The following is a 43,061-nucleotide window of genomic DNA, read 5'->3' as shown; positions in this document are numbered from 1 at the left end:
CCCCCCCCCCCACCCCCACCCACCCCCCCCCGGCCCCTGCCGCGGGGCGGGAGGGGTGGGCCGGGCCCCCCTACCGGTGAATCGGGTTCTGGTTTCAGCGGCCCTCGGCGGCCACCGCCGGCAAGAAAGCGTTCGTGTCCAACCGGGTCGGCGACGTCGGGTTGGCGCTGGCCATGTTCGCCATCTTCGCCAGCTTCGGCACCCTGCAGTTCGACGGGGTGTTCGCCGCCGCTCGGGACACCGGACCCACTGCGATGACCACCGTGATCGGGCTGCTGATGTTGGTGGGCGCCTGCGCCAAATCGGCCCAAGTGCCGATCCAGGCCTGGTTGTTCGACGCGATGGAGGGCCCCACCCCGGTGTCGGCGCTGATCCACGCCGCCACCATGGTCACCGCCGGGGTGTACCTGATCGTGCGGTCGGGCCCGCTGTATGACCTGTCCGCCGATGCCCGGCTGGCGGTGGTGTTGGTCGGTGCGGTCACCCTGCTGTTCGGGGCGATCGTCGGCTGCGCGAAAGACGACATCAAACGCGCGCTGGCGGCCTCCACGATCAGCCAGATCGGCTACATGGTGTTGGCGGCCGGGCTGGGCGCGGCCGGCTACGCGTTCGCAATCCTGCACCTACTCACCCACGGCTTCTTCAAGGCCGGCCTGTTCCTGGGGTCCGGCGCGGTCATCCACGCCATGGACGACGAACAGGACATGCGCCGCTACGGCGGTCTGCGCACCATCCTGCCGGTCACGTTCGTCACGTTCGGGCTGTGCTACCTGGCGATCATCGGGATCTGGCCGTTCGCCGGCTTCTACTCCAAGGACGCCATCATCGAGGCCGCGCTGGGCGCCGGCGGCTGGCGCGGGGCGGTGCTGGGCGCGGCCGCGATGCTGGGCGCCGGGATCACCGCGTTCTACATGACCCGGGTGATGCTGATGACGTTCTTCGGCGAAAAACGCTGGGCCGCCGACGCGCATCCGCACGAGGCGCCGCGGGTGATGACCTGGCCGATGATCCTGCTGGCGGCCGGCGCGGTGTTCTCCGGGGGCCTGCTGGCGATCGGCGGGACCCTGCAGCACTGGCTGGAGCCGGTGGTCGGCAGTCACGAGGCCAGCCACGCCGTGCCGGTGTGGGTCAGCACCGCCATCACGTTGGTGGTGGTGCTGGCCGGCGCCGCGATCGCCTACGCGATGTACGGCAGACGGCCGGTCCCGGCGACGGCGCCGGCCGAGGTGTCCGCGCTGACCGTCGCGGCGCGCAGCGACCTGTACGGCGATGCCTTCAACGAGGAGGTGTTCATGCTCCCCGGTGACCAACTGGCCCGCGCGCTGGTGGATATCGACGACCGCGGGGTAGACGGTTCGGTCAACGCCCTGGCCGCCTCGGTGCGACGAACATCGCAGTGGCTGCGCAGCCTGCAAACCGGCTTTGCCCGCAACTACGCGCTGACCATGCTGGTGGGCGCGGCGCTGCTGGTCGCGGTGATCCTGGCGGTGCAACTGTGACGATCCCGTGGCTGAGCGTGCTGTGGCTGGTGCCGATCGCCGGTGCGGTGCTGGTGATCCTGCTGCCCGCCGCGCTGCCGCGGTTGGCGAAGTGGACCGGGCTGCTGGTGAGCCTGGCGGTGCTGGCGGTGGCGGTCGTCATCACCGTCGGCTACGACAGCACCGCCACCGGCCAGCCCTACCAGTTCGTGGAATCGCATTCCTGGATACCGGCGTTCGGCGCCGGCTACACCCTCGGGGTGGACGGCATCGCGGTGGTGTTGGTGCTGCTGACCGCGGTGCTGGTGCCGCTGCTGATTCTGGCGGGTTGGACCGACGGCGGTGACCGCAGCCGCGGCGTGCACGCCTACGTCGCGCTGACGTTGACCGTCGAGTCCATGGTGCTGATCTCGCTGGTCTCCCTGGACATCCTGCTGTTCTACGTGTTCTTCGAGGCCATGCTCATCCCGATGTATTTCCTGATCGGCGGCTTCGGCACCGGTGCGGGTCGGTCCCGCGCCGCGCTGAAGTTCTTGCTCTACAACCTGTTCGGCGGGCTGATCATGCTGGCCGCTGTGATCGGGGTGTACGTGGTGACCGCCCAGCACGGGAGTGGCACCTTCGATTTCCGCGCGGTGGTCGCCGCGTTCGGGCCCGGCTCCGCGGTCGATCCCGGTGTGCTGAAAGCCTTGTTCCTCGGTTTCATGTTCGCGTTCGCGATCAAAGCCCCGCTGTGGCCGCTGCACCGCTGGCTGCCCGATGCGGCGGTGGAGGCCACCCCGGCCAGCGCGGTGCTGATGATGGCGGTGATGGACAAGGTCGGCACGTTTGGGATGCTGCGCTACTGCCTGCAGTTGTTCCCCGAGGCCTCCGCGTATTTCCGGCCCGCAATCGTCGTGCTGGCGGTCATCGGCGTGGTCTACGGCGCGCTGGTGGCGATCGGGCAGACCGACATCATGCGGCTGATCGCCTACACCTCGATCTCGCATTTCGGGTTCATCATCCTGGGGATCTTCGTGATGACCAGCCAGGGCCAAAGCGGTTCGGCGCTGTACATGGTCAATCACGGGCTGTCCACCGCGGCGGTGTTCTTGATCGCCGGGTTCCTCATTTCCCGGCGCGGCACCCGCGCCATCGCCGACTACGGCGGGGTGCAGAAGGCGGCGCCGGTGCTGGCCGGCACCTTCTTGGTGGCGGCGATGGCCACCCTGTCGCTGCCCGGGCTGGCGCCGTTCATCAGCGAATTCCTGGTGCTGCTGGGCACCTTCAACCGGTACTGGCTGGCGGCGGCGTTCGGTGCCACCGCGCTGGTGCTGTCGTCGATCTACATGCTGTGGCTCTACCAGCGGGTGATGACCGGGCCGGTCACCGGCGACAACCAACGCATCCGTGACCTGGTCCCCCGCGAAGTCGCTGTGGTCGCACCGCTGATCGTGCTGCTGCTGGTGCTGGGCTTCTACCCCAAGCCGGTACTGGACATCATCAACCCCGCGGTCGGGCACACCATGACCACGATCGGCCAACAGGATCCGGTCCCGCACAGTGCACAAGGACCGGCCCGATGAGCGCGCCCACCGTCGAATACTCGGTGCTGGCACCGCTGCTGATCGTGTTCGGCGCGGCGGTGATCGGCCTGCTGGTCGAGGCGTTCCTGCCGCGCCGGTGGCGGTACGGCGCCCAGGTCGGGCTGGCGCTGGCCGCGCTGCTGGCCGCGTTTGTCTCGCTCGTGGTGGTGGCCGACACGATCCCGGCCACCGGTCAGACCGCGGTGGTGGGCGCGGTGGCCGTCGACCGGCCCGCGGTGGTGTTGCAGGGCACCGTGCTGCTGGTGGCCATAATGGCGGTGGTCTTCATCGCCGAGCGCACCATCGCCCCCAAGATCGGTCCCGGCGCCGCCACCGCAGTAGCCGACCACGGTTTGGATTCATTCACCCCGCAGGGCTCCGCGATTCCCGACAGCATCGCCGAGCAGCAGGCCACCCGCGCCGGGGTGATGCAGACCGAGGTGTTCCCGCTGACCATGCTGGCCGTCGGCGGCATGCTGGTGTTCCCGGCCGCCAACGACCTGCTGACGATGTTCATCGCGTTGGAAGTGCTGTCGCTGCCGCTGTATCTGCTGTGCGGGCTGGCCCGGCATCGCCGGCTGCTGTCGCAGGAGTCGGCGATGAAATACTTTCTGCTCGGGGCGTTTTCCTCGGCGTTCTTCCTGTACGGCGCCGCGCTGCTCTACGGCGCCACCGGCACCCTGGCCACCCCCGGGATCGGCGCGGTGCTGGCGACCCGGCCCGGCGACACCATGGCACTGGCCGGGGTCGCGTTGCTGACGGTGGGGCTGCTGTTCAAGGTCGGCGCGGTCCCGTTCCACTCCTGGATCCCCGACGTCTACGTGGGCGCACCGACACCGGTCACCGGATTCATGGCCGCCGCGACGAAAGTCGCGGCATTCGGGGCGCTGCTGCGGGTGGTCTACGTGGCGCTGCCGGCGCTGCATGACCAGTGGCGGCCGGTGCTGTGGATGATCTCGATGCTGACCATGGTGATCGCGACGATCGCCGCGGTGAACCAGACCGACGTCAAACGGATGCTGGCGTACTCCTCGGTGTCCCACGTCGGTTTCGTGCTCACCGGGGTGATCGCCGACCTGCCCGCCGGGGTGTCCTCGACGCTGTTCTACCTGATCGCCTACAGCTTTTCGACGGTGGGCGCCTTCGCCATCGTCGGCTTGGTCCGCGGCACCGACGGCGTCGAGGACACCGATTTGGGTCACTGGGCCGGGCTGGGACGCCGCTCCCCCATTGTCGGCGTGATGTTTTCGCTGTTTTTGCTGGCGTTCGCCGGTATCCCGTTGACCAGCGGCTTCGTCAGCAAGTTCGCGGTGTTCAAGGCGGCGGCCGAAGGCGGGGCGGTGCCGTTGGTGATCGTCGGCGTGATCGCCAGCGGGGTGGCCGCCTACTTCTACGTGCGAGTGATCCTGCTGATGTTCTTCACCGACGGATCCGACGACACCCCGCACATCGCGGTGCCCGGCGTGTTGAGCAAGGCCGCGATCGCGGTGTGCGCGGCGGTCACGGTGCTGCTCGGCATCGCCCCGCAGCCGCTGCTGGACCTGGTGGACGCGGCAACCTGGTTCGTGCAGTAGCCTTGATGCCCTCGAAAACCTCCACCATCAAATTCGGATTGCCGATGGCAAGCTTCTCGGGTTCTCGGGGCTGCGCACGTAGACGCCGAACACCGTGGCCCGCTTCATCCATATGCGCAATCCGCTGCTCGGGCGAGCCGATGCTCAGGCCCGACTGACCACCGCTGTAACTCGGCACGTCGACGCCGAACTCCGCAAGAGCTCCTGATACTGAGGAATCACGGCGTGGGCGTGGACGTCGACCGCCAGCGGCCTAGTCATTCAACGCCCACGAATAGGTTGGGCGGTGATCATGGCCGCAGCGACCGGTGAAGACGGTCGGGTGACGCAAGCGGGCTAATCAGTGCGTTCCCGGTAGTCGGTGAATTCACTGTGTGTTCCTTCGAGTTCGTTGCGGCTAGTACAACACCAAGGGGTTGGGCGGTTCGGCCGGTTCAAACTCGCCTTGCCACGCGCGTTCGTGAATCTCCCACGGGCTGGCCCCTGCCTCACGTGCCTGCAGCATGAGCGCGGGCTCGACGAATTGACCCAGCGGGCGCTCAGCGAATTGCGGTGAGTGTTGGAGGTGTTCGGTGGCAGTGAGGTTGTTGCCGTAGTTGTTGACGTTGAGTTCGACACTGTTGCGGTCGGGGTCGAGGTAGTAGAACGCTGTTTGGAGGCCTTCATCGGCGGCGAGCACCGGGGTGATTCCGGCGTCGGCGAGCCGCGCCCATGAGCCGAGGAGATCGTCGAGCGTCGGGTATTCGAAGGCGAAGTGCTGTACGCGCGGATGGGCGGAGCGTTGCGGATCGTCGCTGAGTCCGGGCAGGCTCAGAATTGCCATACGGTGGTGGATCTCGTCGTTCGTCAGCCAGGCGGCAACCACCCCCGGGTTGTGGGCGTGGTCAGCGCCGGTCGGGTTGTCGTTGTGGTGCATCAGGTTCATTCCCAGCACGGTGCGGTACCACGCGATCATTTCGTCGGGGCGCGCGGTCGTGAGCGCGATGTGCTGGAGGCGGGGATGGACGATGGTCTTGGTGTTCAACATGGAAGGCTCCCTTCACGAGTTACTTCAAATTGTAATTTGACTTTGACTTAGGGGCAAGTCTGCTGGACGATGAAGACGTCGGAAGGAGGGGCAGCAATGACCGTTGATGATCGCGCAGCCCGGAGCAGCACGCGCCGGCCACGTGAGGACGGCGCTGCCACACGTCAATTGCTGATCGAGGTCGCCGGGGCGCTCTTTGCCGAGAAGGGGTACGCGGCGACGGCGAGCAAGGAGATCACCGAGCGTGCCGGAACCAACATCGCGGCGGTCAACTATCACTTCGGCAGTCGCGAGGGCCTCTACATCGCGGTGCTGGAGGAAGTGGATCGCCGCCTGATCGACCTGGACGTCCTTGACGATGTGCAGAGGAGTTCACAGACCGCCGCCCAGAAGCTCGGCCGGGTCATTGACACGATCCTTAGCGGAGCCGCCGAACGTAGTGGGTGGCCGGTCACACTGTGGGCGCGGGAAATCTTGAACCCCTCGCCGCAATTTGCGGTCATGCTGCGCGACGGTGTGATGCCAAAGTTCGACATCCTGGGCTCCATCGTTTCCGAGATCACCGGAATCACCGATGACGCCACGATCTTGGAGGGCATCGTGGCGTGCATGGCTCCGGCTATCCTGCTGGCGACCATCAACCGCGGTGTCGAAACACCGATCCGCGGCTTGTATGACCTTCCGCATCGGCGGCTCGCCGATGACCTCACCGGGTTCGCGCTCGCCGGCCTGCACCATCTGGCGCAGACTCGCCACGCGGACTCGGGCTCGGGATAGGCGCCGCAGGGCCAGCCCGCGCAAGCTAGATCCCCGGGGCTCTAGTGGGCTGCGCCGCCATCGAGGATCAACGTGGCGCCCGTGAGATAACCCCCGTCGTCGCTAGCCAGGTAGACGGCCAGACCACCGGCGTCGCGTTCCGGGTCACCGAGACGGCCCATCGGCAGACTCTTGACGAGCTCCTCGAGGTGGCCTTTCTCGTTGTCGGCCAACGCCTCGGTGAGGATCGCCGGCAATATGCAATTGACCGTGATCTGATGGGGAGCCAGTTCATGAGCGGCGGTCAGGGACAGGCTGCGGATTGCCTCCTTGGTGGCGTTGTAGGGAGCCATCAACGGCCGCCCCGCCAAGGCTACCGGCGAACCGAAGTTGATGATTCTGCCGCTGCGTTGGCGCTTCATCCACGGCAGAACTGCTTTCATGCCGTAGAGCGTTCCGTTGAACCCGGACCGAAACGTCAGGTCCCACTCCGCGTCGGTGACCTCTTCAAATGGTGTCTCAGGCGGCGACATGGATTTCACGTCCGGTCTTCCCCAAGCTTGTGCGGCGTTGACGAGAATGTCGACCGTCCCGAACGCCGCCGCGGTTTTCTCGACGGCAGCGTTGACTTGTTCCGCGTCAGCAACGTCGAGGGTGACGCCGATCGCCGAGCCGCCATTGCCGGCGATCTCGCCCACGACGTCGTGCACGGTACTTTCAGTACGCGACGCGACGGTGACCTGAGCTCCTTCCTTGGCGAGCCGCAGCGCGATTCCGCGTCCGATTCCGCGACCCGCGCCGGTCACGATTGCCACCTTGCCGGCAAGAACTGCCATGGGATCTCCTAAGCGTGTAGAGGGTTTCGTGCGATGAGGGCGGGCTATGCCTGTCCCTGCGCACCGTCGACGAACAGTTCGCCGCCGGTGACGAAGCTGGCCCGGTCTGAGGCGAGGAATACCATCGCTTCGGCGACCTCGTTTGGTTGGCCAATGCGCCCCAGCGGCACGCGGGCTGCCTCCGCATCGAGCACACGTTGCACGTCTTCTGGGCCGGCCGCCTGACTCTTGAGGGCCGCGGTCTCGATCGGGCCCGGATTGACGGTATTAACCCGAATACCGCGCGGACCCAGTTCTACGGCCCACACCCGCACGAACTGCCGAAGTGCGGCCTTGGCCGCCGAATACGCACCGAATGCCGCGGTTCCCCGGGTCGTCGCTGTCGAACCCGTCACGATAACCGAGGCACCCGCGTTCAGCAGCGGCAACGCCTTCTGGACAGCAAACACAATGCCCCGCAGGTAACCGACGAACGTTTCGTCGAAATGCTCTAACATCAGATCTTCCAGTGTCGCCAACGAACCACCGATCGCCGTGGCCACCACGACGTCCAACCCGCGCTGCCGCGCGCGGATCGCGTCGAATAAATCGTCGAGTTCTGCGACGTTGGTGACATCGTTGCGAACAGCGGTCACCGCACTGCCGTATTCGGCGGCCAACTCGTCGAGCTCAGCTTGTCGGCGACCCGTGACAAAAACATGGGCGCCCTCGGCGACGAACCGCACCGCCGTCTGGCGTCCAATGCCCGAGGTCGCCCCAATCACCAACGCCGTCTTGCCGGCAAGTTCACCCATCTGCTCATCTCCATCCTCATGCATCGCTCGGACCGCTTGGGCCCTACCGAATTCGGCTTGCTGCTTGCGAGTGCCGCCTCGCTCAGCCACGGAGTTCGCCCCACCGGCGATAGCCAGCCGCGCTGACGCCCACGCACCTGGAGCAAAACTGCCGAACTAACTCTAACTGTAATTAGAATTTGAGATTAGGACAAGGCGTCAGGCGTGGTGATTGTGACCACGTGCGTACGCCGCGATTCGGCGCCGCGTCGGTCCCGGTGTAGCTGAGCGTCGCCACCGCGTGGTCTCGCTAGACCATGGGGGTTGCGTCGGCAGTTGTCGCTGGGATCTTTTGCACCACGTCCCAGTGCTCCACGATGCGGCCGCGCTCCAGGCGAACGATATCGACCAGCGCGTAGCGCGACAGTGTGTGATGCCGCGGGTTCGCCACGATGTTCTCGGTGCCGTCTAGGGCGAGGCTGACTCCGCTCATCTCGGAATGGACTATCACGTAATCGCCTTCAGCAAAGGCGCGTTTGATGTCGAGGCGCATGTCCGGGAACTGCGCGAACAGCTTTCCGGTGGCGGCTTTGAGCGCTTCGGGACCGTCCGAGACCGTGGCGTTGTGCTGCACATAGTCGACTGCGTGGTAGCAGTCCACGACCTCGTCGATGCGTCGTTGGTTGAACAGCAGCTCGAAGTACTCCAACACGGCCTGTTTGTTCTGCTCGGGTGTCGCCATGGATGGCTCCTCACTTCCTGGCCTTAAACCGGAACAGCCTTTCCAGTTAGTGTACGATAACCGGAACGGGCATTCCAGTTGTCTGCGCTGGCGTCAGGGCGAGGAGCGAGATCCATGAGGTGCACGGTGTTCGGTGCCACCGGAGGCATCGGCCGCTTGGTCGTGGACCAACTGTTGAGCGCGGGCCATGACGTGACGGTCTATGTGCGTGCCCCGCAGAAGCTGCGGGGTCCCCGCGACCGGTTGGCCGTGATTGCCGGTGAACTCTCCGACCGCGAGGCGGTTGCTGAGGCGATCGCCGCTGCAGACGTCGTCATCAGCGCTCTCGGTCCCTCCCTGGATCGCCGCGTGGGCGGGTCAGCGTTGTCCGAAGGCACCCGCAACATCGTCGCGGCCATGCGCGCCGGCGGGGTGCACCGGCTTATCGGGCTGGCCACTCCCTCGGTGACCGATCCGCGCGATCGCCCGACACTGCGGGGCCGGATCATCCCGGTGCTGGCACGCGTGTTGTTCCCGAACTCGCTGTCCGAGATCGTCGCGATGACCCAAGCCATCACCGACTCCGATCTGGACTGGACGGTCGTGCGCATCATCAGGCCGACCGACAAACCGGCGAAAGGCACGGTTCGCTCCGGGTTCCTCGGCGCCGACCGCGTGGGATGGACAATGACGAGGGCAGACATCGCAGCGTTCATGAGCGCCCAGCTCACCGACACCCGCTACCTACGCGCGCTTCCGGTGATCAGCAACTAAACACACAGTGAACCAACAGAATTAAGAACTACTCGCAGGGGAGAAACCTATGAGTTTGACGGTGTATTTCGATGAGTACGGTGACCTAGCGGTGACTGCCCTAGGGTGAGTAAGTGACAGCGCCGAGCAGCCCGACCGACTCGCGGAATCTGCGACGCGACGCAGCCCGCAACCGCGCCGCGCTCCTCCTGACCGCTCGGCGGGTTTTCGCCGAACAGGGCATCGATGTCGCGATGGCCGAGATCGCTCGGCGCGCCGGCGTCGGTATCGCCACCCTCTTTCGTCACTTCCCGACCCGCGATGACCTAATCACCGGGGTGTTCGAGGATAAGATGACGGCCTACCTCGACGCTGTCGAGACTGCATTGCGTGACCCCGACGCCTGGAACGGCTTCCGTGGTTTTGTGGAGCGGGTGTGCGAGATGCAATGTGAGGACCGCGGATTCACCAACGTGTTGACGATGACCTTCCCCAACGCGTGTGCCTTCGAAGCCAAGCGGTCGGCAGCCCTTCGGGGCTTCGAGACGTTGACCGCCAAGGCCAAATCGGCCGGACGCTTGCGAAGTGACTTCTGTTCCCAGGATCTCGTTGTCTTTCTGATGGCCAACGCCGGCGTCGTCGCGGGCGCCTCCGACGCCACCCCCGTGGCGTCAGCACGCCTGGTGAGCTATCTCATCGCCACCTGCGACGCCAGCCACAACCACACCCTCGCGCCGCCTCCGAGCGTGCGTCAAATGCAAGAAGCCATGCAGCACAACGCCCTCAGATGACCACACGTTTGGGCGCCACCACGCTCCCGTCGGATAGGACGTCGCTCGATTAGGACGGCCGCCGGATACCCACCCTCCACCGACTACGCCCAGCACTCCACTACAGATAACAACCCCGGCCCGACGGAAGAACGAGGACGCAATGCCGTCGGTCACACCCCCACAGATAATCCTGTTCCCCCACGGGGAGTGCAGTCCACTCCACCACCGTGGGAACCGTCGGACACACTGGACAACTTCCTACAGGTCAGCAACAACGGTGCCAAGGCAACCCGTCGCCGGCTACGGCTGAAGACCGCGGTAACGTCGGCCAATGGCGTATGTCGAAACCACCGATGTTGGCGCAGTCCGGGTACTGACGTTGAACCGTCCCGAGGCGCGAAACGCGTTGAGTCCGGGTCTGATCGCCGCGCTGTATGCGGCGTTGCTCGAGGCCGACGCCGATGCGGCGGTGCGCGCGGTGGTGCTCACCGGCGCCGATCCCGCGTTCTGTGCCGGGGTCGATCTCAAGGAGGCACAGCGGCTGGGTGCGGCGTACTTCGACCAGTTCCAGACCCAGAACTGCATCACCCAAACCGCCAAGATGGGCAAGCCGATCATCGGGGCGATCAACGGCGCGACCTTCACCGGCGGGCTGGAGATGGCGCTGGGCTGCGACTTTCTGGTCGCCTCGGACCGCGCGGTGTTCGCCGACACCCACGCTCGGGTCGGCATCCTGCCCGGTGGCGGGATGACCGCGCGGCTGCCGCAACTGGTCGGCGTGGCGATGGCGCGCCGGCTGTCGATGACCGGCGAAGTCGTCGACGCCGAGCGCGCGCTGCGGATCGGGCTGGTGACCGAGGTGGTGCCACACCCGCAGCTGCGGGAGCGGGCCGTCGAGCTGGCCGGCCAGGTCGCCGAGGTGCCGGCACCAATCATGGCTGGGCTCAAGGAAATCTATGTGTCCGGAGCAGCGGCCGTCACCGATCCGGCGCTCGCCGCTGAACAGGCCATCGCCGCTGTCGCATCGGACCCGGCAGATCTTGGCGCCCGGTTCCGGGCGGTGGCGGACCGCAACCGTGGGCAAATCCAGGGCAGCGGCGGCTGAATCCTAACCGCGGATGGGCCAGGTCACCGCGAGATGGAAACCAGGCAGCAAAAGTTCGAGTGGACCCCTGCGTGGCATCAATCTCGCGCGAGGATCGGTCGCCCGCGGGTCGTTCGCGAACGGGCTAGCAGGGCCCGCCTCAGACTCTGGCGTCACCGGACCCGTAGGGCCGGAAGCTGCCGTCCAGCACATCCAGATGGCCGATGGTGCGGCCGGTGACCGCGGCCGCCTCCACCGCCACCAGCCGCACCGCGGCGGCCGCGAACTCGTCGGCCGACGCGACCTCGTCGAACTCCCGCGCATAGTACGAAAGCCCGGGTGTGAGTATCGGTTTCGACGGGGACAGCGCGTTGACGGCGATGTTGTGGTCCTGCAGGTCGTAGGCCGCGCATTGGGTCAGGTGCTCCAGCGCGGCCTTGGACCCGCCGTAGCCGGGCAACACGCCGGCGCTGCGGTCGGGATAGGGACCGTCGCCGGGCAGCCGCGCCGCGACCGAGGTGATGTTGATGATCGAGCCGCCGCCGGCGGCGATCATGTCCGGGCACACCAGCTGCATCAGCTCATAGGCGGCGAACACGGCGATCTCGAAATGCCGCCGGTAGGCGCCCAGCGGGATCCCGAGCAGGCCCGGCCAGCCCGGTTTCGCCGCGGCCGGCGTCGCGGCGCGGGGCTTGGCGGGCGCGCTCGATCCCGGTGGACGACCAGGTGCGGTAAACGCGGCGTTGTTGACCAGGATCGTGATCGGCCCCAACGCCTCCCGCGCCTGCGATACCAACCTGGCGACGTCCTCGCGGTCGAGCAGGTCGGCGCGAATCGCGACCGCGCGGCCACCGGCGGCCTCGATGGCGGCCACCGTGTCCCCGATGGTGCCCGGCAGCCGCTCATCCCACACCTGTTCGGTGCGCGCGGCCACCGCCACCGCCGCGCCCTCGGCCGCCAACGCCAGCGCGATCGCCCGGCCCAACCCGCGGCTGGCCCCGGTCACGATCGCGGCCCGTCCGTCAAGTGCACCCGTCATTGGTCCGTGCTCCGTTCCAGTAGGAATCCCGCCACCCGGCCCCCGGAGACGCTCGGCGTCGTCATGTCGAGGACCCGGCGGGCCTGCTCTTGCACCGGGGTGTGCGGGTCGAGCACCGAGAGGTAGACCTGGTGGGCGGCGAGCGCGGCGACGGCGACATCGATGTAGCCGTCCACGGTTTCGACGTGGGTGGGCTGCGGTCCGCCCTGAAACAGCCAGCGCGGCGGGTCGGGCAGCGCGTCGTAGGCCGCGGTGACCGCGGCGGCGAACTCGATGTGGTCGCGCTGGTTCGGCATCCCCGGCGCGAACTCCGGGCCGCCGTAGATCGTCAGCACCACATCGGGTTTCGTCTCGCCGATGACCGAGGCGATCTTGGCCCGCAGTTCGGCGGTGTTCCGGATATTGCTGTCCGGGAAATCCCAGAAGTCGACGTCGTCGACCCCGACGATCGCCGCCGCCCGCCGCTGCTCGGCGTCTCGGATCGGGCCGGCCCGCTCCGGTTCCATGCCGGCGATCCCGGCCTCGCCGCGGCAGGCCAGCGCGTAGCGCACCGTCTTGCCCGCCGTCGTCCATTTCGCCACCGCGGCGGCCATCCCGTATTCGGGATCGTCGGGATGCGGCACCAACACCAGTGCGCTGCGCCAGTCGGTGGGGAACGGTTGCGGTGTGGCCATGGCCCCTATGCCATCACACCGCGCACGACGATGGCGGTGGTCTGCTCCACCCAGGTGTCGTCGAGTTCCTCGTCGGGGCGCACCAGCAGCCGCAGCAGCGTCGCTCCCCCGATCACCTCCACCAACCGATCCGGGTCCACCTCGGGATGCACCTGCCCACGCGCGATCGCCTCGCGCAACCGCACCCGCACCGCATCGAACAGCCCGGCAAACCGCGACAGTACCCGGGCGTTGAGCTCGGGGTCCGCGGTCATGTCGGCGACCAGCCCGGGCAGCGCCGCGCGCACCACCGGGCTGGTGAACACATCCCGCGCGCCCGCGATCATGGCCCGCACATCCGCCGCGATATCACCGGCCGGGGCCGCCAACGCGGTGGGCGCAACGGGAAACGCGGCCTCGTGCACCAACTCGGCCTTGCTCGACCACCGGCGGTACAGCGCAGATTTCGTCGTCCCCGCCCGTTCGGCGACGGCGGCCAAGGTGAGATTGGCATAGCCGATTTCGGCCAGCAGGTCCGCCGTCGCCTGCAGGATCGCCGCGTCGATCCGCGGATCGCGCGGTCGACCGGCGGCTGGGGCCTTGTCAACGATGGACGGGTCTGCTTTCATAACGCTACCGATCGTATCGTAATTGCGTGGCGAAGGAAGAGACGTGGCCGATCAACGGGCTGTCGAGGACGTCAGCCGACTCCAACGCTCCAGCCGCGACGTCACCGCCGTGCCCGCCGTGATGTCGCAATGGCTGTCCACCGTCCTGCCCGGCGGGGTCACCCCGGAGGTGACCGTCGAAAGCGGCGTGGACGCCAACGGGATGTCGTCGGAAACCCTCATTTTGACGGGCCGCTGGGATGACGGCGGCCCGATCGAGCAGCGCTGGGTGGCGCGGGTGGCGCCCACCACCGAGGACGTACCGGTGTTCCCCAGCTATCGCCTCGACCACCAATTCGAGGTCATGCGGCGGGTCGGCGAACTCACCGATGTTCCGGTGCCGCGGGTGCGGTGGATCGAGACCACCGGCGACGTGCTGGGCAAGCCGTTCTTCTTGATGGACCACGTCGACGGTGTGGTGCCGCCCGACGTGATGCCCTACACCTTCGGCGACAACTGGTTCGCCGACGCGCCCGTGCAGCGGCGGCGCGAACTGCAGGACTCCACCATCGGGGCGCTGGCCCTGCTGCACGCGATCCCCCACCCGGACAAGACATTCGACTTCTTAGATGAGGACCGTTCCGGAGATACCGCGCTGCGCCGCCACTTCAACTGGGTGCGGTCCTGGTACGAGTTCGCGGTGCCCGATATCGGTCGCTCGCCGCTGCTGGAACGCACCTTCGACTGGCTGGAGGCCCATTGGCCGGGCGAGGTGGCCGCCGGCGAGTCGGTGCTGTGCTGGGGGGACGCCCGGATCGGCAACGTGCTGTACCGCGATTTCGCGCCGGTGGCGGTGCTGGACTGGGAGATGGTGACGCTGGGGCCACGCGAACTCGACGTGGCGTGGATGATCTTTGCCCACATGGTCTTTGAAGAGCTGGCCGGGCTGGCCGGGTTACCCGGGTTGCCCGATGTGATGGCCGAGGACGACGTGCGGACCACCTATCAGGAGCTGACCGGCGCCGAACTCGGGGACCTGCACTGGTTTTACGTGTACTCCGGCGTGATGTGGGCGTGCGTGTTCATGCGCACCGGGGCCCGCCGGGTGCACTTCGGCGAGGTGGACAAACCCGACGATGTGGAGTCCCTGTTCTACCACGCGGGATTGCTCAAACGGCTTATCGGAGAGGATCGCTGATGCTTGGACCGCTCGACGAATACCCGGTTCACCAGTTGCCGCAGCCGATCGCCTGGCCGGGCTCCTCCGACCGCAACTTCTACGACCGCTCCTACCTCAACGCCCACGACCGCACCGGGGACATCTTCGTCATCACCGGAATGGGCTACTACCCGAACTTGGGCGTCAAGGACGCCTTCGTGCTGGTGCGGCGCGGGGATGTCCAAACCGCGGTCCAGCTGTCCGACGCCATCGACCAAGACCGACTCAACCCGCACGTGGGCGCCTACCGCATCGAGGTCGTCGAACCGCTGCGCAGCCTGCGGGTGATCCTGGAGGAAACCGAGGGCATCGCCGTCGACCTGCGCTGGCAGGGGCTGTTCGACGTGGTGCAGGAGCAGCCGCACATGCTGCGGTCCGGTAACCGGGTCACGCTGGACGCCCAACGCTTCGCGCAACTGGGCGCCTGGAGCGGGAAGATCGCGATCGACGGCGAGGAGATCACCGTCGACCCGTCGGTGTGGATCGGCTCGCGTGACCGGTCCTGGGGTATCCGGCCGGTCGGTGAGGCCGAGCCGGCCGGACGGCCCGCCGACCCGCCGTTCGAGGGCATGTGGTGGCTGTACGTGCCGATCGCCTTCGACGACTTCGCCGTCGTGATGATCATCCAGGAGGAGCCCAACGGGTTTCGCACCCTCAACGACTGCACCCGGATCTGGCGTGATGGTCGCGTCGAACAACTCGGCTGGCCGCGGGTGTCCACCCGCTACCGGCCCGGCACCCGGATCGCCACGGGCGCCACCATCGAAGCCACCCGTCCCGACGGCATCCCGGTGCACTTCGAGGTGGAATCCAAACTGCCGGTGCCGATCCACGTCGGCGGCGGCTACGGCGGCGACTCCGATTGGCTGCACGGCATGTGGAAGGGCGAGAAGTTTAGCCAGCGGCTGACCTACGACATGACCGATCCCGCGATCGTCGCCCGCACCAGCTTCGGAATGATCGACCACGTGGGGCGGGCGGTGTGCCGCGACGGCCACGGCGACCCGGTCGAGGGCTGGGGACTGTATGAACACGGCGTGCTGGGCCGCCACGACCCGACCGGGTTCCCGGACTGGGTCACCATGGCGCCCTAACGGCGCCGAGTGTGGAGTTAAGGCACGCAGATCGCCACACGGCGTGACCCAAGCCCACATTCGGCGCGGTTAGGAACTGATCTCGCGTCGCTGACCGCGAGCGACAGATTCGATCAGGTCGCGCAGCTCCCGGTTGACCGCGCGGGGCTGCTCCAGAATCGAGCAATGCCCGCCGGGCAATTCGACGAATTTGGTGAGATTCGGTGCGTCCGCAGCGATCCGGCGCGACGCGACGATCGGCAACAACCGGTCCCCGGTGCTGCCGATGACCAGGGTGGGCACCGTCAAACCCCGCAGGCTGATGTGGCGCGGCCCGAGCGCGTTGACCAGCACCCGCGCCCAGTTACCGCGGCTGGTCGCCGGCGTCTCGGCAAACAGCTCGTAAATCAACGCGGCGACCGCCGGATCGGCGTGGCGGCCCACCGCCATCATCGTCACGAACTGCCGAATGGCCGGCGCCGCGGGACCGACGACCGGGGCGGCGCCGAAGGTGAGCAGGATCCGTCGGGCCGCCCGCACCCGAGCCTCCACCAGCGGCGACGGCACCCGAAACAGGTCCACCTCGCGCAGCAGGTCGCCGGTGGTGGTGTTGATCAACGCCACCGCGTCGGCGCGGTGCGGCACCTTGTTCGGGTAACGCTCCGACCAGGAGCTGATGGCGATGCCGCCCATCGAGTGCCCGGCGATGACGGCGCGCTCGTGCGGTCTGAGGGTGGCCTCCAGCACGGCGTCCAGATCCGATGCGAGGTGGTTGAGGCTGTAGCCGCCGCGCCGGGGGACGCCGCTGCGCCCGTGGCCGCGGTGGTCGTAGGCGATCACCCGGTAGTCGGCGGCCAGTTCGGCGATCTGATACGCCCAGACCCGCACCGCGCAGGTGATGCCGTGCGCCAGCACGATCGGGTACCCGTCCGGCGGGCCGAACACCTCGGTGTGCAAGGCGGTGCCGTCCGCGGCGCGGACCGCCAGGGTGCGGCTCGGCGGCAGCGCATCAGAAAACGCGTGCGTGCGTGTGGCCCGTGCAGAAATCATGACCGCTGCCCCTCCCTGCGGCGACGGTGGCCGTCCGGCGAGTCTAAACCCGGTGGGCTAGCGTTCTGGCAACAGGTTGCTTGAGAAAGGGTTGCGATGCGCGCGGTGCAGATTTCCCGGCTCGACGGTCCCGACGCGGTCGAGGTGGTTGACCTCGACGAACCGGACGGCGCCGGTGCGGTCGTCGTCGAGGTCCACGCCGCCGGGGTGGCGTTTCCCGATGCGCTGCAGTCCCGTGGCCTCTACCAGCACAAGGCGCCGCTGCCGTTCGTGCCCGGCGCCGAAGCCGCCGGCGTGGTGCGCAGTGCCCCGGCCGGCGCGCCGGTGCAGCCCGGCGATCGGGTGGCCGCGCTGACCCTGCTGACCGGGGGGATGGCGCAGGTCATTGCGCTGCCCGCCGAGCAGGTGTTCCCGCTGCCGGACACCGTGTCGTTCGAGGCCGGCGCCGGGCTGCTGTTCAACGACCTCACCGTGCACTTCGCGCTGGCCGAACGGGGCCGGCTCGCCGCGGGCCAGACGGTGCTGGTGCACGGCGCCGCCGGGGGGATCGGCACCTCGACGCTGCGGTTGGCGCCCGCGCTCGGTGCATCCCGGGTGATCGCGGTGGTCAGCACCGAGGACAAGGCCGAGATCGCCCGCGCGGCCGGCGCCACCGATGTGGTGCTGGCCGACGGGTTCAAGGATGCGGTGGCCGAGTTGACCGGCGGGCGCGGCGTGGACATCGTGCTGGACCCGGTCGGCGGTGACCGGGTCACCGATTCGCTGCGCTCGCTGGCCCCGGGTGGTCGGCTGCTGGTGGTGGGGTTCACCGGCGGCGATATCCCGACGGTGAAGGTAAACCGGTTGCTGCTGAACAACATCGACGTCGTCGGCGTTGGCTGGGGCGCGTGGGCGATGGCGCACCCGGGGTATCTGGCGCAGCAGTGGGCGGCTCTGCAGCCGCTGTTGGCGTCCGGGGCGGTGCCGACGCCGCAGCCCGACGTCTACCCGCTGGAGCGGGCCGCCGACGCGATCGCGGCGCTGGAGAACCGCACCGCCAAGGGCAAAGTCGTGCTGCGGCTGCGGGATTAGCGCCGCCGCAGCCCTGCCGGAGCGAAGTGGTCGATGGCGGCGATCAGATCGTCGAAGCTGCGGTCAGTTTCGGTGATGTTCAACGGGATGTCCCCGTAACCCATTGCCTTGTTGACGCCTCGGACACGGCCGAGGATTCCGCTGGACGGGTATGCCGCCGGGTCGTGCAGGAACAGGTTGACGAACCGCTGGCGGCCCATCTGGCCGATCGAGATGCAGGCGATCGCGCTCCACGGGATCACCCGGTCCGACCAGCGCCGCCAGTAGATACCGTCGGTGTCGACCCGCATTACGACACCGGATTGGAACAGCCGTGGGACGGCCACGATGGCGCAGAAACCGCCAAAGACCGTTCCGGCCCAGCCCACGGCTTGCACGTAGCCCGGTGACCACCGCGAAGTGGACGGCACCTCCCCGAACGCTCCGACCATCCACAGCCCCAGTGCAATAAACAGCAGGCAGCCCGCCAGCATCAACGCAATCCGGGCCCGGCTCAGATTCGCCTCAAACGCCATCCGTCTCCCCCTCGCACCGCGCCGGAAATCCATGGCTGACGCTACCGGTTCGTGTTCGGCGACCTCACGCAAACCGGCCGGATACTGTACTGGCCTTGGCGATCGCCCGAGAGCTTCTCCAAGCGATTTCCGGGACGCGCATGAGGCCCGAGCGTGGAAGATGGCAACCGTGGGCAAACGTCTGATCACCGCCGTCGTAGCGATGGTGGTGGCCGTCGTCGCCGGGTGCACCTCGCCGAGCCCGCCGGCTCCCGGCAGCGCTGGCATGCAAAGCGCCCCAGCGAGCACGTCGGCCACACAACACCCGTCGGCGCTGACTACCACGGCGCACCCGCCGAATAGCGATGCGTCGCGGTTGACTCCCCGCCTACCGCTCTTGGCCGACCTTCCGGATATGGCGCAGTTGACCTACCGCGTCCCGGCCGAGCACGGATTGTTCTATGACAACGGACGCTGGTCGGAATGCGGACACTATCCCGAGGTGGGCGATCTCTCGGGTTCCGGGGTTCAGGCTGAGTACGACTCCGTCACGCACTCGGCGTGGCCGGTGTTCTTCGTCCGTTTGCGCTCCGCCGTCGCCGGAGAGGACGTCGCCGGCGAACTGGCCGCTTGGGTGAAGCGGTGTGGTGAGCGGTTCAGCGTCGGCGGGCAGGACTATGTCGCCTCGCTGGGCAACGCGGGCATGCCGGCGGGAACCACGTTGCTCACCGTGACGAACACCAAACATCTTGGGATGACGGGCGACTGGGGTTTCGGGCCGCCCAGCGTGCGTATCGCGGTAACCGCCTCCGAGGGGGTCGCGTTCGAGGCGTGGGCGGTGGCCGACGGGGTCGACGGGCAACAGCTGGAACGACAGCTCGCATCGATGGCCCGAAGCTTCCAGCGCCGCACAACGCCGGACACCGGTAAGCCGGTGGCCCAGTGGACACCGGCCGAGCTGTCGCGGCTGTTCGTCTTGCCGGGGCAGAGCCACGGCAGCATCGACATCGCGGTGCCGAACGGTCAGGCCGGCACCCCCCGGACGGACCCGCCACCCGCGCAGGTGTGTGCCGAGGATCCGCTCCGGCCAAGTTCCTACGCGGGGCTGTCGTCGAGTTATCAGCCGGCCGGCGTCGACCCGCTGGTCAGGTTCGCGGGCAGCTACCCCGGCGCCGGCCAAGGGGCGCCCGTGACCGTGATCTATCGCGAGCACGCCGGTGTCGACTACTTGGCCCGGATGCGGGAGTGGACGTCCAGTTGTCGGGCCCACCCCGCAGCGGTTCCCCAGGTCTGTATCCCTGGCCGGTTGCAGCCTGACTTCGTCCCAGTCACGGCGGAGACCATCGAGGGCGAGGTGGCGCTCGGCTACCAGCGGTTCGAGCCCAAGGAAGCGTCCGGCGGCCACGGCGGCCAGCCGTATTGCGTCGGGACCGCCCAGGCGGCGCGGACCATGCGGGTGGCCGGCCTGCTGATCCAGACCGAGATGGCGGTGGATGCGACCGACGGTCCACCCGATTGGGCGGCCGCCCTGCAGCCGCTGGAAGCACAGCTGGCCGATGTCATTCGAGCCATCCATCACGCGCGCTGACCGCATCGTTAGCCACCCAGCGCCTCACGTAAACCGCCTAGCCGTCGCGGCTCAGGTAGTGCCCTCGATCCGCCCCCGGCCCTGCATCACCGGGATTGCACACCCGCGGCGCCACCGGCATCGATCGCTGGCATCTTCCCGACAGTCAGCAGGCTGATCCCCAGCAGGCACAGCAGCGCAGCGATGATGAATGGTGATCCGATCGACCAGGTGAACGCCGCGGTGGCCATCAGCGGGGTGATGAGTCGAGCCAGAGCAATGACTCCCTGCATGAAACCCAGCGCGGCACCGTAGCTTTCCGCGGTGGTGGCGAAGCAAAACAGCGTCGGCAGCAGCGGCGCGATCAGCCCGATACCGACCCCGACCAGACCCACCCCGCCGACCACAAGCGCGGCCGTCGCGTCGATGCTGAGCACTACGAGCCCAAGCGCTGCGACGGCCAGTCCGCCAAGGAGCACACGCTGCTCGCCGAACCGGGTGACACACCGACCGACCAGCCCGAACTGCATGACGACCACGACGGCGCCGAGATAGGCAAACAGCCACCCGTTGGGCGCTTCAGCCCACCCCAGCGTGCGATGGGTAAACAGCACCAGCACCGTATCCAGGGTGACCATCACACAGCCGAAAATCAGCGCGGTCACGGCCAACCGGTGTATCCACCTGGACTGCAACAGCTCTCGCCACCCCACCGCGGGAGACGCGGTACCCGGGGTGCTGTTTGGTCGGCGGGTTTCGGGCAACAGCGCCCACATCATGGCCGTGGCGCCGGAGGCCAACACGGCAGCGGCCCAGAACGGTACGGTGGGGCCCAGCGTCGACAACGCGCCGCCCAGCGCCGGCCCCACGACATTCGCGATACCAATGGCGACCAGGAAATAGGCCATTGCCCGCGCCAGCCGGCCAGGATCGACCCGGTCGGCGATCATCGCTTGGGCGACGCTAACGATGGGGGCGCCCAACCCACTGATGATCTGGGCGGCCAACAGTATCACCAGCGACTTGGCGAGCGCGGTCATCGCGAAGGCTGTCGCGGACAGCGCCAGCGAAACCACGATGATCGGCTTGCGGCCAAGCCGATCCGACAACGCCCCCAGCACCGGGCTACAGGCGAGGTCGGCCGCCGCATAGCCGGTGAACAACGCCCCCACGACCAGTGGCGTCGCCCCTAGGCGACCGGCCCACAACGGCAGCAGCGGCGTCATCAACTTCCAGCACGTGAAATGGATGAAGACCCCCACCGTCACCAAAACCACCGGCGAGCGCAGCCACCCGATCAACGCTTCGCCCTTCGTCACGGCGCCGGCACCACGGGGTTGACCAGGCGATTAGCTCGAGCATCAATGCGCCGGGCTCGACTCAGGCCGGTTCGCTGGACATACCCGCGCTCAGCCGAGCATCCGTCGTGAGTAGAAGACACGGTTTGGCATAGAGCCGTCATCGGGGCTGGCCGTTCTCCGCAAGCAGTTGCCTCTCGTTGTGGTTACGTTGCCGAAGCTCCATGGGTTCTATGGTGCACCCGGTTCGACGACGCGAACGACCGGACGGAACGTCGCGATGGCCGGCCCAGAGGCCACGCAGGATATATGCGCCGACCCCCGGCGCCGGACGGGCCCGATGTATCTCGACGGGTCCATCTCCGGAATCTCTGCGACCGGCTGCGCCTGATCGGGGTACGAGCGATAGAAGCGGCCGCGGCTAAACGCTGACTACCCCCAATGGAAAGTGGCCCCCGGAGTTTCCTCCGAGGGCCACTTTCGTTAGTAGCGGGGACAGGATTCGAACCTGCGACCTCTGGGTTATGAGCCCAGCGAGCTACCGAGCTGCTCCACCCCGCGACGGGTAACTGCAAGGTTACCGAAAGCCTGCGGCAGCGCCAAATCGCCTGGCGCGAGCGTGCGCAAATCCGGAAAACCGCACGGCATGTCGACCGGGGACACGCACGCTCGCGGCAGAAGGTGGGGCACCCTACTTGGCGTTGTCGAACTTGGTGATGGCCTCATCGAGCCGTTGCAGCGCCTCACCGTAGCTGGCGAAGTCGCCCTTCTTCTGCGCCTCGCGCGCCGCCCCGAGCGCCGCCTGGATTTCCTTCAGGGCGGCGGCCTTGGCCGGGGACAGGGTCGTCGCCCCCGCCGGCGGCGGCGGGGCCGCGACCGGCGGGCTCGGCCGGGCGTCGGGTACCTCCCCCGGCGTCGGAGCGTCCCCCGGCGGGTTCGCCGGGGCGCCCGCATCGGTGGGGGCAATGCCGGTCGCGGCGGCGTCGGCTCCCGGCCCGAACAACCCGGTGAGCGCATCCCGCACGGTGGGGCCGTAGCCGATCTTGTCGTTGTACATCATCGCCACCCGGATCAGCCGCGGGTAGGACGACGCGGCGTCGCTGGACCCCGGGGACGCGTAGACCGGCTCGACGTAGAGCAGCCCGCCCTCGGCCAGCGGCAGGGTCAGCAGGTTGCCCCACCGGATCCGGTTCTGGTTGTCGCGCCCGATCACGCCCAGGTCCTGGCTGACCGCGGTGTCGGTGGTGATGGCGTTGTTGGCCAGCTTCGGCCCGTTGACCTGCCCGGGGATGGTCAGCACGGTCAGCTGGCCGTAGGTGTCCGGATCCGAGCTGGCCGAAATGTAGGCGGCCAGGTAGTCGCGCTTGAACCGGTTCATCGCGCTGGTCAGCTGGAACGACGCCGAGTTATCGCCCTTGGCAAGGTTTTTCGCGACGATGTAGTACGGGGGCTGATAGCTGCTGGCGGTCGGGTTCGGGTCCAGCGGCACATCCCAGAAGTCCGAGGTGGAGAAGAAGGTGACCGGGTCGTTGACGTGGTATTTGGCCAGCAGCATCCGCTGCACCTTGAACAGGTCCTCCGGGTAGCGCAGATGCGCGGCGAGTTCGGGGCTGATCTCGCTCTTGGGTTTGACGGTGCCGGGAAAGACCTTCATCCAGGTCGCCAGCACCGGGTCGTTGTCGTCCTGCTGGTACAGCGTGACGGTGCCGTCGTAGGCGTCCACGGTGGCCTTGACCGAGTTGCGGATGTAGGAGACCCGCTTGTCGGGGGTGAGCCGATTGAACTCGACCTCGTTGGAATCGGCGGTGGCCGACGACAGCGAGGTGAGCTCGGAGTACGGGTAGTTGTCCAGCGTGGTGTAGCCGTCCACGATCCACACCAGCCGCTTGTTGACGATCGCCGGATACATGGTGGAGTCGGTGGTCAGCCACGGCGCCACCGCCTCCACCCGCCGGGCCGGATCCCGGTTGAACAGGATCTTGCTGTTGGACCCGATCACCGAGGAGAACAGGAAATTGCGCTCGGCGAACTTCGCGGCAAACACGCTGCGGGACAGCCAACTCCCGATCGGGACCCCGCCGATGCCGGTGTAGGTGTAGTTCTTGGTTTCGGTGTTGGTCTCGTAGTCGTATTCGCGGTCGACACCGTTGTGGCCGACGATCGCGTAGTCGGCGGGCGTGTTGGCGATCACCGGCCCGTAGTAGATCCGCGGCTGATCCAGCTGCGCCGGCCCGTCGGAGACGACGCTGCCGTTGGCGCCGACGGCGTTGACCAGAAACTCCGGGTATCCGCCGTTTTGGTTGGGGTCGTTGGCGATGCCGCGCACCGTGTTGGCCGGGGAGGCGATGAAGCCGTTGCCGTGGGTGTACACCGAATGCCGGTTGATCCAGTCCCGCTGGTTGTCGATCAGCCGGTCCGGGTTGAGCTCTCGCGCGGCGACGACGTAGTCGCGCAGCCGCCCGTCCTTGTCGAGGTAGCGGTCGATGGTCAGCTGATCGGGGAAGAAGTAGAAGTTCTTACCCTGCTGGAACTGGGTGAACGCCGGGCTGACGATGGTGGGGTCCAGCAGCCGGATGTTGGCGGTGGTGGCCGCATCGGCGGCGACCTGCTGGGCGGTGGCCCGCGCATCGCCGGGGTAATTGGTGTAGTGCACGACGTCGCTGGTCAGCCCGTAGGCCTGCCGCGTCGCGGTGATGCTGCGCGAAATGTATTCGCTTTCTTTTTGCGCGGCATTGGGTTTGACGCTGATCTGCTCGATGATCAGCGGCCAGCCGGCACCCACGATCAGCGAGGACAGCAGCAGCAGCACCAGGCCGATCGCCGGAATCCGCAAGTCGCGCAGCACGATCGCGGAGAACACCGCCGCCGCGCAGATCAGCGCGATGGCCAGCAGGATCAGCTTGGCCGGGAGCACCGCGTTGATGTCGGTGTAGCCGGCACCGGTGAACGGCTTGCCGGCGCGGGTGTGGGACAGCAGCTCGTAGCGATCCAGCCAGTAGGCGACGGCCTTGAGCACCACCAAGGTGCCGACCAGGCTCACCAGCTGGATGCGCGCCGGCCGGCTCAGCGCGCCGGTGTTGCCGGCCAGCCGGATCCCGCCGAAAACGTAGTGCGTCACCAGGTTCGCCACGAACGCCAGGAACACCGCCACCAACAGGTAGCTGAGCACCAGCCGATAAAACGGCAGATCGAAGGCGTAGAAGCCCAGGTCCTTGCCGAATTGCGGATCGTCGATGCCGAAGCTGCCGCCGTGCAGGAACAGCTGGATCCGCACCCAGTAGGTCTGCGCGATGACGCCGGCCAGCAAACCGATCGCCGCGGGAACGCCGATGCCGAACAGCCGCAGCCGCGACATCACCACGGTGCGGTAGCGCGCCACCGGATCGTTGGCCCCGTTGGCGGGGACGAACACCGGCCGGGTGCGGTAGGCCAGCACCAGCCCGCCGAATACGATGCCGCCGACCAGCAGCCCGACGATCACGAACACCAGCAGCCGGGTCACCAGCACGGTGGTGAACACCGCCCGGTACCCCACTTCGCCGAACCACAGCCAGTCCACGTACCCGTCGACCAGTCGCGGCCCTACCAGCAGCAACACGATCACGGCCAGCGCGAGCCCGATCAGAATCCGGCTACGCCGAGTCAACTTCGGCATCCTCGCCGCGGGCCGCATACTCACTCGCTACGCTCCCTGCTCAATTTCCTCGACCGCCCCAACTGTACGCACTCGGCGCCGAAGAGGTTCCGCTCGTTAACAGGTCGGTGGCTGACCGCCGGTGCTGATCGTGTGCAGCGCATCCACCGCCTGCCCCAGGGTGTCGACCTTGACCAGTTGCAGTTTGTCGTTGTCGGAGCGGGCCTCATAGCAGTTGTCGGTGGGGACCAGGAACACCGTCGCCCCGGCCTCCTGCGCGGCGATCATCTTGTGCGTGATCCCGCCGATCGGCCCGACCTGGCCGTCGGCGCTGATGGTGCCGGTGCCGGCGATGAATTTCGAGGCGGCCAGGTCGCCGTTGGTGAGCTTGTCGACCACGGCCAGGCTGAACATCAGCCCCGCCGACGGGCCGCCGATATTGGCCAGGTTGAAGTCGACGGCGAACGGTGCCCACGGCGCGTCCATCACCTTGACCCCCAAAAAGCCGTAGTCGCGGTCCTTGCTGTGCCCCAGCGTGATCTCCGCGGTCCCGGGCGGTGCGTTTTTGCGGCGGTAGTCGATGCTCACCACCTGACCGGGCTTGGTTTTCTTCAGCAGCGACGTGAACTGCTCCACGGTGGCCACCCGAGCGCCGTTGACCGCGTCCAGGGCGTCCCCGGCCTGCAGCTTGCCGGCCGACGGCCCGGGGTCGCTGACGTCGGCGACGGCCACCGCCTTGGGGTACTTCAGGTAGCCCAGCGCGGCGTATTCCGCGCTGGCCTCGGATTGCTTGAAATCGGCGGTGTTGTCCTCGTCGACCTCCTGCCGCGACTTGCCCGGCGGGTAGACCAGGTCGCGCGGCACCAACTGTTCGCGCCCGGAAAGCCACAGCGTCAACGCCTCCCCCAGCGTCAGGCCGTCGCGCTGGGACACCGTCGTCATGTTCAGGTGCCCGGTGGTCGGGTGGGTTTCGGTGCCCTCGATGTCGACCACCTGTTTACCGTCGACCTCGCCGAGGGTGTCGAACGTCGGGCCGGGACCCAGCGACACGTAGGGCACCGTCACCACCGCCAGCAGCACGCCGAACGCCACGATCGGCACCAGTGCCACCAGCAGGGTCAGAATCCGCCTGTTCACGCCGCGTATCGTAAACGGCCCGGCGTTTGGTCGGTTCACTTAGAGCGTGACTGCGGCTTGGACGGTCACCGGCGCCGGTGAGTACCGTTGGGGTTATGCCTGACCTGCCTTTCGGCTTCTCCACCGGGGATGACCCCGACCGCGACCGGCGACGCGACGAGTCCGCGTCCGGGTCGGGCTCGGGTGACCCGTTCGGGATGGGCGGCGAGTTCAACATGGCTGACCTGGGCCAAATCTTCACCCAGCTGGGCCAGATGTTCAGCGGCGCCGGCACCGCGATGACCGGCGGGACCAACGCCGGGCCGGTGAATTACGAGCTGGCGCGCAAGTTGGCGTCGAGCTCGATCGGCTTTGTGGCGCCGATCTCGGCGGCCACCGCGACCGCCATCGCCGATGCGGTGCACCTGGCCGAAACCTGGCTGGACGGGGTGACGTCGCTGCCGGCGGGCACCACCAAGTCCGTCGCCTGGACCCCCACCGACTGGGTGGACAACACCCTGGCGACCTGGCAGCGGCTGTGCGATCCGATGGCCGACCAGATCTCCACGGTGTGGGCCGCGGCGCTGCCGGAGGAGGCCAAAAGCATGGCCGGGCCGCTGCTGTCGATGATGTCGCAGATGGGCGGCATGGCGTTCGGCTCGCAGCTGGGCCAGGCGCTGGCCCGGCTGTCCAAGGAGGTGCTGACCTCGACCGACATCGGTTTGCCGCTGGGACCGCGCGGGGTGGCCGCGCTGCTGCCCGGCGCCGTCGAGGAGTTCGCGGCCGGCCTGGAACGCCCGCGCAGCGAGATCGTCACGTTCCTGGCCGCACGGGAGGCCGCCCACCACCGGCTGTTCAGCCATGTGCCGTGGCTGGCCAGTCAGCTGCTCAGCGCGGTGGAGGCCTACGCCCGCGGCATGAAGATCGACATGAGCGGCATCGAGGAGCTGGCCCAGGGCTTCAACCCGGCCTCACTGAGCGATCCGGCCGCGATGGAGCAGCTGCTGACCCAGGGCGTGTTCGAGCCCCAGGCCACCCCGGAACAGCTGCAGGCGCTGGAACGGCTGGAGACGCTGCTGGCCCTGATCGAGGGTTGGGTGCAGACCGTGGTGACCGCGGCGTTGGGCGAACGGATCCCCGGCACCGCCGCGCTGAGCGAGACGCTGCGCCGCCGCCGCGCCACCGGCGGCCCCGCCGAGCAGACGTTCGCCACCCTGGTCGGGTTGGAGCTACGGCCGCGCAAGCTGCGCGAGGCCGCGGTGCTGTGGGAGCGGCTGACCGACGCCGTCGGCGTCGACGCCCGCGACAAACTCTGGCAGCACCCCGACCTGCTGCCCCAGATCGAGGACCTCGACGAGCCCGCCGGCTTCATCGATCGGGTGCTCGGCGGCGACACCAGCGGCATCGACAGCGCCATCGACCAGGCCATCGCCGAATTCGAGAAAGGTCGAGACGACCCCGGCCCGCAGCCCCCTGTGGATAGCTGAGTCCGCCGTACCTGACAGTCATGGCACAGTCCAGCCATGACGCCGCCCTACACGCTCAACCCGGCGATGCCGGTGCTGCTGCGCCCCGACGGGGCGGTGCAGGTGGGCTGGGATCCCCGCCGCGCGGTGCTGGTCCGACCGCCGGGCGGCCTGACCGCGGCCGGGTTGGCGAGCGTGCTGCAGTCGATGCGGACGCCGACCACCCTCACCCAGTTGCGGCGCCGCGCCGTCCGGCACGGGCTGACCGACACCGATGAGCTACCCGGGCTGATCGCCGCGCTGGTCGACGCCGGCGTGGTCACCGGTGCCCGGCGCCCGTCGCGGCGGCGGGCCGCCTCGGTGCGGGTGCACGGCCGCGGACCGCTGTCGGACCTGCTGGTGGAGGCGCTGCGGTGTTCGGGCGCGCGGATCAAGCACAGCCACCAGCCGCACGCCGCGGTGGCGCCCGGCGAGGCCGACCTGGTGGTGCTGTCGGACTACCTGGTGTGCGACCCGCGGCTGCTGCGCGAGCTGCACGCCGAGCACGTGGCGCACCTCCCGGTGCGGGTGCGCGACGGGACCGGGCTGGTGGGGCCGCTGGTCATCCCGGGCGTGACCAGCTGCCTGGGCTGCGCCGACCTGCACCGCAGCGACCGGGACGCGGCCTGGCCGGCGGTGGCCGCCCAGCTGCGCGACACCGTCGGCAGCGCCGACCGGGCCACCGTGCTGGCGACCGCCGCGCTGGCGCTCAACCAGGTGCACCGGGTGATCGCCGCGGTGGGCGGCGGCCAGGCGTCCGACCCGCCGCCGACGCTGAACGCCACGCTGGAATTCGATCTGGGCGCCGGTTCGATCGTCGCGCGGCACTGGACCCGCCACCCGCTGTGCTCCTGCTGACAACGGTGGTTGCCATCTCGGTGCGCCCGCCGGTCGCGAGGTCATGGATGATAGACGTGTGGCAGACATCAAGCGTGGGCGCGCAGCCCGCAATGCGAAGCTGGCCAGCATTCCCGTCGGCTTTGCTGGCCGAGCGGCCCTGGGGCTGGGCAAGCGGATGGCCGGCAGGTCAAAAGACGAGGTCACCGCGGAACTGATGGAGAAGGCCGCCAACCAGCTGTTCACCGTGTTGGGTGAGCTGAAGGGCGGGGCGATGAAGGTCGGGCAGGCGCTGTCGGTGCTCGAAGCCGCCATCCCCGAGGAGTTCGGCGAGCCCTACCGCGAAGCGCTGACCAAACTGCAAAAGGACGCCCCGCCGCTGCCGGCGGCCAAGGTGCACCGAGTGCTGGACGCCCAGCTGGGTACCAAGTGGCGGGAGCGGTTCAGCTCCTTCGACGACACCCCGGTCGCGTCGGCCAGCATCGGCCAGGTGCACAAGGCGGTGTGGTCCGACGGCCGCGAGGTCGCGGTCAAGATCCAATACCCGGGCGCCGACGAGGCGCTGCGCGCCGACCTGAAGACGATGAAGCGGCTGGTCAGCGTGTTCAAGCAGTTGGCGCCGGGCGCCGACGTGCAGGGCGTGGTCGACGAGCTGATCGAACGCACCGAGATGGAGCTGGACTACCGGCTGGAAGCCAACAACCAGCGCGCCTTCGCCAAGGCCTACGCCGACGACCCGCATTTCCTCATCCCGCACGTGGTGGCCAGCGCCCCGAAGGTGGTGATCCAGGAGTGGATCGACGGGGTGGGGATGGCCGAGATCATTCGCAACGGCACCGTCGAGCAACGCGACATCATGGGCACCCGGTTGATGGAACTCACCCTGGGTTCGCCGCGGCGGCTGGAAATGATCCACGGCGACGCCCATCCCGGCAACTTCATGTTGCTGCCCGATAATCGGATGGGGGTCATCGACTTCGGCGCGGTGGCGCCGCTGCCCGGCGGCTTCCCCATCGAACTGGGGATGACGATCCGGCTGGCCCGGGAGAAGAACTACGACCTGGTGCTGCCGACCATGGAAAAGGTCGGCTTCATCCAGAAGGGCCAGCAGGTGTCGGTGCGCGACATCGACGACATGCTGCGCCAGTACGTGGAGCCGGTCCAGGTCGAGGTGTTCCACTACACCCGCAAATGGCTGCAGAAGATGGCCGGAATGCAGATGGACCGGTCGGTGGCGCAGATCAAGACGGCGCGGCAGATGGACCTGCCGCCCAAGTTGGCGATGCCGATGCGGGTGATCGCCTCGACCACGGCGATCCTGTGTCAGCTCGACGCGCACGTCCCGATCAAGGCGCTGTCCGAAGAGCTGGTTCCCGGCTTCGCCGAACCCGATTCGGCGCTGGTGGCCGACTAAGGGTCGCTGGCGCGGCACCGGTAGCCGCCGAGATCGACGTTAGCGTGGAAAATCTCGAGAGAACCTCACGCTAACGTCGATCTCGCTGCGGGAGACCTACGCGGCGACCTCCTTACGCGGACGCCCGCGGGGCCGCTTGCGGCTGACAATCGCCCCGCGGTCGAAGATCTCACCGCCCCACACCCCCCACGGCTCGGCGCGTTCCAGCGCCGCGGCCAGGCAGTGACGGCGGATCGGGCACTGCACGCAGAGTTCCTTGGCGCGCTCCAGCTCCGCGGGGGCGTCGGCGAACCACAGGTCCGGGTCGCCGACATGACAGGGCAACTCCGGCAGCGTCTCCTCGGGGGCCGTCAGGGTTGACATGTCCAATTCACCTGCTTCCTGGTCGGGTGGCTGTCTTTTTCAAAGATCCGGACCAGGTTGCGGGGTGGTGCCCCAAAAAATCTGGCCACGGATCCGGTGACTTCGGGTCCGTGGCCATCTGGCGGAGATCGGGCTACCTAGGTGGAACCCCAATCCACGGACGCGTCGGTCGCGGCGGCGCTGCGGCGCTTGAGCTGCAGCGCCCATGCGGCGGCGGCATGGAGGGTGCCACCGCGGCGCGCCGAACCGGCCGTAGCTACAGCGAACGCGTTTTTGCCGATCATCGCGGGCTCCCTCCTCTCGTCATCAGTGCATGGGAACTGCGGCTTTGAGAGTAAACGGTAGCAGCCCGGGGCCACAAGCGATTTTCTGACCTGCGGATTTGCCCGCCGGCCTCGGGCCGTGGCGTTCGATTGAGTGTGTAACCAGGGCGGCCGCCGGCGGGATATCGCCACCCTGGATGCACAGTCAACGCCGTAGACGCACACTCAACATTGCGGGCTAGCGGCGGGCGCGGACCAGCTCCAGCACGTCGGGCCCGAACTGCTCCAGCTTGCGCGCCCCGATGCCCGGGATGGCGACCAGCGCGGCCTCATCGGTGGGCAGCATTTCGGCGATCGCGGTCAACGTGTTGTCGGTGAACACCACATAGGCGGGCACCTTCATTTCGGTGGCGGTGCGGAGCCGCCAGTCCTTGAGCTGGGCCAGCAGCTCGGTGTCCACATCGACGGCGCAGGTTTCACAGCGGCGCAGCATGATGGCGGCCGGGGTGGTCAGCTCCCGGTTGCAGACCCGGCAGTTCCCGGCGGGGCCGCGGCTGCGGCGCCGACGGCTGGGCGCCGGCTCGCGCTCGGTCTGCGGGGCGATCCCGGACAGGAACCGCGACGGCTTGCGGCTGGCCCGGCCCCCCGGTGTCCGCGACAGCGCCCAGCTGAGCGCCAAATGCACGCGGGCGCGGGTGATTCCGACGTACAGCAGTCGACGTTCCTCCTCGACGGCCTCACTGTCGGGGCCGTGGGCCAGCGCGTGGCTGATCGGCAGGGTGCCGTCGGCCAGCCCGACCAAAAACACCGCGTCCCACTCCAGGCCCTTGGCGGCGTGCAGCGAGGCCAGCGTGACGCCCTGCACCACCGGGGGGTGCCGCGAGTCGGCGCGCATCCGCAGCTCGGCCAGCAGCCCGGGCAGGTCCAGGCCGGGCCGGGTCGCCACCTCGTCGTCGACCAACTGCACCAACGCGGTCAGCGCCTCCCAGCGCTCCCGGGCCCGCACCCCGGCCGGCGGCTGCGCGGTCAACCCGAGCGGCTCGAGCACCTCGCGCACCACCTCGGGCAGCTCGCCGTCCACCCCGCGTTCGGCGGCGCGTTGCAGCGCCAGCAGGGCCTGCCGGATCTCCTGGCGGGTGAAAAAGCCTTCGCCGCCGCGGACTTGGTAGGCGACGCCGGCCTCGGTCAGCGCCTCCTCGTAGACCTCGGACTGGGCGTTGATCCGGTACAGCACCGCGATCTCGGCCGGTTCGGTGCCGGCGTCGATGAGCCGGGCGATCTGTTTGGCCACCGCGGCGGCCTCGGCGACCTCGTCGGCGTGCTCGTGAAACGACGGCACCGGACCGGGGTCGCGCTGCCCGACCAGGTGCAGCTTGCTGCCCGCCACCCGGCCGCGGGCGGCGGCGATGACCCGGTTGGCCAGCGACACCACCTGCGGGGTGGAGCGGTAGTCGCGTTCCAGGCGCACCACGGTGGCGTCCGGGAAGCGCCGGGAGAAGTCCAGCAGGTAGCGCGGGGAGGCGCCGGTGAACGAGTAGACGGTCTGGTTGGCGTCGCCGACCACGGTCAGGTCGTCGCGATCGCCCAGCCACGCCGACAGCACCCGCTGCTGCAGCGGCGTGACGTCCTGGTACTCGTCGACGACAAAGCAGCGGTAGCGGTCCCGGAATTCTTCGGCGACGCCCGGATCGTTTTCGATCGCGGCGGCGGTGTGCAGCAGCAGGTCGTCGAAGTCGAGCAGCGCCACCTCACCGCCTGCCTTGAGCGCCTCGTACCCGGTGTACAGGCCGGCGACCTTCGCGGCGTCCAGCGGGATGTCGCGGCCGGCGGCGGCCACCGCGTCCGGGTACTGTTCGGGACCGATCAGCGACGCCTTGGCCCACTCGATTTCGCCGGCCACGTCGCGGACGTCGTCGCTGGACAGGTTCAGGCGGGCGCGGTTGGCGGCGCGGGCGACGGTGGCGAACTTGCTGTCCAGCAGTTGCCAGCTGGTGTTCCCCACCACCCGCGGCCAGAAGTACCGCAGCTGGCGGCGCGCGGCGGCGTGAAAGGTCAGGGCCTGCACCGCCCCGACCCGGGCGCCGGTTTGCGCGGCGGCGTCCAGCGCGCGCAACCGGCCCCGCATCTCCCCGGCCGCGCGCTGGGTGAACGTCACCGCCAGCACCTGACCGGCGGCGACGTGACCGGCCCCGACGAGCTGGGCGATGCGGTGGGTGATGGTCCGGGTCTTGCCGGTCCCGGCCCCGGCCAGCACGCACACCGGGCCGCGCGGCGCCAGCACGGCCTCACGCTGCTCGTCGTCCAGGCCGGCGATCAACGCGTCTTGGCTCACCGGCATGGGGTCCATCTTGGCAGCCGTGACCGACAGCACACCGGCGCGGGCATCATCGGCGGCGCCGTATAGGTTGAAGTACTTATGACCGTGAGCGATGCCCCGTTGACCATCTACTCGACCACCTGGTGCGGGTACTGCGTGCGCCTCAAGACCATGCTGAAGGCGTCCGGTATCTCCTATGACGAGATCAACATCGAGCAGGACCCCGCCGCGGCGGCGTTCGTGGAATCCGCTAACGGCGGCAATCAGACGGTTCCGACGGTCAAGTTCGCCGACGGCTCGACGATGACCAATCCCAGCGCCAAAGAGGTCAAGGCCAAGCTCGCCGAGCTCGGCGGCTAGCCCACTGCCGCCGGTACTGAGCCATCCGTCACCGTAAGGTAAGTACGGCGCGAGCCGGCATATCGGGAGGTGCGGGGTGGATGAGGTGTTCGGCCGCTACCGGCTGCGCGGCCTGCTCGGCGCCGGCGGCATGGGGCAGGTGTTTCGGGCCTACGACACCGAGTTGCATCGCGAGGTAGCCATCAAGGTGCTGCCGCCGCAGGCCAGCACCGACCCGACATTCGAACAGCGGTTTCGCCGCGAGGCTCGTACGGCCGCTGGACTCGACGAACCCCACGTGGTGCCGATCCATGATTCTGGGGAGATCGACGGCCGGCTGTTCATCGCGATGCGGCTGATCAACGGCACCGATGTGGCGACCCTGTTGACCCGGCACGGACCGATGCGTCCTGACCAGGCCGTCAGCATCGTCGAGCAGGCCGCCGCGGCGCTGGATGCCGCGCACGAGGCCGGATTGGTGCACCGCGACGTCAAACCCGCCAACCTGTTGGTCACGCCCAAGAACTTCGTTTACCTGATCGACTTCGGGATTGCCCGCGCACCTGGTGAAACCAAGTTGACCAGTACCGGTGCAGCGATCGGCACGGTGGCCTATATGGCGCCGGAACGTTTCACCACGGGGGTCGCCGACAAACGCGCCGACGTCTACGCCCTGGCGTGTGTGCTGCATGAATGCCTCACTGGCTCAACACCGTATCCGGTCGCCAGCGTCGAACAGCAGATGTTCGCCCACGTCAACGGGCCACCGCCACGGCCCAGCGTGATCCGGCCCGGTGTTCCGCCGGTGTTCGATGACGTCGTCGCCACCGGTATGGCGGCCGATCCCGAACGGCGGTACCAAAATGCGGGGGATCTGGCTGCCGCCGCACGACGCGCCGTCGAGAGCACCCCAGCACCCAGCGCACCGGCGGTAAGTACTCCGGCAACAGTATCCACCCAACAATCCATAGCGGGCACAGCGGCCGCACCGCATCACAACTACGGGGCCGCAGGCAACTTCACCGCAGAGCCGACGGCACTGGCGCCCACCCAATCGGCGGCCCTACCGCCAGTTCCGCGACCCACCCGCCGCTCCCGGCGACGCTGGATCATCACACTCACCGGCGCGATGATCCTCGCCGTGGCAGCTGCCACCGCAATCATCTTCTGGGGCAATCATCGGGAGGATCCGGCCGTGGCCGTCGACCCCACCATCCACGTCGGCAAGAGCCCGTATGGGGTGGCCGTAGACTCCACCACCCACACCGCGTACGTGACTAGTTACGACGACGGCACGGTGTCGGTGATCGACACCAACAACAACACCGTCACCACCACCATCCACGTCGGCTACGAACCGCGTGGAGTGGCCGTCGACGCCACCACCCACACCGCCTACGTCACCAACCGCGGCGACAGCACCGTGTCGGTCATCAACACCACCAACAACACCGTCACCACGACCATCCACGTGGGCACGTACCCAGAGAGAGTGGCGGTAGACCCCACCACCCACAACGCCTACGTCACTTGGGGTCCCGTGTCGGTGATCGACACCAACAACAACACCGTCACCACCACCGTTTACGTCGGCGACGAACCGCGTGGAGTGGCCGTCGACGCCACCACCCACACCGCCTACGTCACCAACCGCGGCGACAGCACCGTGTCGGTCATCAACACCACCAACAACACCGTCACCGCCACCATCGATGTCGGTACGTCCCCGGAGAGGGTGGCCGTAGAACCCACCACCCACGCCGCCTACGTGACTAACCTGAACGACGGAACAGTGTCGGTCATCGACACCACCAACAACACCGTCACTACCACCATCAGGGTCGGCAGGTCGCCGACTGGGGTGGCCGTCGATGCCACCACCCCCACTGCCTACGTGATTAACGCCGGCGACGGCACCGTGTCGGTCATCGACACCAGCACGAATACTGTCATCAACACTGTGGCAGCCGGCAAACAACCGGACGACGTGGCGGTCGATACCACCACCCACACCGCCTATGTCACAAACGCTGGCGGCGGCACCGTCTCGGTGATCACCCGCTGAAGTCGCGACCGCCAAGCGCGAACCAGGTGTCGCATTCGCCGCCGAGCGTGACAGGAATGTCGCGCTCGGCTAGCGGTGGCTGGCGCTAAAGCTACAGCGCCGCCCAGGATTCGATGATCACCCGGGCAATCGAAATCGAGCCGGGCAGCAGCAGTTTCGCGTCCGAGTCGCTGCTCCAGTCGCCGGCATCGAGAGCGGCGCGCACCTCGTCGCGGGTGAACCACGCCGCCTCGGCGATCTCGCCGTCGGTGAACGCGAACTCCTGATCCGGGTCGCCGACGGCATGAAAGCCCACCATCAGCGACCGCGGGAACGGCCACGGCTGGCTGCCCAGATAGCGCACCTGGGACACGTCGAGGCCGATCTCCTCGCGGATCTCGCGGACCACGCAGCTTTCGAACGACTCCCCGGCCTCGACGAACCCGGCCAACAGCGAGAACAGCCGCTGCGGCCACACCGCCTGGCGGGCCAGCACCGCCCGGTTGCCGCCGTCGTGCACCAGGCAGATCACCGCCGGATCGATGCGCGGGAACTCCTCGTGGCCGGTGACCGGGTTGATCCGCGCCCAGCCGCCGCGCACCGGTTTGGTCGGTGACCCGTCGACCGCCGAAAACCGTGCCCCGTCATGCCAGTTCAGCAGCGCGGTGGCCGACGACACCAGCTGCGCGCTGACGTCGTCGAAGAGCTGCCCGGCCCGGCGCAGGTCGAGCACCTCGGCGTCCCCGTCGTCGGGGGCTTGCAACGCACCACGGATCGCCCAGACATGCCGGCCGTCTTCGATGCGGCCCAAAAACACCGCGTCCGCCGGCGGGGCCTCACCCAACGCGCTGGCCTTGCCGAGCACCACCCGGCCGTCGGCGACCAGCACCTGGTTGCGGGAGTCCACCCGCAGCAGCGCGGCCTCGGCCCATCCGGCGGTGGCGGCGTCCACATCGGTGCGCAGCTGATCGGCGCGGTCGGCGCCGACCCGGGACAACAGCGGGACCTCGCGCAGCTGAAAATCCATGGCTACTTGCCCACGTTGCGGATGTAGAGCAGCCGGTCGCTGGACTCGACGGCGTCCACCTCGGGGGCATCGACGCGCAGCAGCCGCCCGTCGCGGACCACCCCCAACACGATGTCGGACAGGTGCCGCGGCGACCCGCCGACCTCGGTCTGCTCGACTTCGCGTTCGGCGATGGCGAATCCGGCGTCCGGGGTCAGCAGATCCTCGATCATCTCCACCACGCTGGGGGTGGTGGTGGCGATGCCCAGCAGCCGGCCGGCGGTCTCCGAGGACACCACCACCGAATCCGCCCCCGATTGCCGCAGCAGGTGCTGGTTTTCGGCTTCCTGGATCGACGCCACGATCTTGGCCTTGGGTGCGATCTCGCGGGCGGTCAGGGTGACCAGCACCGCGGTGTCGTCGCGGCCGGTGGCCACGATGATCGAGGCCGCGTGCTGCGCCCCGGCCAGCCGCAGCACGTCGGACTTGGTGGCGTTGCCGTGCACGGTCACCAGCCCGGCGGTCGCCGCATGATCCAGCGCGGCCTGGTCGGTGTCGACGACGACGATTTCGCCGACGGGCACCTCATCGCCCACCATGGCGGCGATCGCCGTCTTGCCCTTGGTGCCGTAGCCGACGACGACGGTGTGGTTGCGCACTCTTCTCCTCCAGCGCTGGATCTTCAGTGCCTGCCGGGACGTTTCGGTGACCACCTCGACCGTGGTGCCGACCAACAGGATCAGGAACGCGATCCGCAGCGGGGTGATCACCAAGACGTTGATGGTGCGGGCGAACTCGGAAATCGGGGTGATGTCGCCGTACCCGGTCGTGGACAGCGTCACCGCCGAGTAGTACAGGCAGTCCAGGAACGTCAGCGGTTCGCCCCGCACGTCCTGGTATCCGGTCCGGTCGGCGTAGACGATCACGCTCGAGGCGAACAGCGCCACCACGGCCATCACCACGCGGCGGGCCACGATGCCGGCGGGGCTGGTTTGCCCCTGCGGGACGCGCAGCACGCCGACCAGCGCGTAGGCGGGCTGGGCGGTCAGCGTCTCGTCAAGACCACGCAGCCGCCGCCAGCTAGCTTTGGCCACGACGCTCCATCATCGCCCGGGTGCGCACACGCACAATGTAACCATGACAACACCGTCTCCTGCATCGCCAAGCGCTGCCCGTCAAACCCCGGCCTACCGGCTCGCCGCGCTGCTGCTCGGCATGGGCTCGCTGCACTTTGTGGCTCCCAAACCGTTCGACACGATCATCCCCGCCGAGCTGCCGGGCAGCCCCCGCGTCTACACCTACGCGTCGGGGGTGGCCGAGCTCGGCGTCGGGGCGTTGCTGCTGGCGCCGCGGACCCGCCGGCTGGGCGCGCTGGCCGCGGTCGCGCTGTTCGTCGGCGTGTTCCCGGGCAACCTCAACATGGTCCGGTTGTGGTGGGACAAGCCGTGGCCGATGCAGATCGCCGCGATCGCCCGGCTGCCGCTGCAGATCCCGATGATCACCGCGGCGCTGCGGGTCAGGCGGAACGCCTAACCGGGTCCAGCAGCGCGGCCAGTGCGTCGGGATCCGGCAGCACCTCGGGGACGACGGTGGTGCCGGTGCGCACGTAGTGAAACGCGGTGCGCACCGCCGATTCCGGGCAGCCGGCGATCGCCGCCCAGGCCAGCCGGTACACCCCCAGCTGGACGGCGGCCTGGGCGGCCGCCTCCGGCCCGGCCGGCGGGTCCCCGGTCTTCCAGTCCACCACGGTGAAGCCGCCGTCGGGCTCGGCGAACACCGCGTCGATGCGGCCCCGCACCACGGTGTCGGCCAGCGCCATCTCGAACGGCACCTCCACCGCGACCGGGCTGCGCAACGCCCACGCCGACGCGTGGAACGCCGCCTGCAGCCCGGCCAGCTGCTCGGCGTCGGCTTGGGCGACGTCGCCGTCGGCGGCGCCGGGCAAATCGACGAGATCGAACAGCCGCTCGGCGCCGTAGAACCGCTGCACCCAGTCGTGAAACGCGCTGCCCAGCTGGGCATGCGGATCCGGTCGGGTGGGCAGCCGGCGGGCCAGCCGAGCCCGCGCGCCGTCTGGGTCGCGGCTCAGGTCGACCAGGTTGCTCACCGAGACCTGGCCCGGCAGGGCGGGGTCGGGCGCCGCGGCGGCACGGGCCCGTTCGGCCAGCAGCGCGTCGACGTCGGCCGCCCAGCCGGCCGGATCACCCGCCGGCGCGGTCAGCTCACCGGTCATCGCGGCGGCGACCAGCGCCGCGCCGGCCTCCACGTCGGTGCGCCGCGCCGCCAGCGGGTCGGCGGGCCACATCGCTTCGGTCGCCGTGTCGCGCAGCGGGTTTGGTTCCCCGTCGGCCGGCGTCGGCGCCCACTGGTCGACCACGCCGCAGGCCTGACCGGCCGCGGCCGCACCGTCCAGCACATCTTTGAGCTCGGCCAGGAACTCCGACGGGCCGCGCGGTTTGGCGCCGGTGGCGCCCCAGTGATAGCCGGACAGCAGCAGGGTGTCCTCGGCCCGGGTGATGGCCACGTACAGCAGCCGGCGCTCCTCGTCGACGCGCCGCTGATCCAACTGGCGCCGGTGCGCATAAATCTTGTCGGACAGATGTTTTCGGTCGGTGACATCGGAGACGTCGAGCACCGGCACGCCGTGCGCGCCCAGCAGCGCCCGGTCGCCGCGCAGCAGCGGCGGCAACTCGGCGGCGTCGGTGAGCCAGCTGCTGCGCGACGCGGTGGACGGGAACACCCGTTGCACCAGGTGCGGCACCGCCACCACCTGCCACTCCAAGCCCTTGGCGGCGTGCACAGTGAGCACCTGCACCCGGTCGGCCGCGACCGCCGACGGCGCGGGCGCCAGCCCGTTTTCCACCACCGCGGCCGCATCCAGGTAGGCCAGCAGTCCCGCCACAGTGGCCGGCGCCCGGGTGCCGCCGGACCGTTCGGCGTAGCCGGCGACGACGTCGGAGAACGCGTCGAGGTGCTCGGCGCCGGTCCGGTCACCGCCGGCCCCGGCGGCCGCGCGCGCCTCGGCCTCCACCCCCAGCACCCGGCGCACCTCGGCGACCAGGTCGGGCAGCGGATGCGACAGATGGGCGCGCAGCGCGGCCAGCTCATCGGCCAGCGCGACCAGCCGCTGGTAGCCGACCGGCGAATACCGGTGCGCCGGACCCGGATCGGCCAGCGCGTCGGCCAGGCAGGCGGTGTCGGCGTCCGGATCGGCCTGGGCGGCCACCTCCTCGGCGGAGACGGCGCCGCGCGGGGCGTCGCCCAGTTCGACCGCGCGGCGCCACAGCGCGGCGAGGTCGGCCGCACCCAGCCGCCACCGCGGACCGGTCAGCACCCGGATGGCCGCCGCCCCGGCGGTCGGGTCGGCGACCAGCCGCAGCATCGCCACCACGTCGGCCACCTCGGGCACCGACAGCAGCCCGGCCAGCCCCACCACCTCCACCGGGACGCCGCGCGCGGCGATCGCCGCCGCCATCGGCGCGGCGTCGGCGTTACGGCGCACCAGCACCGCGGCGGTCGGCGGGGCCGCGCCGTCCGCCGCCGCCTGCCGGTACCGGCGCTGCAGCTGCTCGGCCACCCAGTCGCGTTCGGCGACGACGTCGGGCAGCAGCGCGGCGCGCACGGTGCCGGCCGGCGCGTCCGGCCGCGGCCGCAGGGGGCGCACCGCCACCGAGCGCCGCCGCGCCTCCGCCGAGACCGCGTTCGCCACCTGCAGCGCCTCCGGCGGGTTGCGCCAGCTGGTGCGCAACTCCAACGTCGGCGCCGGGGTGCCGTCCGAGCGGGGGAAGTCGGTGGCGAACCGGGGCAGGTTGGTCGCCGAGGCGCCGCGCCACCCGTAGATCGACTGGATCGGGTCACCGACCGCGGTCAACGCCAGCGCGTCGTCGGCGCCGCCGCCGAACAGCGCCGACAACGCGATGCGTTGGGCGTGCCCGGTGTCCTGGTACTCATCGAGCAGCACCACCCGGTAGCTGGCCCGCAGCTGCTCGCCGACGGCGGGAAACGTCGCGGCCAGCCGGGCGGCGGTGGCCATCTGCGCGCCGAAGTCCATCACCTTGTCCGTCCGCATCCGGGCGTGCAGCGCGTCGATCAGCGGCACCAGTTCGGCGCGTTCGGTCTGGGTGTTCAGCAGCCGCAGCAGCCACTGGCTGGGGCCGGTGTCGCGCTGGTAGCGCCCGGCCGGCAGGGTGTGGATCAGCTGGTCCAGCTCGCGGTGGGTGTCGGCCAGCGCGGCGGTGTCCACCAGATGCTCGGCCAGCTGCCCGGATAACCGCAGCAGCATCGAGGTGACCGCGGCCGGGTCCTTGTCGGTGTGCAGCTCCCCGGGATAGTCGTTGACCACGTCGAACGCCAGCTGCCACAGCTCGGTTTCGCTGAGCAGCCGGGTGTCGGGCTCGATGCCGCACAGCAGCCCGTGTTCCCGCAGCAGCGCGCCGGCGAAGGCGTGGTAGGTGCTGACCGTGGGGATGCCGGCGTCCTCCCCGACCGCGGCCACCAGGCCGGCGCCGGCCAACCGGGCCAACCGGGAGCGGACCCGGCGCAGCAGCTGCCCGGCGGCCTTGCGGGTGAAGGTCAGCCCCAGCACCTGGCCCGGGTCGGCGTAACCGTTGGCGACCAGCCACACCACCCGGGCGGCCATCGTCTCGGTTTTGCCCGCACCGGCGCCGGCGATGACCACCAGCGGGCCCGGCGGCGCGGCGATCACCGCGGCCTGCTCGGCGGTGGGCTGATGCAGGCCCAGGGCCGCCGCCAGATCGGCGGGACTATAGGTCGGTTTCATGGCGCCGCTCCTCCTCATCGCTGCGCTCTGCATCGTCGCTGGCGCGGCCTCATGCGCCGCTCCTTTCGGTGTGGGCCGGGCAGCTCGACCGGACCGGGCAGTGCCGGCAGCCGTCATTGACCCGGGCCACGAACGCCGGCCCGGCGGTCGCGGCCGCCGCCGACGCGACCCGGCTGCGCCATTCGTCGCGGGTCTGCGGGGTCAGCGGGTCCTGCTCGCGTTCGGTGGCGCCGGCCGCCCCGGGTTTGCCGAGGTAGACCAGCCGCGCCCCACCGGGCTCGTCGCCGTGCGGCACCAGACCCGCATCCACCGCCAGCTGGTACATCGCCAGCTGGGCGTGCCGCTGCGCGTCGTCCTTGGTGACCGGTGTTTTGCCGGTCTTGATGTCGACGATGACCAACCGGCCGGCGGCGTCGCGTTCGACCCGGTCCACCCGGCCGCGCAGCCGCACCCCGTCGACGACGCCGTCGATGTCGACCTCGACCCCGACCTCGGTCAGCTGGTAGCGGGTGGCGTCCCGCCACTGCAGGAAGGTCTGCAGCATGGCCCGGTGCCGGGCCAGCTCGTTGGCCGAATACCACTGCGACTCGAACGGCAGCCGACCCCACACCCGTTCCAGCGCGGCCACCAGGTGCCGCTCCCCCGTGCCCGGTTCGGCGATCAGCGCGTGCAGCACCGAGCCGATGGTGGAGCGCAGATCGCGGGCATCGGTGCCGCCGTGCCGTTCCACCAGCCAGCGCAGCGGGCAATCGGTCAAGGTCTGCAGCGTCGACGGCGACAGCGTCACCACGTGGTCGGGCCCGTGCCACAGCGGCTCGGCGGTGCTCACCGGGGTCATGCCGTACCAGTGGGCCGGGTCGGCGCCGGGCACCCCGCCCTGGGCCAGCCGCGCCAATTGTGTTGCCGCGCGGGCGCGGTCGGCGTCGGGAACCGCGTCCGGCGGGGCGCACACCACCGCGCGCAGCCGGCCCACCACCGCCGCGGCCGCCAACACTGGCGGGGCGACCACCGGCGCCGCGGCACCGTCCGCGCCGGTGTCCCAGTGCGCGAGTTCGGCAACGAACCCGGACGGGATTTCGTCGCCGCCGGCGGCCTCGCCGTCGACCGCGGTCACCAGCAGCCGGTGCCGGGCCCGGCCCATCGCCGCCACCAGCAGCCGCCGTTCCTCGGCCAGCAGCGGCGCCCGCGCGGACGCCTCGGCGCCCACCCCGTCCAGCAGATCGAGCAGCCGTTGAGTGTGCAGCACCCCGCCGCGCGGGACGGTGTTGGGCCACAGGCCCTCCTGCAGTCCGGCGATGACCACCACGTCCCATTCCCGCCCGAGTGCGGCGTGCGCGCTGAGCACGCTGACCGCCTCGGGCTGCGGCCCCGATTCGGTGCGCGGCGGCGCCAGCTGCAGCGCGGTGACGTGGTCGATCAGCCCGCGCAGCGAGGCGCCCGCGGTGCGGGACACGTACTGTTCGGTGAGGTCGAACAGCGCGGTCACCGCGTCGAGGTCGCGGCCGGCCTGGGCGCCGCCCGGCCCGCCGCGTTCGGTGGCCGCCAGCCAGCGCTGCTGCAGCCCGGACCGCTGCCAGGCCTGCCACAGCGTGTAGCGCGGGTCTCCCCCGGCGCGGTCGCTGGCGGCCGCGGCCGCCAGCACCGCGCGCACCCGACGCAGCGCCCCGGCCGACCGGGCCGGCAGCCGGTCGGGTTCATCCCCGCGCAGCGCGGCCACCAGCAGCTCACCGAGGGATCCCGACGGCGGGCCGGGGTGCCCGCGGCGCAGCGCACGACGCAGTTGACGCAGCGCGATCGGGTCCACCCGCCCGATCGGACCGGTCAGCAGGCTCAGCGCGGCCTCCGCGGTCAGGCCGTCGACGGTCGCGGTCAGGACCGTGAGCAGCGCGGCCACCGCGGGCTGCTGCGGCAGCGGCCCGCCGCCGGCGGCGGCCCCCGGCGCCCCGGCGCGGGCCCGCGCCCCCGGGCACCCGGCCGCCGCCCCCGGCGCCGGGCCCGCGGGGCGCGCGCGGCGTGGGGACGGGCGGCGTG

Annotated in this window: 35 protein-coding genes, 1 tRNA gene and 1 pseudogene; 17 read left to right on the top strand and 20 right to left on the bottom strand. The window is 69.1% G+C overall.

The window, feature by feature from the left end:
- Window positions 1-80 precede the first annotated feature (80 nt).
- The 3 genes and pseudogenes from nuoL to nuoN all read left to right on the top strand — a co-directional run.
- Window positions 81-1,499 (top strand): annotated as a pseudogene (nuoL, locus tag BKN37_RS07840) (NADH-quinone oxidoreductase subunit L); the annotation flags it as partial.
- Complete coding sequence (locus tag BKN37_RS07835; RefSeq protein WP_071024117.1) at window positions 1,496-3,043, top strand: NADH-quinone oxidoreductase subunit M; 1,548 nt, start codon at window positions 1,496-1,498, stop codon at window positions 3,041-3,043. The pseudogene nuoL and the gene BKN37_RS07835, both read left to right, overlap by 4 nt.
- Window positions 3,040-4,617, top strand: coding sequence for an NADH-quinone oxidoreductase subunit NuoN (gene nuoN / locus BKN37_RS07830; RefSeq protein WP_071024115.1), 1,578 nt, complete (start codon window positions 3,040-3,042; stop codon window positions 4,615-4,617). The genes BKN37_RS07835 and nuoN overlap by 4 nt, the downstream gene beginning before the upstream one ends.
- A 397-nt stretch (window positions 4,618-5,014) precedes the next feature.
- Here the strand turns inward: nuoN and BKN37_RS07825 are convergent, their stop codons facing one another.
- Window positions 5,015-5,644, bottom strand: coding sequence for a VOC family protein (locus BKN37_RS07825; RefSeq protein ID WP_071024113.1), 630 nt, complete (start codon window positions 5,642-5,644; stop codon window positions 5,015-5,017).
- 96 nt (window positions 5,645-5,740) lie between these two features.
- Here BKN37_RS07825 and BKN37_RS07820 point away from each other — a divergent pair, with 96 nt between their 5' ends.
- The gene (locus BKN37_RS07820) at window positions 5,741-6,421 is read left to right on the top strand and encodes a TetR/AcrR family transcriptional regulator (RefSeq protein WP_071024111.1); all 681 of its coding nucleotides are present in this window, start codon (window positions 5,741-5,743) and stop codon (window positions 6,419-6,421) included.
- Window positions 6,422-6,462: 41 nt separating this feature from the next.
- On the opposite strand, the gene BKN37_RS07815 is transcribed toward BKN37_RS07820, so the two are convergent.
- From BKN37_RS07815 to BKN37_RS07805, 3 genes are all read right to left on the bottom strand, one after another.
- Window positions 6,463-7,236, bottom strand: coding sequence for an SDR family NAD(P)-dependent oxidoreductase (locus BKN37_RS07815; protein ID WP_071024109.1), 774 nt, complete (start codon window positions 7,234-7,236; stop codon window positions 6,463-6,465).
- Window positions 7,237-7,280: 44 nt separating this feature from the next.
- Window positions 7,281-8,030, bottom strand: a complete 750-nt coding sequence (locus tag BKN37_RS07810) for an SDR family NAD(P)-dependent oxidoreductase (RefSeq protein ID WP_071024107.1) — start codon at window positions 8,028-8,030, stop codon at window positions 7,281-7,283.
- A 289-nt stretch (window positions 8,031-8,319) separates the two neighbouring features.
- Window positions 8,320-8,751, bottom strand: coding sequence for a nuclear transport factor 2 family protein (locus BKN37_RS07805; protein ID WP_071024105.1), 432 nt, complete (start codon window positions 8,749-8,751; stop codon window positions 8,320-8,322).
- A 126-nt stretch (window positions 8,752-8,877) separates the two neighbouring features.
- On the opposite strand from BKN37_RS07805, the gene BKN37_RS07800 reads away from it, so the two are divergent.
- The 3 genes from BKN37_RS07800 to BKN37_RS07790 all read left to right on the top strand — a co-directional run bounded on the left by BKN37_RS07800 (window position 8,878) and on the right by BKN37_RS07790 (window position 11,361).
- The gene (locus BKN37_RS07800; protein WP_242657143.1) at window positions 8,878-9,504 is read left to right on the top strand and encodes an NAD(P)-dependent oxidoreductase; all 627 of its coding nucleotides are present in this window, start codon (window positions 8,878-8,880) and stop codon (window positions 9,502-9,504) included.
- Between the two features lie 113 nt (window positions 9,505-9,617).
- Entirely contained in the window at window positions 9,618-10,274 is a 657-nt protein-coding gene (locus BKN37_RS07795) for a TetR/AcrR family transcriptional regulator (protein ID WP_071024099.1), read from the top strand.
- Between the two features lie 313 nt (window positions 10,275-10,587).
- A complete protein-coding gene (locus BKN37_RS07790; protein ID WP_071024096.1) occupies window positions 10,588-11,361 on the top strand; it encodes an enoyl-CoA hydratase in 774 nt (257 codons plus the stop codon).
- Window positions 11,362-11,500: 139 nt separating this feature from the next.
- Here the strand turns inward: BKN37_RS07790 and BKN37_RS07785 are convergent, their stop codons facing one another.
- The 3 genes from BKN37_RS07785 to BKN37_RS07775 are packed head-to-tail and all read right to left on the bottom strand — an operon-like array spanning window position 11,501 to window position 13,661.
- On the bottom strand, window positions 11,501-12,379 hold the full coding sequence (locus BKN37_RS07785) for an SDR family NAD(P)-dependent oxidoreductase (protein WP_071024094.1): 879 nt from the start codon (window positions 12,377-12,379) through the stop codon (window positions 11,501-11,503).
- Window positions 12,376-13,053, bottom strand: a complete 678-nt coding sequence (locus tag BKN37_RS07780) for a PIG-L deacetylase family protein (protein WP_071024091.1) — start codon at window positions 13,051-13,053, stop codon at window positions 12,376-12,378. The genes BKN37_RS07785 and BKN37_RS07780 overlap by 4 nt, the downstream gene beginning before the upstream one ends.
- Window positions 13,054-13,058: 5 nt before the next feature.
- Window positions 13,059-13,661 (bottom strand): TetR/AcrR family transcriptional regulator, encoded by a 603-nt coding sequence (locus BKN37_RS07775; RefSeq protein WP_071024089.1) that lies wholly within the window; start codon window positions 13,659-13,661, stop codon window positions 13,059-13,061.
- A 43-nt stretch (window positions 13,662-13,704) separates the two neighbouring features.
- Here BKN37_RS07775 and BKN37_RS07770 point away from each other — a divergent pair, with 43 nt between their 5' ends.
- Complete coding sequence (locus BKN37_RS07770; protein ID WP_071024087.1) at window positions 13,705-14,838, top strand: phosphotransferase family protein; 1,134 nt, start codon at window positions 13,705-13,707, stop codon at window positions 14,836-14,838.
- The gene (locus BKN37_RS07765; protein ID WP_071024085.1) at window positions 14,838-15,953 is read left to right on the top strand and encodes an Rv3169 family protein; all 1,116 of its coding nucleotides are present in this window, start codon (window positions 14,838-14,840) and stop codon (window positions 15,951-15,953) included. Before BKN37_RS07770 ends, BKN37_RS07765 begins: the two co-directional genes overlap by 1 nt.
- Window positions 15,954-16,022: 69 nt before the next feature.
- Here BKN37_RS07765 and BKN37_RS07760 read toward each other — a convergent pair whose 3' ends face one another.
- Complete coding sequence (locus BKN37_RS07760; protein WP_071024083.1) at window positions 16,023-16,982, bottom strand: alpha/beta fold hydrolase; 960 nt, start codon at window positions 16,980-16,982, stop codon at window positions 16,023-16,025.
- Between the two features lie 96 nt (window positions 16,983-17,078).
- Between BKN37_RS07760 and BKN37_RS07755 the strand changes: the two genes are divergently transcribed.
- Complete coding sequence (locus BKN37_RS07755; protein WP_071024081.1) at window positions 17,079-18,053, top strand: NADPH:quinone oxidoreductase family protein; 975 nt, start codon at window positions 17,079-17,081, stop codon at window positions 18,051-18,053.
- Here the strand turns inward: BKN37_RS07755 and BKN37_RS07750 are convergent.
- Complete coding sequence (locus BKN37_RS07750) at window positions 18,050-18,568, bottom strand: STM3941 family protein (protein WP_071024079.1); 519 nt, start codon at window positions 18,566-18,568, stop codon at window positions 18,050-18,052. The two genes, BKN37_RS07755 and BKN37_RS07750, sit on opposite strands and share 4 nt — an antisense overlap.
- Before the next feature lie 394 nt (window positions 18,569-18,962).
- Between BKN37_RS07750 and BKN37_RS28270 the strand changes: the two genes are divergently transcribed.
- Window positions 18,963-20,135: a hypothetical protein gene (locus BKN37_RS28270; RefSeq protein WP_071024077.1), complete on the top strand. Its 1,173-nt coding sequence runs from the start codon at window positions 18,963-18,965 to the stop codon at window positions 20,133-20,135.
- Between the two features lie 86 nt (window positions 20,136-20,221).
- Here the strand turns inward: BKN37_RS28270 and BKN37_RS07740 are convergent, their stop codons facing one another.
- The 4 genes from BKN37_RS07740 to BKN37_RS07725 all read right to left on the bottom strand — a co-directional run bounded on the left by BKN37_RS07740 (window position 20,222) and on the right by BKN37_RS07725 (window position 26,183).
- On the bottom strand, window positions 20,222-21,433 hold the full coding sequence (locus tag BKN37_RS07740; RefSeq protein WP_071024075.1) for an MFS transporter: 1,212 nt from the start codon (window positions 21,431-21,433) through the stop codon (window positions 20,222-20,224).
- Between the two features lie 466 nt (window positions 21,434-21,899).
- Window positions 21,900-21,973, bottom strand: a tRNA-Met gene (locus BKN37_RS07735).
- Between the two features lie 130 nt (window positions 21,974-22,103).
- Entirely contained in the window at window positions 22,104-25,091 is a 2,988-nt protein-coding gene (locus tag BKN37_RS07730) for a UPF0182 family protein (RefSeq protein ID WP_071024072.1), read from the bottom strand.
- A gap of 72 nt (window positions 25,092-25,163) precedes the next feature.
- Window positions 25,164-26,183 carry a YlbL family protein gene (locus BKN37_RS07725; protein ID WP_071024070.1) on the bottom strand — a complete coding sequence of 340 codons (1,020 nt, stop codon included), beginning with the start codon at window positions 26,181-26,183 and terminating at the stop codon, window positions 25,164-25,166.
- A gap of 77 nt (window positions 26,184-26,260) precedes the next feature.
- Here BKN37_RS07725 and BKN37_RS07720 point away from each other — a divergent pair, with 77 nt between their 5' ends.
- Genes BKN37_RS07720 through BKN37_RS07710 form a run of 3 tightly spaced genes read left to right on the top strand, consistent with a single transcriptional unit; the run spans window position 26,261 to window position 29,918 of the window.
- Window positions 26,261-27,649, top strand: coding sequence for a zinc-dependent metalloprotease (locus BKN37_RS07720; protein ID WP_095407021.1), 1,389 nt, complete (start codon window positions 26,261-26,263; stop codon window positions 27,647-27,649).
- Between the two features lie 36 nt (window positions 27,650-27,685).
- Window positions 27,686-28,525, top strand: a complete 840-nt coding sequence (locus BKN37_RS07715; RefSeq protein ID WP_071024065.1) for a cyclodehydratase — start codon at window positions 27,686-27,688, stop codon at window positions 28,523-28,525.
- A 43-nt stretch (window positions 28,526-28,568) separates the two neighbouring features.
- Entirely contained in the window at window positions 28,569-29,918 is a 1,350-nt protein-coding gene (locus BKN37_RS07710; RefSeq protein WP_071024063.1) for a macrolide-binding ATPase MABP-1, read from the top strand.
- Between the two features lie 96 nt (window positions 29,919-30,014).
- On the opposite strand, the gene BKN37_RS07705 is transcribed toward BKN37_RS07710, so the two are convergent.
- The 3 genes from BKN37_RS07705 to BKN37_RS07700 all read right to left on the bottom strand — a co-directional run bounded on the left by BKN37_RS07705 (window position 30,015) and on the right by BKN37_RS07700 (window position 32,882).
- On the bottom strand, window positions 30,015-30,281 hold the full coding sequence (locus BKN37_RS07705; RefSeq protein ID WP_071024060.1) for a WhiB family transcriptional regulator: 267 nt from the start codon (window positions 30,279-30,281) through the stop codon (window positions 30,015-30,017).
- A gap of 137 nt (window positions 30,282-30,418) precedes the next feature.
- The gene (locus BKN37_RS29075; protein WP_158260348.1) at window positions 30,419-30,565 is read right to left on the bottom strand and encodes a hypothetical protein; all 147 of its coding nucleotides are present in this window, start codon (window positions 30,563-30,565) and stop codon (window positions 30,419-30,421) included.
- 217 nt (window positions 30,566-30,782) lie between these two features.
- Entirely contained in the window at window positions 30,783-32,882 is a 2,100-nt protein-coding gene (locus tag BKN37_RS07700) for an ATP-dependent DNA helicase UvrD2 (RefSeq protein ID WP_165618302.1), read from the bottom strand.
- Window positions 32,883-32,966: 84 nt separating this feature from the next.
- On the opposite strand from BKN37_RS07700, the gene BKN37_RS07695 reads away from it, so the two are divergent.
- Both BKN37_RS07695 and BKN37_RS07690 read left to right on the top strand, forming a co-directional pair.
- Window positions 32,967-33,221 (top strand): mycoredoxin, encoded by a 255-nt coding sequence (locus BKN37_RS07695; RefSeq protein ID WP_071024119.1) that lies wholly within the window; start codon window positions 32,967-32,969, stop codon window positions 33,219-33,221.
- Window positions 33,222-33,297: 76 nt separating this feature from the next.
- Window positions 33,298-35,265, top strand: coding sequence for a serine/threonine-protein kinase (locus BKN37_RS07690; protein WP_071024058.1), 1,968 nt, complete (start codon window positions 33,298-33,300; stop codon window positions 35,263-35,265).
- A 91-nt stretch (window positions 35,266-35,356) separates the two neighbouring features.
- Here the strand turns inward: BKN37_RS07690 and nudC are convergent, their stop codons facing one another.
- Together nudC and BKN37_RS07680 are read right to left on the bottom strand one after the other, a co-directional pair.
- The gene (gene nudC, locus BKN37_RS07685; protein ID WP_071024056.1) at window positions 35,357-36,271 is read right to left on the bottom strand and encodes an NAD(+) diphosphatase; all 915 of its coding nucleotides are present in this window, start codon (window positions 36,269-36,271) and stop codon (window positions 35,357-35,359) included.
- 2 nt (window positions 36,272-36,273) lie between these two features.
- Window positions 36,274-37,344: a potassium channel family protein gene (locus BKN37_RS07680; protein WP_071024054.1), complete on the bottom strand. Its 1,071-nt coding sequence runs from the start codon at window positions 37,342-37,344 to the stop codon at window positions 36,274-36,276.
- 43 nt (window positions 37,345-37,387) lie between these two features.
- Between BKN37_RS07680 and BKN37_RS07675 the strand changes: the two genes are divergently transcribed.
- On the top strand, window positions 37,388-37,783 hold the full coding sequence (locus BKN37_RS07675) for a DoxX family protein (protein WP_071024052.1): 396 nt from the start codon (window positions 37,388-37,390) through the stop codon (window positions 37,781-37,783).
- Here the strand turns inward: BKN37_RS07675 and BKN37_RS07670 are convergent.
- Entirely contained in the window at window positions 37,767-41,030 is a 3,264-nt protein-coding gene (locus tag BKN37_RS07670; protein ID WP_071024049.1) for an ATP-dependent helicase, read from the bottom strand. The two genes, BKN37_RS07675 and BKN37_RS07670, sit on opposite strands and share 17 nt — an antisense overlap.
- Before the next feature lie 49 nt (window positions 41,031-41,079).
- The coding region (locus BKN37_RS07665; RefSeq protein ID WP_131823543.1) for a PD-(D/E)XK nuclease family protein at window positions 41,080-43,061 on the bottom strand (1,982 nt) is incomplete at its 5' end.

The sequence above is a fragment of the Mycobacterium talmoniae genome, from assembly GCF_001854525.1.
Classification (GTDB): domain Bacteria; phylum Actinomycetota; class Actinomycetes; order Mycobacteriales; family Mycobacteriaceae; genus Mycobacterium; species Mycobacterium talmoniae.
This window is presented reverse-complemented; position numbering and strand designations above follow the sequence as displayed.

Bases quoted from the DNA above. Each gene is read 5' to 3' on its own strand.
- BKN37_RS29075 (WP_158260348.1), bottom strand. From the start codon at position 30,565: ATGATCGGCAAAAACGCGTTCGCTGTAGCTACGGCCGGTTCGGCGCGC.
- BKN37_RS07750 (WP_071024079.1), bottom strand. From the start codon at position 18,568: ATGGCGTTTGAGGCGAATCTGAGCCGGGCCCGGATTGCGTTGATGCTG.
- BKN37_RS07825 (WP_071024113.1), bottom strand. From the start codon at position 5,644: ATGTTGAACACCAAGACCATCGTCCATCCCCGCCTCCAGCACATCGCG.
- BKN37_RS07670 (WP_071024049.1), bottom strand. From the start codon at position 41,030: ATGAAACCGACCTATAGTCCCGCCGATCTGGCGGCGGCCCTGGGCCTG.
- BKN37_RS07700 (WP_165618302.1), bottom strand. From the start codon at position 32,882: ATGCCGGTGAGCCAAGACGCGTTGATCGCCGGCCTGGACGACGAGCAG.
- nudC (WP_071024056.1), bottom strand. From the start codon at position 36,271: ATGGATTTTCAGCTGCGCGAGGTCCCGCTGTTGTCCCGGGTCGGCGCC.
- BKN37_RS07810 (WP_071024107.1), bottom strand. From the start codon at position 8,030: ATGGGTGAACTTGCCGGCAAGACGGCGTTGGTGATTGGGGCGACCTCG.
- BKN37_RS07705 (WP_071024060.1), bottom strand. From the start codon at position 30,281: ATGTCAACCCTGACGGCCCCCGAGGAGACGCTGCCGGAGTTGCCCTGT.
- BKN37_RS07715 (WP_071024065.1), top strand. From the start codon at position 27,686: ATGACGCCGCCCTACACGCTCAACCCGGCGATGCCGGTGCTGCTGCGC.
- BKN37_RS07815 (WP_071024109.1), bottom strand. From the start codon at position 7,236: ATGGCAGTTCTTGCCGGCAAGGTGGCAATCGTGACCGGCGCGGGTCGC.
- BKN37_RS07775 (WP_071024089.1), bottom strand. From the start codon at position 13,661: ATGAAAGCAGACCCGTCCATCGTTGACAAGGCCCCAGCCGCCGGTCGA.
- BKN37_RS07755 (WP_071024081.1), top strand. From the start codon at position 17,079: ATGCGCGCGGTGCAGATTTCCCGGCTCGACGGTCCCGACGCGGTCGAG.
- BKN37_RS07790 (WP_071024096.1), top strand. From the start codon at position 10,588: ATGGCGTATGTCGAAACCACCGATGTTGGCGCAGTCCGGGTACTGACG.
- BKN37_RS07780 (WP_071024091.1), bottom strand. From the start codon at position 13,053: ATGGCCACACCGCAACCGTTCCCCACCGACTGGCGCAGCGCACTGGTG.
- BKN37_RS07805 (WP_071024105.1), bottom strand. From the start codon at position 8,751: ATGGCGACACCCGAGCAGAACAAACAGGCCGTGTTGGAGTACTTCGAG.
- BKN37_RS28270 (WP_071024077.1), top strand. From the start codon at position 18,963: ATGGCGCAGTTGACCTACCGCGTCCCGGCCGAGCACGGATTGTTCTAT.
- BKN37_RS07675 (WP_071024052.1), top strand. From the start codon at position 37,388: ATGACAACACCGTCTCCTGCATCGCCAAGCGCTGCCCGTCAAACCCCG.
- BKN37_RS07765 (WP_071024085.1), top strand. From the start codon at position 14,838: ATGCTTGGACCGCTCGACGAATACCCGGTTCACCAGTTGCCGCAGCCG.
- BKN37_RS07820 (WP_071024111.1), top strand. From the start codon at position 5,741: ATGACCGTTGATGATCGCGCAGCCCGGAGCAGCACGCGCCGGCCACGT.
- BKN37_RS07760 (WP_071024083.1), bottom strand. From the start codon at position 16,982: ATGATTTCTGCACGGGCCACACGCACGCACGCGTTTTCTGATGCGCTG.
- BKN37_RS07710 (WP_071024063.1), top strand. From the start codon at position 28,569: ATGGATGATAGACGTGTGGCAGACATCAAGCGTGGGCGCGCAGCCCGC.
- nuoN (WP_071024115.1), top strand. From the start codon at position 3,040: ATGAGCGCGCCCACCGTCGAATACTCGGTGCTGGCACCGCTGCTGATC.
- BKN37_RS07785 (WP_071024094.1), bottom strand. From the start codon at position 12,379: ATGACGGGTGCACTTGACGGACGGGCCGCGATCGTGACCGGGGCCAGC.